Source organism: Porphyromonas sp. HMSC077F02 (assembly GCF_001815465.1).
Lineage (GTDB): Bacteria > Bacteroidota > Bacteroidia > Bacteroidales > Porphyromonadaceae > Porphyromonas_A > Porphyromonas_A somerae.
This window is the reverse complement of record NZ_KV820688.1, coordinates 23,827-67,968: the sequence shown is the minus strand read 5'-3', so window position 1 is coordinate 67,968 and position 44,142 is coordinate 23,827. Positions and strand designations below refer to the sequence as shown.

Here is a 44,142-nt window from a genome sequence, read left to right as displayed (position 1 = left end):
CGGTAAGAACTTTCTAATGCGTAACCCCTGACCTTTTTCACGGCTTACTTGGTAGTTTAATTTCTTATGTCTAACTTAGCACTCGGAAAGAATATTATTACAGTAGTACTAAACTATGATAAGTAAGAGTGAAGAACGTAGGAATCAAATACTCGTAGGGGCATTCAAACTCTTTTTGGTGAAGGAGTATGCGGATGTCACTACGGCGGATTTGGAAGAAATAATCGGATTGTCTAGAGGAGCTATATACTATAAGGTAAAGAACAAAGAAGGATTATACAGAGCGGTCATTGACAAATTCGTCTTTGAACTTCTATCTAACTCCTTAGAGAGAGAAGAACTTGCATCAAATGAGAAGCCATTTCTTAGCTTTATCATGAACGAATTAAATCATACGAAAGAGCGGATGAATTCTGTAAGGAACTCCCTTATATATGTGAATTCCACAGAGTATATCAACCTACTATCCTCTGCCAAATTTCATTACGAAGGGTTTAATGATAGGTGCAAAGCTTTGGATCAAGAAATAACACAATTGTGGCTAACATATTACGAGAAAGGTCTCTCTGCCGGCGAACTGAATCAAAGCATTGACCCGCCCCTGGTCGTATCTATGTTTCGCTCTTTATACTATGGAGATTCGTTTATCCAATCCATAACAGGGAATGAGTTGGATATAGAAGAGTTGAAAAATAAGCACTTACTGCTATATAACTCTATACGCTTATGAGAGATGTGTACATCAATAAAGTTGCGGTCTTTTTGCCTAATAAGCCTGTATCCAACGAGGAGATGGAGGATTATATTGGTCTCATTGATGAAAAACCATCGAGAGTTCGGTCTGTATCTATTTTATGTGATGGCACTTGCACTGTATGTGAAATGCTTTACAAGAACCCTCTGTTTGTTTTAGGAAACATTTAAGAACGAACTTTAGAAGAAATATGGGATTCCGATAAAGCCGTATCTATTTTTGACGGAAATATTTCGAGGAACTTCAACCCTCCGTGCAACTCCTGTCAACATTTATTTGAGTGTAAAGGTGAAATATTTAAACATGTATGCTATGTAGATGTTGTTAATGTTCATGGAATGGAAATTGGGAATCAACCAGACCCTAAGTGTTCCAAGTGTAAGAAATGGAATTTGATGTTATGAATACAGGAATAAAAAATAAGTACCAAGTACTGCATTTGCTAGTACTTTCGATTGTACTATTTAATGTATCTTTTCCCTCCTATGCTCAAGAAATAGTTCGAGGTAAAATACTCTCAGATACAGAAGAGAACCTTCCGTATGCATCAGTAGTGATGCTGTCGAGTCAAGATAGCACTCTTCTTACTCACTGTGTATCTGATTCTTTGGGCTTATTCTCGTTGCAATTAAACAAAGTTCCCCATAAGTTTATTTTGCGCGTAACTTACATTGGTTATTATCCCTATGAGGCGGAATACTCTGAAAAAGAAGTGGGGAATATTAAACTAAGAACCAACTCGCAGTTACTTGGAGAAGTTGTTGTAAGTCCAAGTGAGGTGAATAGGCTCTCATCTCACGAAAGTTATCGGTTTAACCCTATGAAGATGAAAAATTATTCTACATTCTTAGAGGCTCTTTCTCTCATACCGTCATTAACAGTAACGGGATGGCGAACACTTACAGCTTCAGATGGAGGTTCAGTACTTATTCTACTCAATGGAGTTAAGGTTGAAGAAAAAGATTTGTTAGTCATTGACAAGGGAGACATCTCTAAAGTAGATGTCTATAGAAATCCTCCTGCGCGTTTTATTTCGATGGGAGCGAGTATGGTTATCAACGTTATCACAAAAAAGGAGATACAAGGAGGTAATATATTTGTGGATTTGACAGATGCAGTCACCAGATTAGATGGCACTAATATTTTTTCCGCAGCTTACAATGTTAATAAGTGGCGTTTCTCTACGACTTATGACAATGTACTCAGTCGTAGCATATATCGTCAGGATGAAAAGCTCGTCTACAACTATGAAAATAAAATATATAGTAAAGAAAAAATTGGTATGGAGTCCCCATGGGAAAGAAAACAACATAATTTTCAGTTTGGGGTAATGAAAATGTGGGGTAATAATCTTCAGCTTAATGCCACTGGGAAACTTTCTCTATATGATGAACTTTCAAACTATCAACAAAAGGTTATTTCCTCTGAAGTAGATATTCTAAAAGCCAATTCTCCCAGCCATATAAGGTGGCAGTCTTACGCTTGGGATGTCTACATAGCCAAGAGGTTTGGCAAAAAAAGAGAGCTATTATTTGATTTTAGCGGAGGCCTTTATAAATCCCAGCTCAACTCATCTTACATTGAGGAGAAATTGACAGGGGAAAAGTTCTTTGACGAATATTCTAAAGTGTATGGTCTCAAGAAAAGCACCACTGCAGACTTACAATATAGTCATTTCTTCGAAAAAGCGACATTAAAATTCGGCATTCGAGATAATTTCAGCACAAACGATCAAGAACTCCATATCGGAGAGGTTGCTATGCCTCGCAAATCCTTTTCCTCGATTAATATATTGAATATTTATTCAGATGCCTCAATCTCCATAGGGAAATGGCAACTATATGGTAGTTTAGGATTACAGCAAGTGAATTTTCGCAATCCAAAGCATAATCAATCCTTCTCCTTCTTTACATTTAAGCCCAATGCTAGAGTTTATTATACCCCAAGGAAGAGGATTGGGCTTTTTGCTTTCTATAACATAGATAATATAACTCCAAGTATTTCAATGCTGACGGAAACTCCTATTTACAAAGATTATAAATATGTTTTTGTCGGTAATGCCGAGCTCAAGCCCTATCTCAAGCATAGGTTTACGGTTGGAGGGAACTTCTATAATAACTATCTTACTACAGCTATTAATTTAAGCTATTCTTTCGCCCAAGGGGCTATCCTCCCATTTTTTGAAAAGCGAGAAAGCTACATCGCAGAAACATACAAGAATCTGAATTCTCTTGCAGACTTTCTTGTCGCTTGGCAAATAAAATACATGCCACTTGGTAACCCAAAACTTAGTTTTAGCTCTTGGGGAAATTACGTACTTGGTCATATTCAGAACGAAGGTAATAAATGGGATAATAACTATTTACGCTATTTCTTTCAGATTGATTATAACATCAAGAACTGGCACACTATGCTAATGTATCAATCTGCAAGTAACTATATGCAAGGCTTGTGGTTGATCAAGGCTCCTAAAGCAACGGTGGCAGAAGTTAGTTATAAAACGAATTTTGGGTTGAATATTGGTATCGGTGGCAAATATTTATTCGTTAAGGAGTATAGGAGTGGGCAAAAAACTCATCCAGGAGCTATATTACAGATGGATAGGTGGAATATATCAAATCAAACAGCTAATACGATATACTTGAAGTTATCCTACAACTTTAGTTTTGGAAAAAAAATAGACATAGCTCGTCAGAAGATTAACAACACTCACTCTGACACAGGGCTTCTGACCAAGTAAAAATATGGAGTTCAAGAAAAATGAGAATATTAAGGCAACAGGATGCAATGGACTGTGGTTTAGCATATCTTTTAACTATATCCCTGGAGGTAAAGCCCCTATGGCTGTCTGGCTGGAAAATGATAAGTAAATTGCACTAGTAATTTGAATCTACGAATACCGAGAATGATATGAACAGGAAGAAACACCTCACCTTATTTTCAATAATATCTGTGCTACTCAGTGCCTTCTCGTCACTCAACGCACAACAAGTTGTAGGAACCATTATTGATTCCGATGGAGAACCTATTCCTTATGTGACGCTAACGACATTAGCTTCTTTAGAAAAAGATGCCGAAACGATCCAGATACACTACACCGACTCCCTAGGGTATGTCGCCTTTGACCTATCGGAGAAAGAGACCGCTATTCGAGCAACGTTCCAAGGTAAGGTTCTCTTTGAGGAGCTATTACCTGCCCCGCTCAATGGGATCATCAACCTGGGGAAACGCCAAGTCTCTATCTCAAATGAATTGGACGAAGTAGCTGTCACGGCAGTAAGACGGGCGGTTCGGATGAAAGAGGGAATCCTCACGTTCGACATCAAGCATACCCCAATGTATCAACTCAAAGGGTATAATGCCATTGATTACCTCAGAAGAACCCCTAGGGTAAGCCAGTCAGGAGATAGCTTCTTAATCGACGGCAACCCCGCAGAAGTGCGTATCAATGGGCAAAAAACCAACCTATCAGGTGGTACCCTTCATGACCGTTTGCTAGCTCTTCGCTCAGATATGATCGAGCGAATCGAAGTGCAATTAGGGCAGTCCGCAGATCTCGGAAGTGGCATTACGGGTGGGTATGTTAATATTGTACTGAAAGAGATCAACGGATATACAGGCTCTCTATCTGCCGACTTTGGCTATGCTGGCAACGCGATTAAAAATGGGAAAAAGCATCCTGCCCACGATGAAGGACTTTATGCTCGCTTCGTATATGGCAACTCTCGTGTGCAAGGGTTTGCAAATGCCTCTGTGAGTTCGTCGAGATATCCCCATTACTTTGTGGAAAGGGAGTACTACTTCGACAACAAAGTCATCAAGGAGAATAATCATTACCATAGCAATAAGTACCTAGCGTATAGCTTCAACCTTGGAGCCAGTGCTCAGCTCGGCGAGTTACACTCCATTAATGGCACGGCAAGTTATCGCAGAGCTCCTAACTCTCTGTATGAATCGGCTACAGTGTTAGAGCAGCCAACCAAACCCCTACTACAAGACATACTGACTAATGGCAACAGTAGCTCTACCTCTTTCACTGGGGAATTCAATCATTCTTGGCACTCTAAAGACGATAAATACAACTGGCTGAACTCCCTCTTCTATTTGAAGAACAAAGCACATGCCACAGATGCTTTGCGTTACTCTGCCGATGGCAATCCTATTAAGGAGGAGCAGAATATCAACGATGAAAGCAACCAACAATTCTACGCTGCTACTCAGTTATCTACACAGCTAACCCCCGTATGGGCTCTAGAGTCTGGCGCCTCATATACGATGACTAAAAGCAACACCAACTATAGCTTCCACGGACAAGGGCAATCTCAATCTCTCACAGACGCTCACTCTTTGTACGAAGAGCATTTGGCCATTATTTTTGCCCAGCTACAGATGAGTAAAGGGGTATGGAGCTTAACAGGAGGTTTGAAATACGAACATACTTATGCCTACTCCCGAACAGCCAATAAGAAGCTTAATGTGGGGCAATTATTGCCTTCTGTAAGAATTGGGTATAATGCAGGAGCATACGGCAATATCAGTCTGAGATATTCCAAATGGCTCTTTCGTCCGCCATTTGCGCTTACCAATAGCTATCGCACAAAAAGGAATGACTATCTCTACTCTGTTGGCAATCCTGAACTACGCCCCGCCTCTACCCATTCATTTGGATTAGACTATTACTGGAAGTCATTAGGTTTAGGACTCAGCTACTCTATCACCAATGATTACTTACAAAATAGTTACTTCTACGAAGCCCCAATCGTCATTGTTACCAATAGAAACATGCCTACTCAACACAAGTGGACTGGTAACCTTTCATACTCAGGAAATATTACCCCCTGGTGGTATACTTCCGCAGAGGTAGGAGTGGTCTTTCAATATCACCCAAAAGCAATTTGGCTGAAACGGCATACACAGCCTTACGCCGATTTTAATAACACATTTACCCTTGCTTCAGGTCTACAACTTAACGCTGGGATATCGTACGCACACAGCTGGATGATGCAAGATGTATTGGTAGGGAAAAGACTAAGAAGCAAGATAGATATGAGGTACCAACCAAGCGGGAGTGATTGGGATTTTTCACTTGCCATTAGCAACCCGATTCGGATATCTCGCACAGAGAACGAGTACAGACAAGACCCCAACCTCAAAGTGCTCTATTTTGAAGATACCGCCTTCCCGTCAGTAAACTTCTCTATCTCCTACTACTTTGGAAAGATGAAGACGCACTCAAAACCCAACATCCTTAATATGGATCAATATAGATTGTAGCACCCTCTAATTACGCGGCAGGGGTTACGCATTAGAAAGGTCTTATCGTATGATCTTTAGCGGGTTGTCTACGAGTAAGGACCTCGCCAGAGGTCCGACGGATCCTAGCCCCCGAGTCGGAGGGGGCTAGGCCCCCGAACGACCGGGGGATCAACGGTCATCCCCCCCTATCCCACGACCCCTTGCGGGTCGGACAACCGCATCAGATTAATCCTAGAATGGGTTGTCCGACCCACAAGGGGTCGAATGGTAGGGGTGGTTCGGTTTTTGCTTCCCTAGTCATCAGCTCTACGAGCCTCGACTAGTGGCAATGATCCGTCTGACCTCCCACGAGGGGAGGTCATTCATGGCAAGACCTTTCTAATGGGTAACCCCTGATTACGCGGATGGGGCCCTCTTATTATCGGAATAAATTGGTATCTTTGGGGGTAGTTATGGGCAAGTTTGGAAGTCATATTTCTGCCGTGGGCAAGGCTGTTTGGCGATGGCTGAAAAGGGTCAATCCTTTTCTGCTATTTGCTATATTGTTTCTTATTAAGATCATTATTCCCAGCAATACAAGTGTTTGGACTCAGCTGAAGTACAGCCGTACCCTTGACAAACAAGAGCGAGAAATACGAGAGTTGAAAAGGGAGATAGAGAAAACTAAGGTGGCGAAAGAGGATCTCTGGATTGAGAGAGACCGCTTGGAGAAATTTGCTAGAGAGCGGTACCTAATGAAGGAGGAGGACGAAGAAATATACCTACTTAAGTGATGAGTAAGCATACTAAATATGACAATAGGTGGGTAAGAAACCTACAGACAATCGGTCCTATTTTGGTATTGATTGGGGCTATCTTATTTGAGCCCGACTGTACAAAACCCTATAGTGGCTGGTTGGTAGCGATAGGTGGTGGCATGGCTGCAATAGCGACCCTTTTGCAAATAAGTAGCAAAGGAGGTAGCGAGGAGAAAAGGATTCGTCGGCTGGATCGCATGACGTTCATTGGGCTATTGATCTATTTAGTATCTGGTGGTTTTATGATCCAAGGCTCCAATATTTGGTTGCCACTATTTGCAGTAGCCACTGTATTTTATATCTACGCTCTATTTGCAAAGGATAGAGCTTTGAGAAAGGAGAACAAGTCATGACTAGAGATGGCGATAGAAGGTTGGTAATCATTCCCACCTATAATGAGATTGAAAATATCAGAGCAATCATAGAGGCGGTGATGGACCTACCAATACCTTTTGAGGTGCTGGTGGTAGACGACAATTCGCCCGACGGCACAGCTAAGGAGGTGCACAAGATTATTGAAGAATACCCTGGGAGGGTGCATATCCTAGAACGCGAAGGGAAGCAAGGGCTTGGCACCGCCTATATTGCAGGCTTTAAGTGGGCTCTTGAGAAGAGGTACGACTATATCCTCGAGATGGATGCCGACTTTAGCCACAACCCAAAGGATCTGGTCCGCCTCTACGAAGCCTGTGCCGTGGAGGGTGCCGACCTAGCCATCGGTTCGAGATATGTGAAGGGGGTCAATGTGGTCAATTGGCCACTAGGTAGGGTGTTGATGAGCTACTTTGCCTCGAAGTATGTCCGCATCGTCACAGGGATGAAGGTCAATGACGCTACCGCTGGCTTTGTTTGCTATAGAGCTGAGGTGCTTCGGACCATCCATCTGGATGAGATCCACTTCAAGGGATATGCTTTTCAAATCGAGATGAAGTATACCGCTAAGATGTGCGGGTTCAAGCTAACTGAAGTGCCAATTGTATTTGTCAACCGTGTACACGGCACTAGCAAGATGAATAGTAGCATCTTTGGTGAAGCTTTCTTCGGAGTATTGAAACTGCGTTGGTGGGGAATGACCCGTAAGTTTCCACAGAAAGGAAGTGTGCAACTAGAGGAATAAAAGAAAGAGAGAGACCATGTCTATATTAATCAAAGGAGCGAATATAATCAACGAGGGGAAGAGACTGGAGAATGCTTCCATACTGATCAAAGGTGAGCAGATAGCTCGCATCTACACAAGCGGGGACGAGCTACCAACTGCCGACAGGGTAATTGAGGCAAAGGGACTTCTCTGCCTGCCAGGGGTGATTGACGATCAGGTTCACTTCCGCGAGCCGGGGCTCACCCACAAAGGGGATATCGCCTCAGAAAGTCGTGCCGCTATTCTTGGTGGCGTAACCAGTTTTATGGAGATGCCCAATACGATGCCACAAACCATCACCCTAGAGGCGTGGAAGGACAAGATGGAGATCGCAAAGAAAAGCTCCTTTGCCAACTACTCTTTTTACTTCGGTGCTACGAATGACAATGCCCCTCTCCTCACACAAGTAGATAGGAAATACACGCCTGGGGTGAAGGTGTTTATGGGTGCCTCAACCGGCAATATGCTGGTGGACCACGACGATGCCCTGAGAGCTATCTTTAGAGATGCTCCTCTTCTGATTGCCACTCACTGCGAAAGTGAGGAGGTAATCCAACGGAATAAAGCCAAGGTGATTGCCGAAGTGGGCAACGACCCAGACGTAAAGTGGCACCCTGTTATTAGGAGTGCTGAAGCGTGCTACGAAAGTAGCCTAAAGGCAAGCCAACTAGCCAAGGAGGCTGGAGCAAAGCTACATATCCTCCACCTAAGCACGGCTAAAGAGCTGGAGCTACTAGACGAGAGCCAACACATCACGGGAGAAGTATGTGTTCATCACCTTTGGTTTACGGATCAAGACTACGAACGACTGGGCACCCGCATCAAGTGGAACCCGGCCGTCAAAACCCTTCAAGATAGGGAGGCCCTGAGAGAGGCCGTAAGGTGTGGCAAGCTTAATATCATTGCCACCGACCATGCTCCACACCTACTCTCCGAAAAGGAGGGCGGTGCACTTACCGCAGCCTCAGGAGGTCCACTGGTACAGCACTCACTGCTGATGATGCTAGAGCTAGCCGACCAAGGGGTATTCAGTATAGAGCGAGTGGTTGAGTGTATGTGCCACAACCCAGCCGACCTATTTGAGGTGGAGCAGCGTGGATATATCCGTGAAGGGTACTTTGCAGACTTGGTACTGGTTGATCCTAATAAGCCTTGGACGGTCTCAAAGAACAATATTGCTAGCAAGTGTGGTTGGAGCCCACTAGAGGGGCATACCTTTGAGCATAGTGTCGTTTCAACCTTTGTTAATGGCACTGAGGTAGTCAAGAACGGGGCTGTGGTAGCCTACTTACCAAAAGTTGCTCGCCCTCTTACGTTTAATCACAAGGAATGGAGATGAAGCCACGGTACCAAATACTTCTTCTCGCCCTACTCCTATCTCTATTTGGCATAGAATCCTATGCACAGATAGATATGGACAAGCAACTGCGTGAGCGAAAAGAGAAGAAAGATGACTATGATGACTCGGATAGGGATCGTCTGAGTAGTCTCTTTTCCTTTTACCTTACACCACGTACAGGAGACTTGCAGAGTGCATCGGTAGATACGATGATGCTCAATTACCATAGTCGTGCATATATTGAGGGGCTTAGCGTGGCAGAGGCTTATGCCGGCACCTATGCCTCGCCTTATCAATCAAAAATCTACTTTGATCTCCCTATCAATCGGTGGGGGCAGTTTTTCTTTACCCAGCCCTATGGGCATCTATTCCGTAATAAGCAACGGATGCAATGGTACGACACAAAGACGCCCTACACCTTTTTGAAGTACCTCACCGTGGGGAATAATGAGAATAAGGAGCAAAACTTCACCTTCACCTTTTCTTCCAACCTCGGCAAGGAGTGGAGCTTGGGTGGCGATATTGATATTGACTATGCCAATGGTTATTATGCCCAAACAAGCAGTAAAAACTTTACCTATCGGGTATTCTCCTACTATCGGGGCGACCGATACCAAGCCTACGCTTCGATGGGCAATACCAATGCCACCAATCAGGAGAGTGGAGGTATTACCGATATGCGGTACGTGACCAATCCCGATGACTTTATGGAAGGTCGACGCACCCTACTCCCCAAGGATATCCCCACACGCTATAAATCCACGTGGAATAGGATGGTGTATGGCTCGGGTCGCTTACACCACAAATATCGATTTGGCTATTACCAGGATAAGGAGGGCAATAGGCTAGATAAAGAGGTAGAGGAAATGAAGTCAGAGCTACCCTTGCCCGAGGAGTCTACCCAACTACCACCAACCGAAACAGCAAGTAGCCTACCCACGGATAGTCTTATGCCCGCACCATTGGAGTTGCCAGTAGATACCCTCACGACAACCCCCGTCCCACAAGGGCCTGCGAGGCGACGACTAGGAAAATCCTCTGGGCAAGCGAAAGTACCAACGGAAGACGAGGAGGAAGAGGCGGAGGCAGAAAAGGCGAATCGGGTATTTGTGCCTGTTGCTGCCATATTTCACGACTTTCAGCTAGAGAAGGGGAGAAGAGAGTGGGTCTCTCTTGACCCTGCTTTTGAAAAAGAGTACCCCAATCCGGTCATTCCTCGGCCGGCAGGAGCACGATACTTCCCCAATGACTCTTTTTCTACCCTTTGCATTAGCAATACGGTAGGTGTGGAAGTGCTGGAGGGCTTTAAGAAGTGGGCAAAGATGGGCATCGCTGCCTTTGTGGCTCATGACTACCGTAAATACTCTCAGCCACTTATGAATTGGGCCGATGCTCAGCGTCTAGAAATAGATGAGGTGGAGAAAAACGAAGCGACCGAAAACAGTCTATCTGTTGGTGGTCGCATCAGTAGTAACTCCTTTAAGTACTTTGACTACTATGCGTGGGGACAGGTAGCCCTCATCGGAGCACAAGCTGGTGAGGTGGAGGTGAGTGGTCAATTGAATACCCACATCCCTCTACTGGGACATACGGTGACCGTCTCGGCAAATGTTGACTTCCAAAATATCCAACCCTCTTACTACCTTAGGAAGTTCAAAGCAAGTCTACACGAGTGGGATAGGTCGCTCAAGATGATACAATTGCTCAGAGTGGGAGGCTCAATGAATATTCCTTTTACCAAGAGCCGTATCTTTGCCAATTTTGAGACGCTTCAAAATCCTATTGCCCCTGATATGAAGGGCATACCAGTGCAGACGGAATTGAATACGAGGGTCATCTCAGTTGGACTGGATCAAAGCCTCAGCTGGAAGATACTTAACTGGGAGAATAGCGTTATTTGGCAGAGTAGTAGCCACCACGACATCACCCCTCTCCCTATGGTCTCCGTCTACTCCAACTTTTATCTTAAATTCCTAATAGCTAAGGTGATGACTCTACAGGTAGGGGCAGATGCTAAGTGGCATACCGCCTACTACGCACCTTACTATGAGCCAAGTACCCAGCAATTTAGACCGCAAGAAGATATTAAGATTGGTGGTGAAGCCCCTCTACTCAATGCTTACGTCAATGCCCACCTCAAGAGGGCTCGCTTTTTCGTAAAGTACTACAATGTAGGGGCTCTACTCTTCAAGCCAAGTCACTTCACGATGCCCAACTACCCGCTTTACCCACCAGTATTGAGGATGGGCGTCGCAGTTGATTTAAGAAACTAAGCAATAAGGATACGATGTCTCAACTCTCTAAGTCCAAGCGCGTGACCATTGCCAATGGCTTTGCCATTCTAGCCGCAGCCCTCCTCATGTGGGTTTTTACCGCACGTAGAGCTCAGCGACAGTCGGATCAGCCCACTTCAACGGTTGTCAAAGTGGCTGTCGACCTTTCGCCTGATGGGCTTAGAGTAGACTCTCTTGGGGAGATGACGGGGCGTGCCAAGAAGCTTTTGGAGCTAGTTTTACCGCAAAGGGAATATGAAATAGTGCCTTTTGCCACTAGGGGCGATGCGATAGAGAAGTTAAAAAAAGGGGAGGTGCAGCTTTATGCTACCACCATGCCCCTCTCTATGGCGAATAAAATAGAGGGCACAACGCCTACTGAATGGCTTTACACCTCTAGCTTCAATCTACTCCACAAGGCTAGTAACACCAATTGGGAGGCAGACTTTACTGGAGAGGAGCCAGTCACGGTATGGGTATCGGAAGAAGACCAAGCTGCCATCACAATCCTAGAGAACCTAGCGGAGCTCAACTACCCTAGCCTATCAATAGAGAGTAGCGAGCTACCTACGATGCAATTGGCGACAAAACTCTCTAAGGGGGAAATCGACTACCTCATCTGCGATAAAAACCTAGCCGATGCGATTGTGGCAGTAGATAGCACGCTACAAAGCTCCAAAGGCATTGGCTTTGAGCTACAGCAGGTATGGCTAGTGAATGCGACTGCAGATAGCCTCAAGGTAGCAATAGATAGTGCGATTATCGCCAAGAGGGGGAGCCAAGAGTGGCTAGATATAATCAATGAATTAGAGAAGAAATGAATATAGACAGAGATAATATACCAGAGCACGACGACTTTTACTCCTTTGGACTTCATCCAACGGTATTGGATGGGCTAGATGCGATGGGTTTCAATCATCCATCGCCAGTCCAAGAGGCCTCTATTCCCCATATACTTGAGGGGCAAGACGTGATTTCGTGTGCTCAGACAGGTACGGGGAAGACTGCTGCCTTTGTGCTACCAATTCTAAGCGAACTGGCGTCGGGTGAGTATCCCGAGGAGTATGTCAATGCCGTCATCATGGCACCTACGAGAGAGCTCGCACAGCAGATTGACCGACAGATTGATGCCTTTTCCTACTTCGTTAGCGGGGTGAGTGCAGTGCCTATCTATGGCGGTACTGGTGGCATTGAATGGGAGCAGCAGAAGCGGGCTTTGCGTATGGGGGCAGATATTATTGTCGCCACTCCAGGGCGTCTGCTTTCACATATCAACCTCAATACTGTAGATCTCTCACGTGTCAGTTTCTTTGTGCTTGATGAGGCCGACCGAATGCTTGATATGGGCTTCTTCGATGATATTGTGGAGGTCTACAAGTTACTGCCACAAGATGTACAGACGGTGATGTTTTCGGCGACAATGCCTGATAAGATACGCCGACTTGCCAAGGAGATTACTAAGAATGCAGTAGAGATAAATATTGCTATCTCTCGTCCACCAGAGTCGATTGACCAAAGTGTCTACTTCTGCAAAGAGGATGAAAAGCTAGCACTTCTCACACAGATATTTAAGGAGAGAGAGGTGACTAAGTCCATCGTTTTCTTTGGCTCTAAGGATCGTGTCAAAGAGGCCTACCGACTACTTCGTAGCAATGGCTACAAGGTGGCACAAATGCACTCTGACCTAGACCAATCGGAGCGTAATGAAGTGATGAACGACTTCAAGAATGGACATATAGAGATCATTGTGGCTACGGACATTCTCTCTCGAGGAATTGACGTGGATGATATCCAACTAATTGTCAATTACGATGTCCCTTCCGACCCTGAGGACTATGTACACCGCATCGGTCGTACCTCTAGAGGGACCAATCTAGGTGGAGCTGCCATCACCATTGTCAATCAACGAGATAAAGGCCGCTTTATAGATATTGAGAAGTTCTTAGGGTACAATGTACAGCGAAACAGCCTGCCAGAAGGATTCGTTACGCTATCCGAAGAGCAAGAGAAACCAAACGACAAGCCTCGCAATCAAAGACGAGGGAGGAATAACAATCGAAATCGAAACCGAAAAGGAGGGTCACAACAAAGACCTCAAAACAATAAAAGAAGAAGAAGAAATGGAGCCAACAACAATAAAGTTCAAGGAAGAGGAGCTAAACCAACTCAAAAGCCAGCTACAAACTCCTAAGCAGATCACACTGATAGGACACGTATCTCCCGACGGAGATTCTCTCGGCTCCACCCTTGCCCTCTCGCTACTTCTTGAAAAGCTGGGGCATACTACAAAGGTGGTACACCCCACCGACTTTCCCCCTAGCTTTGGATTTCTGAAGGAGGCTGATAAAGCGATCATCGCTAAGCACCAACCTGAGGAAGCTATCCAAGCCCTCCAAGAGGCAGAAGTTATTTTTCTCATGGACTTCAATGAGCTAAAGCGGGTGGAGCAGTTGGAGAGTGCCCTAGCTAGTGCCACTGCATTTAAGGTGATGATAGACCACCACCTGCACCCCACTAGTGATGTAGATCTCTGCTTTTCTTACCCCGAGAAGCCCGCTACCTGCTTACTCCTCTTTGAGATAATAGAAGCCCTTGGCTACAAGGAGTATATCGATCAAGCCATGGCCGAATGTCTCTATACAGGAATGGTGACGGATACAGGTGGCTTTAGTTACAATTCTCAAGACCCAAAGCTCTACACAACCATTTCTGAGCTACTCAATTGTGGCCTAGAGAAAGACAGAATATCTAGCTACATTAATCGTAGCTACTCAATAGATAAGATACGCCTCTCCGCCCACTTGCTGGATAATAACCTCACCTTCTATCCGCAATACCATACGGCGATCATCACCATGAGCCAAAAGGACAAGCGGATGTTTGACTACCAAGTGGGAGATACCGAAGGTTTGGTCAATGAGCCACTAGCTGCTAAGGAGATACTCTTCTCGATATTTCTCCACGAACAGTCTAAATACACCAAAATATCGCTTCGCTCCAAGGGAAGCTTCCCGGTCAATCAGTTTGCCAAGCAGTTTTTCAATGGCGGAGGTCACCTCAACGCTGCCGGAGCAGAGGTCTACGCTTCTCTCGCAGAGACTACCAAGATAGTTTTAGAAGCCATCAAAATAATGCACCCGAGCCATGAAGATGAGTGACCTGCTCCACTTCGCTGCCGAACCTCTCTGGTCAAAAGAATGGACCACGGAGAATACCCCTCAACTGATTGCGGGTCCATGCAGTGCGGAGTCGCGGGAGCAGGTATTAGCCACTGCAGAAGCACTAAGCCACTATGGGGTGAAGCTATTCAGAGCTGGCATTTGGAAGCCTCGCACCTATCCCGGACAGTTTGAAGGTGTAGGCGAAAAGGGGCTCCCTTGGCTCACCGAAGTACGAGAGAAGTACGGGATGCTCATCGGCACAGAAGTGGGGAACTCCCATCATGTAGAGCAGGCACTTAAGCACGGTATTGACTTCATATGGATTGGAGCTCGCACCACAGCCAGTCCCTTTGCCATTCAGGAGATAGCAGAGGCACTAAAGGGCTGTGACCTACCAGTCCTTCTTAAGAATCCACTATCCCCTTCTCTAGACCTATGGTTAGGGGCACTACTTCGTCTGATTGACGCAGGCTCCAAAAAGGTTGCGTTGATACATCGTGGCTTTGATATCGGGACGCACTCCTCACTTCGCAATACTCCGCTTTGGGAATTGATATCCGAAGTGCGTCAAGCGGCACCTAATATCCCCATCTACCTAGATCCAAGCCACATTGCAGGGGACAAAGCCTACCTCCCTAAGCTTCTCCAAACCGCCTACCTCCTACAGTATGATGGGCTGATGCTCGAGAGCCATATCACCCCTACCAAAGCTCTTACCGATCCAGCTCAGCAACTTACGCCCGACGAATTAGCTGAGCTCCTCCGAACTACTATCCCCTCCGACACAGCACAACTAGAGCTGCTCAGAGACCAGTTTACTACTACAGACCACCAACTAATAGATCGCTTTGCTTATCGTCGCTTTCTCTCCAAAGAGATCGCCAAGGTGAAGCGACAGCTTAGCTTAAGTCCCCTCCAAGAGGAGCAGTATCAGCGTCGACTACAAGAGCTACAAGCCACAGCCGAAGAGTACCACATACCCCAAGAGTTACTTTCGCAGCTTTACCATTTAGTGCATCAAGACTCCCTTGAGATACAGCGAGATAAAGAGACTATTGCACAGCCTAACTTTAGCACTTCGCAGCATACCATTACCCTTAGCGGACTTAGGTTTTTCGCCTACCACGGGTTACTTCCCCACGAAAAGCGTGTAGGCAATACTTTTGAAGTACAAGCCACCCTACACTTCCCCGCTACCGAGGTGATGGAGAGTGGTGAGCTAGAGAAAGGAATCAATTACGCTGAAGTCTACCAAGTCATTCAGCAGGAGATGCAGATAGCCACTGAGTTACTCGAGACACTTACCTACCGAATACTCCAGAGGCTAGGCACCGAATTTCCCCTCCTCACCAGTGTCACGATCGGTATTACTAAGCTGGCTCCCCCCATTCCTAGCTTTGAGGGAGAGGGGGTCAGCTTCTCTGCAACAGCCCACTATACAAAAGCATAACTAAAGGTTGATATTGATATGAAGAACTTTATATTTTGCAATCCCACCAAACTGATATTTGGTCAAGGAAGCATCAAAGAGATAAGTAAGCAGATCCCTCAAGGGAGCAAGATACTCCTCACTTATGGTGGAGGCAGTATCATCAAAAATGGCATCTATGACCAAGTCATCTCACAGCTCACGGGCTACGAAATAATCCCCTTTGGTGGCATAGAGAGCAATCCAGATGCTGCCACCATCGACCGAGCCATTGCCACAGCGAGAGACGAAAAGTGTACATTTATCCTTGCCGTAGGAGGTGGGTCAGTGATAGATGCCAGTAAAGCGATAGCGATGGGAGTTAAAGCTCCTATGAACTGTTGGGAGATGGTCACCACCTATTATAGGGGAAAGTGCCTTCCACTCGGTACCGTCCTCACCGTACCAGCCACCGGGTCAGAGATGAATTCAGGTGCCGTTATCTCCAATAGAGCCACCCAAGAGAAGTTCTCAATGGTCGGGGAACATCCTGTTTTCTCCATACTCGACCCCACCTACACCTACACCCTCAGCCAGCACCAAGTGGCTTGCGGTATCGCCGATGCCTTTATGCACACCCTTGAGCAATACCTCACCTTTCCTGGTCAGAGTGGCGTGATGGATCGAATGGCAGAAGGGTTGCTACTCAATATTCTAGAGATAGCCCCTCGTCTGATTCAAGATCACACCGACTACGATACCGCTTGCGAGTATATGCTCTCTGCTACCTTTGGTCTTAATTACTTCCTAGCGATGGGCGTTGAAGAAGATTGGCTAACTCACCGACTGGGACACGAGCTCACCGCCCTTGCAGGGGTAACGCACGGTGCGTCTCTCATGATGCTCCTACCCTCCGTGATGCGCGTAATGCTACCAGAGAAGCGGGATAAGATCATCCAAATGGGGCGAAGAGTATTCGGCATAAGTGGATTAGATAACGATGCCACCGTCCAGGCTACCATGCAAGCGGTAGAGAAGTTTATCCATAGCCTTGGCCTTGCCAGTTCAATGAAAGAGGGTCAGATTGCCTCCGAAGTGGCTGAGGAGATGATTCGTCGCTTCCACCAGCGTGGAACTCCACTAGGCACCCTTGAAAGTGCCACACCCGATAAGATTCAGCTCATCATTGAAGATTCAATGAAATAATAAAAGCATCTGACGTATGAAAAGAGCCAGTTTACCACTTCTGCTGAGCCCCTTACTGCTACTCTTGGCGATAGCCCTCTCCTCTTGTGCCAAAGAGACCAGTATCAAAGAGCTATCGGCATCACTAGAGGAGCTGATTGCAGATGCCAATGGCAACCCCACCGATACCACCATAAAAAGCCTTCAGGTAGTGATCAGTTCGCCCGAAGAGTGGCAGGTCAATAGCGATGCCTCTTGGCTCTCCACCAATAGTCAGATGGGAGGCATTAGCCGTACCGTAGTTGGCATTAAAGTGACACCCAACCTCACAGGGAAAGAGCGTACAGGGCAGCTGACCTTTAGCACCAGTAACCAAAGCGTCGCTGTCAAGGTCAAGCAGTTGGGTGGAGATACTAATATTGAAACCGTCCTCTACGAAATCCCTGTCATCTTCCACGTATTTTACAATGAGGCGGATAAGAATAATACCGATACCCTACGCCGAAAGTATGTGCTTAATAGTGCCGATGCCCAAGTTATCTTAGAGTATATCAACCAACTCTTTGGCCAGCAACCTCGTCAAGTAGGCAATGAGATTTACCGAGGTATCAAAAGGAAATATCAGCAAGGCCAGCAAGAGGTCTATCATCTCCCTCTTGAGACCAAAATCCGCTTCAAGCTGGCCAATGAAAAGCCCGATGGCACCCGACAAAGCCCTGCTGGCATCAATGCCATCGCCATGGATGAGCGGTCACTCGACCCGAAAGTAGTCATGAGTGACAAAGCTGGTGGTCGCTACCACGATATGGCGTGGCCCATCAAGCAGTACATCAACATCTACGTATTCCCCTTCACCCGCCACCAAGAGCGAGCAGACCAAGTAGTGATGGGCATCTCACACATGCCCCTTGCCCTCTCCTCAGCACCCATTGAGGGACTAAAGCAACTCGGTAGCCAAGAAGAGCTGTACATCAAAGAGCATGGCGGTCTTGACCAATTCTCCAATTACAACCACTGTATCACCCTCAACTCCGATGGTTTTGAGTGGCGTACCTGGAAGGAGACCTTTCTCAAAGCCGACCTAGGGAAAAACACCTTAGCCCACGAACTAGGGCACTACCTCGGGCTCTATCACACCTTCTCTGAGGTGGTAGGCTCCGATGGCAACCTCCTGCTAGATAGCTGCGACGACACCGACTATTGTGCCGATACACAAAGTTACAATCGAAAACAATACGAGGAAAGTAGAGCAGATATCATTGCTTCGGGGACCACCAGTTTAGTGCAGATAATCGGGTTACTGATGCGTAATGACTGCCAGAGCGGGCGATTCGAAGCCACCAATATAATGGACTACGACTTCTGCCACAGCGACGAGTGGACACCCAACCAAGTCAGTCGTATGCGACAGGTGCTCTACAATACCTACACCACACCAGGGATCAAAGTGGCATCACCTAGAAGCCTACTCAAGGGCTACTCACCCCACCAACGCGTAATGGTAGAGGGTACCCCCGTGGCAATTCCTTGCCGTACACAGCTTATACGGTAGAGGCGATATGGTGCACCCAAGTACGAGGAAAATATCAGCTCTGCTCACGCTCCTCACACTCCTTATGGTAGGCTGTGAGTCGCGACAACCGTTTGTGGGGGTCATTTTAATCGATACCGACCTTCCCACACTTTATAGAGGAGAGCTACCTATTGGGGTCACCCTAGATCCTGGAAGCGGGGGCAAGGATCTATTGAGCAACAACCTACTCCTCAATGGAGGGTGGGAATTGGCTTCCCACCTTGAGGGATGTGGATATGATAGAGCGACGGGAGAAGTCGTCACTCCCAATGGCTCCAGACTGCCCTACCCACTACCCGAACAGCATTTTGGTTGGGAATTGATTGGTCAAAATATCGGCATCTCCGGCGATAAATCACAGCATTACCTACTAGCGCACGTCAGTAGCACCGATAGCTTAGTAGGCATTCGGCAAAACCTCAGAGGTGTAGAGATTTCCCCTGGAGAGAGCTATCGCCTCACCCTCACTGCCCAAAGTACTCGACCCGCCACCATTATTGCCACACTCGTTGATGCCGAGATGAAGCAACTAAGCACCCCCCTCACCCTCACCCCCACTTCCGAGGGTGGCAGATTAGTCGGACAGCTAAAGGTAACCCAAGCAGATGCCGCCCCCTCACTATTTCTAGAGATCAAAGCCACCGAGGGCGAGCCCTACCTTGTCCAAAGAGATAGCATCAGCTATTGGACAAGCCAAAGCAGTGCTACCGTCACCATTGACGATCTTTTGCTCCAAAAGGTAGGGTATAAAGAGCAATATGGACTAGATGAAAATCTCTACGCCCTACTCTCCGAGCTTCACCCCAGCTTTGTAAGATTTCCCGCTGGAGCTACCGCCAATGGACTCTACCCGGGCAACTACCCTCTGTACCTTGATAGCATACAGCTACTGGCTCCTCTTTGGACACTCAATCAAAATGAATATACCCACCACTTCGGCTACCCACAACTACTACAGCTAGCCCATGCGCTCCATAGCACTCCTATCATCGTAACCAATTTCGGCTTCTCCGACCCATCCACCATACAGAGGATAGAGGATATCAAGCTACTTCCCCAACGGATCGATTACATCGAGCAACTACTCGCCAAAGCCCCCCAGCATCAAGTCGCCATACAGCCTGGGTACGGACTTGGAGGTGCCGAATACGACCGTCGATTGACACAGCTCCTAGATAAGCTTGATACCATCTACCCCAATCTACAGCTCATCAGTGCTGCAGATAGATCGCCCTACAATGAGTATAGCGACTACCCATTCGATCTCGTGCTCCCCCTGATCTCCTACAATAACCTCGCCCACATCGACTCCCTCATCACCCAGCGCGACCAGCTACTCTACCCACAGATGATGAGCGAAGCCACCTTTGACACCGATTACACCAAGGGCTACTTTCTACCACCTCTAGCCCTACGTGCCGCCTTTATGATCTTAGCAGAGCGACGCACCCCCTACCTCCAAGCCCTCGGTCTCACCCCACTCATTGCCACCGATCTCGAGGAGCAATTCCCTATTATAGAGGCCAAGTCTGGCACCTTCCACCCCACCCTCTTCTACCAATACCTCTGCGACTTCACACAGCTTCGTGGCGAAAACCTCTGCCGATGGGATAGCAATAATAGTCTCCAGAGCGATGTGATTACCTCACTCACCGCCGATAAAGAGAAAAAGACCTACTACCTCAAGGCAGTCAATGTCACCCGTCACCCCCTACATTACCAAATCAAACTGAAGGGGAAAAATAGCAACTTCACCTCAGTAGAGATACTCTCCTATACCTCCACAGAACCCACCACCAGCCTTACCCCAGCCGGTTTTGCCCACTACGAAAAAAGCGTCACCCAAGAGCGACTGCGCCTCAGTAGCCACTTCCACTACCTCTTTGCCCCCTACGAAGTAGTCATCTTCAAGTTTTCATAACAGTATACAGCATGAGACCAATACACCTACATCTATCAATGCTCCTTACTCTCCTCCTCTTCTACCCTGCTTCAGCCCAAGTAGAGGTGGGTGCCGATCAAATTGAGCAAATACTTACCTATACAGCTGGTAAGAGAGTAGCCCTCACGGTCAATCACACCAGTATCCTCTCCAATCCCCAACATACCCACCTCGTCGATACCCTTCTTGCCAAAGGCGTTCAAGTAACCAAGCTCTTCACCCCCGAGCACGGACTTCGTGGCACCGCCGATGCCGGAGCTACCATCCATTCAGGCAAAGATAGTGCCACTGGGCTACCAGTCATCTCCCTCTACGGACAAAAAAAGAAGCCCACCCCAAGCGACCTCAAAGGCATAGACCTAATGATCTTCGACCTCCAAGATGTAGGCGTCCGCTTCTATACCTATATCAGCACCCTCACCTACCTTATGGAGGCGTGTGCCGAAGAGCAGATTCCGCTCCTCGTGCTCGACCGCCCCAATCCACACGACACCATAGACGGCCCCGTCAGAAAGCTCACGAAGTACCGCTCCTTCGTCAGCCTACTCCCGATCCCCGCTGTCCACGGGCTTACCCTAGGCGAGGCAGCCCAGATGATCAATGGCGAAGGGTGGCTCAAAAACAAAGTCCAAGTACAGCTCACCGTGCTCCCCGTAAGAGGGTGGCAACACGGTCAAGCCTACTCTCTACCCCTTCCACCAAGCCCCAACCTCCGCTCCGACAAAGCGATACACTGCTACCCAACCATCTGTTATTTCGAGGCCAGTAGCTGGAGCGAAGGGCGAGGCACCTCACACCCCTTTGAGCAAATTGGTTACCCCAATCGCCACCTAGGCAACCACACTTTCACCCCGCAACCCACAAAGGGAGCCACAAAGCCCAAGCACAGCGGCAAGCGTTGCTACGGTCCCACCCTTCAACCCCAAGAATGGCCAAAGGGCATCTACCTACCCCTCATTATCGAAGCATACCAAATAAGCCAAACCCACGGCATCCGCTTCTTTGCACGCCCCAAGCTCTTCGACCTCCTAGCTGGAAATGGAGAGCTTCGCCTGCAAATTCAAAGAGGCCTCACTGCCGACCAGATCCGCCAAAGCTGGCAAAGCGATCTCACCACCTACAAGCAGCTCCGCGCCCACTACCTCCTCTACCCAGATTACACCGAATAAAGTCATCCCTTGTTATTCAACCTATCCGATAAGGTACTCTTGAGGTGGTGGAATTTAGTGGCAATTAAAAAGGACCTCGGTGGGAGGTCCTTTTTATTTAGGCTTTGGTAGCCTTAGAATCTAAACGTGAGGTTGGCAACGAAGCTACCTCTGGTCTCTTTGAGGTCACCGCCCTTAACTGCAATAAAGGATTTCTCAGGGTCTTTAGGGTCGGTCCAACCAGTAAAGGGATAAGCTCTCTCCTTGCGAATCTCGTGCACATAGGCGAGGTCGAGTGTAGTACTTCTTCCTATATTAAATCCTATACCGCCAGTGATGGCTTGGTAGCTACGTGGCAGGATAAAGTCGGCAATCATACCGCTAGCAGGATACTCGTAGTCTAGTCCACCCTCAGCCTCCTTCTTAAGAGGCTCAGACTTAAGTGGATTGCCAGTATAAGCGTAGCCAGTGCGTAGAGAGAGCCAATTGATTGGTCTTACCTCTAGCCCAACTCGATGGGTTAGCTCTGCCCCATAATCCTCCTTGATGAAGTCTGAAACGCCACTCACTCCAGCACCACTAAGCAGTATCTTGGAGTGACCAAGATTGCGGTATTGGAAGTCGTAAGAGACCATTCCATACTTTGAGAGGAACGCCATAGCACTTACGGTTAGCTTCCCTGGAGTGATCATACCATACTCGCTTCTATACTCATCAGTAGGGAAGGTGTAGTAGCGGTTCTTAGGGTTTTTAATGCCATTGTGCCAGCTAGCTACGGTGCCTGAGTACAGCTCTTTATATTGAGCATACTGAGGCGTTAAGTAGGAGATACCTATACGACCATAGTCGCTAATGGCCATCAAAAAACCTAAGTTGAGAGCTATAGAGCTACCAGTAACATCAAGGCTAGTGCCATACTCCAAGTAACTATTATTATTGTCTTTCCTATCATCAAAATCCTCGCGAAGCATTGAAGCACGACTGTAGGTCATAGTTCCAAGTCTCAATGCTGCCCCAAAGAAGTATCTATCATTTAGATTCATACCGAGGGTGAAGTCGGTATAGTTGCGATGCCCACGCTCGCTGACATTGAGATTGCTACTTCTTATTTTCCAAGGGATGAGCGTCTCTTTGTCGTTAAACTTTGTGTTGTATCCTTGGCTTATGATGTTGCCCGTTGCATTGTCTTTCACCTCGGCAAACTCAATGATATCTCCATTTAAGGCAAGTGCCACCATAGGGTTGACATTGGACTGAAATGGATCATAGGTCTTTGTCCTGATGTAGGCTTCTTTCCCTAAGCCCAAATAGTTAGCCTTACCTGATATGAGATCTGTAATGCTAAACCTAGGGGCAAAGGAGTTCATCTCATAGTCCCTTTTATAATTGTATTCCCGCCCATAGGATATACCATAATTGAGCTTTAGGTAGTTATCGCCATTAGTTGGAATATGATACCCACGGCTGAAGTATGAGATGTTATTCAGTGCTGAGAGGCCTAGAGTGCGACCAATGGTCTGATCACCTGTAGTTACCGAGCTATTGTCTTTTCCAAAGTCCATACCTATCCCAAATGTGGAGCGAGATAGCAAGGCCAAGCCAGCAGGGTTGGTATAAACTGCTCCAGCATCGGCTCCGATGGCACCTGCTGCACCACCAATCGCTTTGGTTCGTGCGGTCCCAGTTACTCCGTTCTGGACATTGCGGTATGCATCTGATGAGGCTTGCCCCCAAAGATTGGAGGTGCCTATTAGCGTAGTTGCTAGGAGTAATAAGTAGAATCTATATGTATATTTCATTGGTATACCTTTCTATTAGTAAAGGGTTATTGACACTTATCTCTGGCGCCCAGTAGTAGTGCGAGTGGTACCACTGCTTGATGAGCTACTGCTGCTACTAGTGCTTCTCGATGGTGAGCTGTAGGAGCCACTGCTGCGGGTAGGTGCAGAGTAGGTGCTATTTCTATCGTAGCTTGAATTGCGATTAGCTGCATTCCTATCCCAGCGACTCGTTCGGTTGTTGCTATTGTACCTATTGCTATTGCGGTTAGCGTTTTCGTAATTGCTGAAGCTACGGGTACTGCGGTCGTAGTAGCCCGAGCCCTCTACTGTGCGGCTTGAGTTGCCAAGGGCACGTCCGTAGATAGCATTGTGGGAGGTTCTATCATAGTACCTACCTGTGCTTCTGCCATAGCTAGAGCGAGGAGTGCTGTAGTATCTATCCCGACGACCATCGTATCGGCCATCGCTGTAGCCATTCCAGTAGCTATTGGCATAGCCTCCATAGTAACCACCGTAGTATCCACCGTAGTATCCGCCATAGTAGCCACCCCAGCCGGCGTAGAAGCCACCCCAAGGACGTCTGTAGCCCCAGTAGTATCTAGAGCCTCCATAGTACCAAGGGTCGTACCAATAGCTACTCCATGGGTCATACCAACTGTAGTAGCCATAGTAGTAAGGGGCACCCCAGCGTCCATAGCCGTAATAATCCCAAGTGGATCTCCATGGAGCCCCTTGGTTGATGATGATATTGACCCCACTATTCCAATCTCTACCGTAGTAGCTATTGGTCCAAGGGTCATAGTAGTCGTAGCTATCTAGCACATAGACTTGCTGTACATTTTGGAGGACTATCCTATCCTCATTCGGACGATCGAAACGGCGTATCCGATTGCTGTACTTACCGCCCTTTCTTGCTCGGGCGTCGGTAGTGCCATCAAGCTGGTCTAGATTTTCCTCCATCTCCTCGATGGTTACCTTCATATCTCTCCGATTATACCAATCCTTGACATCTTCTTGATATTCGGCACGTGCCTTTTCTCTTCGGGCCATTTCGGCGGCACGTTTCTCCTCCATTCTCTTCTGAAGGGCTGCTTTTTCGGCTGCCTCCTTTTTCCGCAACTCCCTAGCTCTCGAAGGGGTAAGGTAGGCATCGTCTTGTGCGCTGGCACCAATCGAAACCATAGGCGAAGCGATAAAGAGCAGTAAGAGCCCTCTTGCTAATAAGTCAAACCTCTTCATAATATTTCCTCCTATTGTAAATCTGTTCTAAACTTGCTTATTAATGTCAATTGCTACACGCAAGATACCATTATTTTGTAATCCTATAAACACTTTGACCGCTTTTATGTATTCTTAAGGGTCTTTTTCTGTTCTTATGACTCATATATATAGTGGTTGGTTTAATCCAAAGGGAGAGTTCCACTTTTCTTTTCTCATACATTAATGAGTGAAAACAGAAATGAGCAACTCCGTCCTCCCGTTAATTGTGGCAAATTGAAGTATAATTTGTACCTTAGCATACAATTAGTTGGTGACGCTGGTAAATTCAGGAGAGATGAAGAGGTATAAGGAATTGGATAAGTTGGTCTCATTGGACTTACTATTAGAGAGGCTAGCAGAGCTACCTCACGACCTTTCGGATAAGGAGCTTCAGGATTTAGTCCCTATCCTACAATCGTTCGAGCTAGAGACAAGAGGGGAGATGGATCGCTTTGGCTTACCACTGCTCTCGCAAAAGCTACTGACCTCCATAGCACTTGCCGAGGAGGTTGGTGTTGGCGGTGCCAGCATCATTGCATTACTTCTACAGCTACCAGTGCAGAGAGGTGCTGTGAAAGAATCACGAGTGCGAGAACTTTTTGGAGAGGATGTGCTACACCTTGTTGAGCTTCTGCAGAAGGTGGGTGACCTTTACTCCAAGAGCACAGTGATAACGAGTGACAACTTCAGTCACTTTCTCCTCTCTTTCGCCGAGGATGTGAGGATCATTTTGATCCTTATTGCCGACCGTTTGGTGCAATTGAGACTCGCCGATAAGCATTTGGATGCCGAGGGACAAGCCGACCTCAGCATCGAGGTCTCCTTTTTATTCGCACCTTTGGCTCACCGACTGGGGCTTTACAGTATCAAGAGTGAGATGGAGGATATGTGCTTGAAGTACACCGATAGAAGCACCTACAACTTTATCAAAGATAAACTAGCAGAGACCAAGCGGTCGCGTGATGCCTATATCGCTAAGTTTATAGAGCCTGTAGAGAAGGCTCTGAAGGCGGTGGGCTTGAAGTTTTCTATTAAGGGACGAACAAAGTCCATCTCATCGATCCGCAATAAACTGGTGAAGCAAAAGATAGAGTTTGAAGCGATCTACGACCTATTTGCCATCCGGGTGATACTCAACGCTCCTCTTGAGGAAGAGCGGAGCCAATGCTGGAAAGCTTACTCTATTATCACCGATATGTTTCAGCCCAATCCTAAGCGATTAAAGGATTGGCTCTCCATACCCAAGAGCAATGGGTATGAGAGCCTCCATATCACCGTGATGGGTCCAGAGCAGAAGTGGGTAGAGGTGCAGATCCGCACCGAGCGTATGGATGAAATCGCTGAGAAGGGGCTGGCAGCTCACTGGCGGTACAAGGGGGTGAAGAGTGAAACGGGGCTAGATGACTTTATGACCAGTGTGCGGCAAGCGATGGAAAATAAGTCGGCAAGCCCCGAGGAGCTGATCCAAAACTTTAGGATGAACCTCTACGATGAGGAGATCTATGTCTTTACACCTAAGGGAGACTTGGTGAAGCTCCCTAAGGGGGCAACCGTGCTCGACTTTGCCTACGCTATCCATAGCGGGTTGGGGGCGAAGACCGTCTCTGCCCAGGTCAATGGGCGGAATGTAAGTATTCGGCAACCCCTCAATAATGGCGATACCGTCTCGGTCAATACCTCCTCCAACCAAACACCGAGTGCCGATTGGCTCCGATTTGTGGTGACCAGTAAAGCACGCTCCAAGATCCGCCAAGCTCTACGAGTGGAGTCGGAGCGAGCCATCGCGATCACCAAAGAGGAGATGCACCGGCGTATGCGCAATCGCAAGCTGGAGTATGATGAGGCACTATTCGTCCGCCTTTTGAAGAAAAAGGGGCTTAAGGTGACGAGTGAATTCTTTCACGAGGTAAATGAAGGGAGGATAGACCTCAATGTTTTCCTTGATGAGTACAAGCAGGCTCAGGAGGCACCTTCGCAAGGGAGTGATGAGGGTCCCTTATCAGCTGATAAATACATTGCCCGTACAGAGGCTGAGAAGATAGTGGAAGAGGATGACAATATTCTGACCATTGATAATGGCATCTCGGGCGTCGATTACCAGCTATCCAAGTGCTGTAACCCGATTTATGGCGACCGGATCTTTGCCTTTGTCTCTCGATCGGGGATAAAGATTCATCGCATGGACTGCCCCAATGCCCTAGATATGTTTAATCGCTTCGGATATCGAATCCTCAAGGCGCGCTGGAAGGGAGATGCTAGGCAGGGAGTAGAGATTGTGCTGAGAGTGGTAGGGCACGACAACCTGAGCATTGTGCATTCGGTGGTCAATCAAGTAGCAACGGTAGAGGGAGTGACTCTCCGAGACTACAGCATTAAGTCGGCCGATGGACTCTTTCAAGCTCTGCTTAATCTGCACCTCCATAATCCTTCTCAGGTGAATACTCTCCTCAAAACAGTGCGAGAGGTGAGCGGGGTCAAGAGCGTGGAGCGGCTGTAACTGGAGACTGTTGGTTGAAGGCGATCTACTTCGTTGCCTTCGGAATTCGGGCTCGGTCACATACGTGAAGAGGCGGGAGAACACCTAGGTGCACTCCCGCCTCTGTTATAAAGGGGTACGATAACGTGGCTAGTACTGACTACCCGTTGGCATCATACCGCCTAGTCCACCTAGTCCGCCCATGCCGGTGTTCATGCCACCTTGATCGCCTGCGCCACTTCTCCGCTTTTTCAGCTCTTCTTCACGCTCTTTGTTGCGGTCTTTCCGCTCCGTTGCCTTCGGTTTATTTTTGATCATCTCCTTTGGCTTTTGCTGGTCTATAGGTGTAGTGAGTGGAGTAAAGGTTTCTGTTACCTTCCAATTCTTCATCACCTCCAGTATCTTAGGCATATAGTAGACCTGCTCAGGCTGAATGCTATCGCGGTAGCTACCTGGATCCCACTGTCCATTACCATTGCTATCAATGATCAGTCGGAAGGCATACTTCTGCGGCTTTAGGTCGGCAAATAGTATCTTTGACTGGTCGGTGACAATGGTGCGAATAGGCTTATCATCTGTGCTTAATAGCTCGCCAATAAAGGGACCCTCAACGCCCGAAATATCAATAGTGAGCTGTGCAAACTCCTCCTTGGGCTGCGTCTTAAAAGCATCGACGGCCGTTTCGGCTAGGTGATGTCCATAGACATCAACAAACTTAGCACTATCCACGTAGAGCTCGTACGAGGTATTGTATTGCAAGCGAGCCTTAATCATACCGCTAGTAGCTCGGTCGGGAAGCATCCAGATAGAGTCTATAGGCAGCGGCTTCAGGATACTGTCATTGGCATTGAATAGCTCAAAGGCCTTAAAGGCAGTAGTATCAATAGGTAGTGAGGTGTGGAAGAGTATGGAGTCGTTGACCCCTCCATCGCCCTTGTGTTCTATCCTGATGGTCAGCTTAGACTTTTTGTCCTTTTCTTTTGTCTCCTCCTTTTCCTCTTTAGTCTCTTTTTTTGGCGGTTTAGGGAGATTCAGTTTTAGGGTATCGCTCACCTGAGTAGGCAAATTGAGGCTATCCACCGATTGGTAACTAACTACAAACTGATTAATTCCTTTCCAGTGTGGGTCGGTGAAGAAGGCAGTGGCCTCGTGCTTCTCCTGATTGAGATCGTAAATAGGCGGAGTGCCCTCTACCTCCCTGAGTAGGGAGTCTTTTAGCTCCAAGGCCTTGACCTCAATCCCCTCCTTTGGAAGCAGGTTGAAAGTGAGCTTTATCTGCATTGAATCGGGACGCTCACGCTTGCTGATATATCGCCGTGGTGTCTGTGGCTCGTAGTACATGAGCACCAAGTCATCGGGCAGATAGCGGGTGTAGGGTACGGTCTTAATGGTATCAATCGTGAGGCTATCCACCCAAAGAGTATCTTGCCGTGTGCTTGCCATACTGGTAGTGGTGATGAGGCTATCAAGGAAAGCAATCCCCTCCGTAGGCATATCGTGACGGTAGTTGCCATCGCTCTCCTTGAGTGCGTAGACCCGGTACTTGCCCTCTTTGATATTTCGCATTACAAACTGTGCTCTATCGCCCGTGCGACTCATGCGGAGAAGGGTAGTATCGGTAAAGGCATTCCAACCAGCACTATCTGGCTGTATTCCGACCAATAGGCCTTGCATCGGCTCATGGTTACGGATATTGAGTACCTTACCCGAGATCTCCATGGTATCAATTTCATTGCCAGTACTAAAGGCGTAAGAAAAGTTTTCAAGAGGGTTTCCCTCGTTATTATCCACAATAGCATCAGTAAAGTCGATGGAGTAGGTGGTATTGGGTATTAAATCGTCTTCCAAGGCAACGGTGACCCGCTTCCCAACCGCCATAATCTTTGGTTGCTGGAGCTGTGGTGGGGAAATGATTACCTTGCTAGAGACGTCTTTTATCTGTACGTACTCGTCAAAGGTAAGCACCACCTTCTTTTTAGTCACATTGAGCGCCTTATCCTCGGGCTTGGCGCCAACTAGTTTTGGCGGCGTAACATCGTAAGGTCCTCCATCGGGAGCCACACGATTGGCACACCCATAGAGCATCCCTATGAGGAGTAGAAGCGGGGTGAGGACCAGTTGGACGGTCCGAAGATTATCTTTATTCATATCATTATCAAACAGAATACGATACAAAATTAGTCAATTCCGAGCAATTGAAAGGGGTATTAAGGAGAGATTGCAGGGGTTATGCATTAGAACGTTCTTACCGTATGGTTTATAGCGAGGTTCTACGGGTAAGGACCTCAACAGATTGTATATCATCATTCGTACAATAGTCTTTTCTAATGTGTAACCCCTGGGAGAGATTGCTATTTTTCTCTTAATAATATAGAGAGCTTTTGGGTCCACTCATAATTCTCGCTTGATGACAAACTAACAACAGTGGTGGCATCTTTTGTAGAGTCAAAAAAAAGAGATACTTTTGTGGGAACAACCAATGACTTAAGAGAAATACACAATATTTATACTACTTGCAATTTACAAGAAACATGAAAAGAGACGAGAAGGTATTTGACCTGATTGCACAAGAGAGAGCGAGACAGACAAAGGGTCTAGAGCTTATCGCATCCGAAAACTTCGTGAGCGACCAAGTGATGGAAGCGATGGGAAGCGTGATGACCAATAAGTATGCCGAGGGCTACCCTGGCAAGAGGTACTATGGTGGATGCGAGATCGTAGACCAATCCGAGCAGCTGGCTATTGATCGGCTCAAAGAGATCTACGGAGCTGTCTGGGCCAACGTTCAGCCCCACTCTGGTGCACAGGCCAATAACCCTATTTACCTCACCTGCCTACAGCCAGGAGATACCTTCATGGGACTCAACCTTGACCACGGTGGTCACCTCACCCACGGGTCTCTAGTTAATAGCTCGGGCATCATTTATCATCCAGTAGCCTACAACGTAAAGGAGAGCGATGGTCGTATTGATTACGACGAGATGGAGAAGCTCGCAAAGCAGCACAAGCCAAAACTCATCGTAGGTGGTGGCTCAGCCTACTCTCGCGAGTGGGATTATGAGCGGATGCGTGCCATTGCCGATGAGGTAGGTGCTATCCTTTGGGTAGATATGGCACATCCCGCAGGACTTATCGCTGCTGGTCTACTCAAAAACCCAGTGAAGTATGCTCACGTAGTCACCTCTACTACACACAAGACCCTCCGTGGCCCACGTGGTGGTATCATCCTCGTTGGCAAAGACTTTGAGAATCCTTGGGGCAAGAAGACCAAGAAGGGTGAGACCCGCACCTTCACTTCACTTCTCGACTCTGCCGTATTCCCAGGGCTACAAGGTGGACCACTAGAGCACATCATCGCAGCAAAGGCAGTAGCCTTTGGCGAAGCACTACAGCCAGAGTTCAAGGATTACCAAAAGCAAGTACTCAAGAACGCCGCTGCTATGGCCGAGACCTTTGTTGAGCTAGGCTATAAGGTGATCTCCAATGGTACCGATAACCACTTGATGCTGGTAGACCTCCGCCAAAACTTCCCCGACCTTACCGGACGTGTGGCAGAGACTGCACTCGGCACAGCCGATATCACCATCAATAAGAACATGGTACCATTTGACACCCGCTCGGCTTTCCAAACTAGTGGTATCCGCGTAGGAGCACCAGCCCTCACCACCAGAGGCCTTAAGGAGGAGGAAGCACGCGAAGTGGTTCGTAAGATCCATCGTGTTCTCACCGCACCTACCGATGAAAAGGTAATTGCCACGGTACGTGCCGAGGTAAATGAGATGATGAGCCACAGACCTCTATTCGCTTGGTAATCCCTCATCACTCATATACATAATATAAATATCTACCCCCGCGAGAAGACCTCTTCTCTCGGGGGTAGCTTTTTTACCTATACCCAACAAAGGCTGTGTATATTCTGCATTGATTTTTTCAGTCCTATTGGAAGGCATCAAAAGCCCATTTGCAACTCACTGAAACACAGCACTGTATATTATCGATTATTGAGATGCAACTAAGCAATCGGTTAGTTGAAACTAAGCATTTGCTTTGTTGCATCTCGGCAATCGGTTAGTTGCATCTCAACTTTTGCTTACTTTACCCCTCGTTTTTTTCATCATAAATCGGAGTCGGATTACCCTTCCTTCACCTAGAATATCAATCTGCCTTTTAGGGCAAACGATGAACTAGATAGGTCGGGAGAATTTGGTAACTTTGTGCTTGCCTTATAGATTGGGGCAAATAGTATAGAAAGATATGAGAAGTGTAACGATACTTGGCTCTACTGGTTCCATAGGCACTCAAGCCCTCGAAGTGGTGGAGCAACATTCGGATCAACTAAGGGTACACGCCCTAGTGGCCAATAATAGTGTGGATGCCTTGGTAGAGCAGGCGAAGAAGTTCAACCCCGCGGTAGTCGCTATTGGCAATAAAGCACACGAAAAGGAGCTGAAGAAAGCCCTCAAGGGGCTAGATATTGAGGTACTAGCAGGAAGGGAGGCGATCGTAGAGCTAGCAGGATCAATTGATGCCGATATGGTGCTGACCGCTATGGTAGGTTTTGCCGGGCTAGAGCCCACCATCAGTGCCATAGAGAGTGGTCGTACCATTGCCCTTGCCAATAAGGAGACTCTGGTGGTAGCAGGTGAATTGATCAAGCAACTTTGTCGGCAGCATGGGTCACTAATCCTCCCTGTAGATTCGGAGCACTCCGCCATCTACCAATGCCTACAAGGGGAGCAGATGAATGCGGTGGAGAAGATCTATCTCACCGCTTCGGGTGGTCCCTTTGTAGACCTGCCCAAGGAAGCACTTAGCGAGGTGACCCCCGAGATGGCTCTAAAGCATCCCAACTGGAATATGGGACCTAAGGTGACCATTGACTCCGCCACTATGATGAATAAGGGATTGGAGATGATAGAGGCACACCATCTATTCAATGTGCCAGCTAGTGCCATTGAAGTGGTAGTGCACCGCCAAAGCATCATCCACTCTATGGTGGGCTACCGAGATGGCAGCATCAAAGCACAGCTCTCCTACCCCGATATGCGGCACCCGATTGCCTACGCCTTGCTTTATCCGCAAAGGCTAGAGGGAGCTCGCCCACTACTCACAGTGGAGCAGATGAGCCACCTCACTCTGGAAGCACCACGCCGAGAAGACTTCCCTTGCCTCTCACTTGCCTACGAAGCCCTTGAAAGGGGTGGTACTAGTCCTTGCACCATGAATGCAGCCAATGAGGTGGCGGTAGAGCGCTTTTTGCAAGGGAAGATACGATTTACAGATATTCCACGCATCATCAAGCATACCATGGAGGTGGCTCCTGAGCGAAATGCCTCTAGCCTAGCAATCCTTGCGGAGGCAGATGGCCAAGCAAGAGCCATTGCGCAAGCGTGGTACGAAGGAATTTAGACTAAAAATATGGGGATACTACTAAAAGTAATACAGCTACTACTGGCTCTATCCATACTGGTAACGGTACATGAATTGGGGCACTTCCTCTTTGCTCGCCTTTTCAAGATCAGAGTGGATAAGTTTTTCTTATTCTTCGACGTAGGGGGCAAAGCACTCTTTCGGTTCCGCCCAAAGCGAAGCGAGACTGAATACGGTGTGGGCTGGTTGCCTCTCGGCGGTTACTGCAAAATCAATGGCATGGTGGATGAGTCTCTGGCTTTGGAGGGGCTAGAGAGTGAGCCAAAGCCTTGGGAATTTAGGAGCAAGCCAGTATGGCAAAGGTTCCTCGTGATGGTGGGGGGTGTGCTTTTCAATGTGCTACTAGCCATGCTCATCTATGGTGGCATTGCCTACCATTGGGGCGTGGAGAAGCTACCGATGAAGGAGGTGGATAGCTGCTTGAAGTACTCCAGCGTAGGGCATCAAATGGGATTGCAAGATGGCGACCTCCCGGTAGCAGTAGATGGCAAAGAGCTCGCCTACTTTGAGGGCTCCATTCTGCAAGAGATTGCCAATGGGGAGACCCTCACCGTGGAGCGTGAAGGCAAGCGGGTAGAGGTGGCCATTCCTGTGGACTTTATGAGGGCAGTATTGGCGAGCAAAGAGCCTTTTTTCGCCATGGATCTACCAGCTCGCATCGATTCCATTGTGCCGAGTAGTGCAGGGGCTGCAGCAGGGCTTCAGCGTGATGATGAGATTGTAGCGATCAATGGCGAAGCGATGGATCGGCTTTCTCTGGTACTCCCCAAGATCAAGGAGCTGAGAGGGGATACCATCTCCCTCTCTATCATACGCGGAGGTGCTCAAGAAGAGATCCGCAGCTATGTAGATAAGGAGCAAGGGATTGGTATCGCTTTTACACCCCCAACGAAACTATTCAAGACCGAAAAACTAGAGTATGGGCTACTAGAGTCGATCCCCGTAGGCGTACGGGAGGCGGGCAAGCAATTGACTAACTACACCGACCAACTGAAGTATGTAGCCACCCCAGAAGGGGCACAGAGCCTTGGAGGCTTTGGCACCTTAGGAAGCCTATTCCCTTCCACGATAGATTGGCACGCCTTTTGGGCGATGACCGCCTTTCTCTCGGTGATATTGGCGGTGATGAATATCCTTCCTATCCCTGGGCTGGATGGCGGACACATTATGTTTTTAATCTACGAGGCGATCACTGGCCGAGCCCCCTCACTCAAGTGGCAGACAAGGCTTCAGATATTTGGCATGATCCTATTGATTCTCTTAGTACTCTATGCCAATATCAACGACGTGATTAGATTTTTACTATAGGGAGGTCAAGTGGCGGTCAATAAAGCATTCGAAATAGTAGAGCAGAAGCTGGAGTTTACTACACTACGGCACGATCTCTATGCCCTTTGCGATAATGAGGTGAGCCAATACCTCACGGAGCAGATGGGCTTTATGCAGGCAGGGAAAGCACTTCATAGCCGATTGGAACAGCTCGGTGAGATGATCCAATTCACGGCATCGGGTGTGGACATCCCTAGCTTTAGGTTTGGCCCGCTTAGAGATGCCCTCCGCTCTCTTCGTCCGGAGGGGAGTTACCTCGAGGTGGAGTCATTACGGCCACTTCGAGAGCTACTCAATGCGGTAGTGGAGACGAAGAGGGCGTTGGCGGAGAATGAAGACTACCCCAACCTCTCAGAGCTAGCCATGGGGTTGGACGATCTGGTGGATCTACGACGAAGGCTACACAACCTGATTGATGATGCAGGGGAGATCAAGGATACAGCGAGCAAGGAGCTAAGGGCGATTAGGAGCGAACTGCGACAGTTACAAGGCTCGATTGGGCAAACAATGCAGAGCATCCTTAGAGAGGCCAAAGCGGCTGGTTGGGTGGAGAAAGATGCCACACCAGCTATGCGAGATGGGCGTTTGCTCCTCCCCATTATCCCTTCGGCAAAGCGAGAGATCGGTGGCATCGTGCATGAGGAGTCGTCTACAGGACGCACGCTCTATATGGAGCCGGAGCGGATGGTGGCGATGAACAATCGGATCCGCGAGAAGCAAAGTGAGGAGCAGAGAGAGATCGTGCGACTACTTAGGGAGTTTAGCAACTTCGTGAGGAGGGATATGCCGATGCTCCAGCGCAATTGCCAAGGGATAGGTATTCTGGACTTTAATGGGGCTAAGGCGCGACTCGCCAATGGGATGGAGGCGGTAATTCCTCAACTCTCTACCGAGGGCGAGATGGAGTGGCAAGTAGCTAGGCACCCGCTACTAGAGCGACACTTGAAGTCACTCAATAGGGAGTTGGTACCGCTTACTTTGAAACTGAATAAGGAGCAGCGATTGCTCATCATCTCTGGTCCCAATGCTGGCGGTAAGTCGATTGCACTCAAGACGGTTGGTCTGCTCCAGTATATGCTCCAGTGCGGATTGGCAGTGCCTATGATGGATCATAGCATTTGCACCCTTTTTGACCAGATATTCCTAGATATCGGCGATGCTCAGTCGCTCGAAAACGACCTCAGCACCTACTCTAGCCATCTACAGGGTATGAAGCGGGTATTGCGGGAGGCCACCTCGGAGAGTTTGATACTGATTGATGAATTTGGTTCGGGAACAGAGCCCACGATTGGAGGTGCGATTGCCGAGGCACTCTTGGATCGCTTTCGGCAGATGGGTTGCTATGGGGTGATTACGACGCACTACGGCAACCTCAAGGATTACTCGGAGCTTCACGAAGGGGTGGTGAATGGGGCGATGCTTTTTGATAGAGGACGCATTGAGCCACTCTATCAGCTATTTATCGGTCAGCCGGGAAGCTCTTTTGCACTAGAGGTGGCGAGGAAGATTGGTTTGCCTGGCGAGATCATTGATTATGCCAGTGAATTGGTGGGTAGCGACTATCTGCATCAAGATAAGTACCTACAGGATATTATTCGGGATAAGGCTTATTGGAAGCGGAAACGGGAGGAGGTAAAGCGGCAGGAGCGAAAGCTACAAGAGAAGCAGAGTAAGCTGGATGAACGGCTAGACAACTTCTCGGAAAAGCGGCGGAGCCTGCTAGCGAAAGCGGAGCAGGAGGCACTTGAAATAGTGAATAGTGCCAATGCAACTGTGGAGCGAACGATTAGGGAGATCAAAGAAGCAAAGGCAGAAAAGGAGCCAACCCAAAAGGCGAGGGCAAAGCTGGAGCGGAAGAAGTCTCATCTCAATCGACAGGCAGAGAAAAAGGCGGTACCAGCCCTCACCAAGAGGGAGCCGATCAAGGAGGGAAGTCGCGTGACCTTTGGCAATGGCAATGAAGTAGGCGAGGTGGTGGCTATTGAGGGTAAGAAAGCACGTGTGCGGCTAGGCAACCTCACCATGACGGTAGATTCCAGCAAGCTACAGCCAACAGAACGAGCCACCTCTGACCTCGTCGCACGGAGGCCTCAGGTGATTGAACAGCAGTCGAGCCAACGACGGCTCAATTTCAAGCCTCAACTCGATTGTAGAGGAATGCGGGTGGATGAAGCCCTTTCGGCAGTGGTTCAGTTTATTGACGATGCCAATCACTTTGGGTACAACCCTATCCGCATCTTGCACGGCACCGGAACGGGAGCACTAAAGCAGGCGATTAGGGAGTACCTTCGACAGGATTCTAGGATCGCACACTTTGAGGATGAGCTAGTAGACTTAGGCGGTGCTGGGATTACCGTCATCACACTTAGGGATAACTAAGCTCCATTTTATAGGCACAAAGAAGTTAATAGATTATGATAGTAGCAGAACAGAAAAGGAAGGAAAATGTAGCGGAATACATCCTCTATATGTGGCAGATAGAGGATACCATCAGGGCACTTGACTTTGACCTCACACGCATCACTGAGTATGTACACGAGGGGTACCGACTAGAGAAGCCGATGATGGAAAAGGTGCTACTCTGGTACCTAGAGCTCGCCGATGCCATGAAGGCTGAAGGGATTATCGAGGTGGGGCACTTGCAGCAGCTCAACGACTTGATGGACTCGCTTCAGGAGCTCTCGGGCAAACTACTAAGGGAGCCAACTCAGACACTCTACTCATCGGTTTATTTCCAGACACTTCCCAGCATCATACAGCTACGCGACCTGACTGGCACCGACCAGATGGGCGAGGTGGAGACCTGCTTTGTGGGCATTTACGGTTATCTAACGCTCAAAGCAAGAGGCGAGGAGGTGACCGAAGCGACAACGGAGGCCATCAAACAATTCAGCACTTTTCTAGCTATGCTTGCCGATCGTTTTCGCGAGGTAGAGGAGGGCAACCTACAACTTAGTGGGGAGGAGGAAGATGAGGAGTAAGAGGGTTTGGCTCACAGGAGCTAATGGGCTTCTGGGCACGGCCATTCAGGAGGTGGCTAGAAAGCACTACCCAGAGCTGGAGATACTCCCCACCACAAGGGAGACGCTCAACTATTCTAGCGAGGAGGAGATTGCTGACTTTGTGGCAAAGAACCAACCGGATATAGCGGTCAATTGTATCGCCTTTACCAATGTTGATGCTGCTGAAAGCCAGTACGATGAGGCGCTCCATGCCAATACCTCAATACCTTTGGCTCTGGCCAATACCCTCGGCACGATACCGCTGATACATATCAGTACCGACCATATCTTTGGAGGTGACCGAACGCCACGAAAGGAGCCCTACAAAGAGGAGGATATCCCGATGCCGGCCAATAGGTACGCGCTCACCAAGTTGATCGGCGAGTATGCGGTGCACTACCACAAGCAAAATGCCTATATTCTTCGTACCTCATGGCTTTATGGTCCTGCCAAATGGCCACACAAGAGTTTTTACAAGAGCATATTAAGCAATGCCCAAGCGGGTAAACCGCTTAGGGTGGTAACGGATGAAGTGAGTACTCCTACCTCTGTCTTTACCTTGGCAGAGGTTATCTTGGAGATCGCGAGTGAAAAGCAAGGGCCATTGCCTTTCGGCATCTACCACGTTGCGGACGTTGGACCTGCTTCTAGGCATACCTTTGCGAGCAAGATTGTGGAGCTTTTACCACCTGATACCTTAGTAACCGTAGGAAAGTGTACCCAAGCAGATTGGGCACTCCCTGCATTTCGCCCACACTTTAGTGCCCTCTCGACTGAGAAGATAGCACATTTCTACCCCACCCTCATCCGCCCATGGCAAGAGCGACTACAGGAGATTTACAATTACGACATTCAAGGAACAACTGATGAAATACAATAAGGAAGAGATATCAAGAAGAAGAACCTTTGCCGTCATTGCACACCCCGATGCTGGTAAGACGACACTCACCGAGAAGCTACTGCTCTTCGGAGGAGCGATACACGTAGCAGGGGCGGTGAAGAGCAATAAGATACGCAAGTCGGCCACCTCCGACTGGATGGAGATTGAGAAGCAGAGAGGCATCTCTGTGGCCACCTCTGTGATGGGCTTTGAATACGAAGGGTACAAGGTAAATATCCTAGATACCCCTGGTCACCAAGACTTTGCCGAGGATACCTATCGCACGCTGACTGCCGTGGACTCGGTAATTATCGTGATTGACGGTGCAAGAGGTGTGGAGCTACAGACTAAGAGACTGATGGAGGTCTGCCGTATGCGTAAGACGCCCGTGATTGTCTTTGTGAATAAGATGGACCGTGAGTCGCAAGACCCCTTCGACCTACTCGACGAGGTAGAGCAAGAGTTGCAGATCGCCACCACCCCACTCACCTGGCCTATCGATTCGGGTGACCGCTTCAAAGGAGTCTACAACATCTATGACAAGGAGCTAGAACTCTTCTCGGGCGCCGATAAGTCGCATGTCTCGGAGCGTATAGAGGTAGATATCGACTCACCCGAACTGCTCAACCACCTGAGCGAAGCACAGGCAAAGCGATTGAAAAATGACCTTGAGGTCATCGAGGGAGTCTACCCAGAACTCAATGAGCAGGAGTATCTAGAGGCCTCTCTTGCACCTGTCTTCTTTGGCTCAGCACTCAACAACTTTGGTGTGAAAGAGCTGCTGGATACCTTTGTACGTATCGCCCCTTCTCCACGAGCTACCAAAGCTGAAGAGCGATTGGTAGACCCTTATGAGGAGCCCTTCACCGGCTTTATCTTTAAGATACATGCCAATATGGACCCCAACCACCGCAGTTGTATCGCCTTTGTAAAGGTCTGCTCGGGTAAGTTTGAACGGAATAAGTACTACACCCACGTAAGGCACAAAAAGCAGATGCGCTTTAGCTCGCCCACCGCATTTATGGCACAGAAAAAGGAGATCGTTGATGATGCCTTTGCGGGGGATATTGTAGGTCTTCCCGATACTGGCAACTTCAAGATTGGCGACACCCTCACTTCGGGGGAGGTGCTCCACTTCAAGGGACTGCCTAGCTTCTCACCAGAGATGTTTAAGTACATTGAGAATGCCGACCCACAAAAGCAGAAGCAACTTCAGAAGGGACTGACTCAGCTGATGGACGAAGGGGTAGCACAGATGTTTACCAACGCCTTCAACGGTCGCCGTATTGTAGGTACCGTAGGGCAATTGCAGTTCGAAGTGATTCAGTACCGACTACTCCACGAGTACCAAGCGAGCTGTCGTTGGGAGCCAATCAACCTCTACAAAGCGTGCTGGCTCTCTTGCGACAAACCCGAAGTGCTTGAGGAGTTTAAGAAACGCAAGATGCAGTATATGGCGGTGGACACGCAAGGACGCGATGTCTACCTTGCCGATAGTGCCTATCTACTAAATATGGCGAAGGAGGAGTTCCCCGATATCACCTTCCACTTCACGAGCGAGTTCTAACTAGCGAACAGCATTCATAAGAAACCCCGACCCATCATAGGATAGGTCGGGGATTCTATTATATAGTACCTTTAGTCGCTTTAGATACGGTCAAGCACTAGCTGTACTAGGCCCTCAATGGTGCCCTTGTACTCGGTATTCATCGTCTCGCTCTTACGACCAGCAATAATCGTACAGATAGTCAGCACTCGGTGCCCTAGGACAGCACCTAAACCCGCCAATGCCGAGCTCTCCATCTCGAAGTTGGTCAGCTTCACCCCATTGTGCTCAAAGTTGATGATCTTCTCATTGAGCTTAGGATCCGCTAGTTGACCACGAAGGCGACGACCTTGTGGTGCATAGAAACCATTACAAGCAATCGTTGCTCCTGGCACTACACCACCTGGGGTCACAAACTGCTCAATCATATCCTTTGGCGCTGGGACAGCATAAGGCTTCAGCCCATCAATCTGCCACTCCAATTGCTTCATCAGTTCCGCTTCAAAAGGCTTATCACACACCTTATCCCGATCGGCATAGAAGTGCAATACCCCATCAAAGCCAATCGCATAATTGGCAGCTACAAAAGAGCCGATAGGGGCAAAGTCTTGCAAACCTCCCGAAGTACCAACTCGCACAATCGTAAGCTCCTTATGCTCATCCTTGGCAGTACGCGTTTTGAAATCAATATTGGCAAGTGCATCTAGCTCATTCAGCACAATCTCGATGTTATCACTTCCGATACCGTGCGAAAGGGCAGTGATCCGCTTCCCCTTATAGGTACCAGTGATGGCGTGAAACTCACGGCTAGAGACATTGACCTCCACACTATCAAAGTGCGAAGCAATCATATCCACTCTCGAGGGGTCACCACAAATCACTAACTTATCCGAGATATCCTCAGGACGCAAATGGAGATGGAAAATAGTGCCATCATTATTGATGATCAATTCCGACTCTGGTATAATAAATTTACTCATAATACTTTATTTAATAGGTGCTTGGCAAGGGTAACTTCCAGCACCAAGTTCATCATTTCTTCTTCTTATCTTCGTCAATAGCTCCCATAGGCTTATGCTCCTTTTCATTGCCCGTAGGACCAGCAATTGCTTCACGCATCGAGGTATCCGCCTCGATATTCTTCATCTTGTAGTAATCCATAATCCCTAGGTTACCACTACGGAACGCCTCCGCCATGGCGAGAGGTACCTCCGCCTCAGCCTCAATCACCTTAGCACGAGCCTGCTGAGCCAAAGCCCGCATCTCCTGCTCCTGAGCCACCGCCATTGCACGGCGCTCCTCGGCCTTAGCTTGGGCGATATTCTTATCGGCCTGAGCCTGATCCATCTGCAGTACCGCACCGATGTTTCTACCAATGTCAATATCGGCAATATCAATAGAGAGGATCTCAAAGGCGGTACCAGCATCTAGTCCTTTCCGAAGCACCAGCTTACTGATAGAATCGGGGTTCTCTAGCACTACCGTATGCCGTTCGCTCGAACCGATAGAGCTCACAATACCTTCACCTACACGGGCGAGAATCGTCTCTTCACCAGCTCCTCCCACCAGTCGCTGTATATTGGCACGTACCGTCACACGTGCTTTGGCGATCAATTGGATACCATCCTTTGCCACAGCGGTTACAGGAGGAGTATCGATCACCTTAGGATTCACCGACATCTGCACTGCATTAAATACATCTCTACCTGCAAGGTCAATCGCCGCCGCCATCTTAAAGGAGAGGTCAATATTGGCCTTATTGGCAGAAACAAGGGCATGCACCACCTGCTCCACATGGCCACCAGCGAGGTAGTGCGCTTCCAGCTCATCACGCGTCAGGTCGAGTCCCGCCTTGTGTGCCTCCACCATCGCCTTAGCGATCACATGAGGTGGCACATTACGGATACGCATCAAGAAGAGTTGTAATAGCGAGATACGCACTCCCGAGGCACGTGTCGATACCCACAATAGGATCGGGAAGTATCTCAGGAATAGAGCGATAAGGATCAGGGCTATTACTATAGCTATCACTATCCCTATCAGACTTGGAGAAATTGGATTCATAACTTTTGCTCTTTATTATTTCGTTTTACAAAGACCTTATTATTCCGAATATCAGATATAACTATCGGCTCCCCCTCATCGATAAAACCCTCCTCCGACTCCGCCTCTACTAGGGTCTCACCCCCAAGGCGGATAGTACCCACAAGGGCTAGCCGGCTCTCCGCCACCCCATAGGCACCACGCTCCACCCCCTCAGGAAGCTTTACCGCCACCTCATCAACCGAATCCTTAAGAGCCACCTTTTGGATAAATTTGTTGCGGCTCAGCAGGTAAAACCCAACCACAAAGAGTACCACCGAGAGCAGTGCATAGAAAATGGCCATACTCACCATACCCTCTGCAAATAAGAAGTACTCCATAGCGATAAATCCTCCTGCACCTATGATGCCCATAAGTCCCAGCCCTGGGATAAAGAAAATCTCCGCTAGCACCAGTGCTGCCGTCACCACAGCTACCAAAATGACCAAGAACGTCAACATCATAATTTATAGCTCTTAAGTAGTTTAATATCCATTCATCACTCACCACCCCTCCAAAGCCGAATGATCTCATTACGAAGTGTAAAAAGCCGAGTCCGATACCCCTCACTCTCCTTCTCCAGCGAAAGCACTTCTTCCTTCAACTGAGTCGCGGTTCCACCCCCACCCAGCTGTAGTCTTAACGCCTCCAAAGAGGCCTCACACTCCTTCAAAAGCTCCTGCACCTTCAGGTACTCTGCTACCAATCCCTCCGGTACCCGAGACCCTTGCAACCTCTGCTTATAGATCGCATCGTCTCCCACCCAAAAGAGCGGCTCCTCACGGTTCCTTAGAGCTGGACTAGCAACTATATTTCCTCGCTTACGGGGCTTCAATTCAGGGGTCAGCCACCTCGCCACTTCACGGAGATTCTCCCCCTCGTAGCGAGCCAACGTGCTAGGGGCAAAGCACCACAGACGGAGGCTATCCCCCCACGCCTCTCGGCCACTCACCATCCAGCCTACGTCCTGCTCCTCATCCACAATGTAGCAGAAGTCATCCATCGGACTATTGAAAGGCAGCATCAGTTGCGTAGGCACCAAAAGCACCCCTTGTGCTCGGTCGTACCGACTCACATAGAGGTCCTTACCGCCTAAAGTATGTTGAGGGACCTCCCCTTTTTCCTCTTCCAAGGAGAAGTAAATCGTAGTACCGTCACTCCCCACAAAGGGATAGCTAATTTGGCACCCCTCAGGAAGTCCATTCACCCTGACCACTTCGGGGTTTGCCTCGTCCCAACGCCCATCACCCAATTGATGATAGATATAAAAGAGGGGCACACTATCCGCATCACTCCCCACCTGCCAACGGCTCTTCCCATCAGGCGAAAGATAGGCATCCTCTTGCACCTCACCGAGATAGCTTGTCTCACGTTGCAAACGCTTCCAAATCTCTGCACGAGGTGCCACAAGGGTATCTAGTGTCGCCACCACACGGCTATTGGAGAGCAATCGCTCCACCAGCTCCAGATGCGCCACTCCCTCGCCACGCTTGGCACGCTCCTCCTCCCCTCTCAGCCGAAGCCCTTCATACTGCTCCAGTCGCTCCCGAGCCGTCTCCAACCGGTAATCATTGATCGCCGAGAGCGTTGCCAGCCTCAGAGTCTCCGCACGGCGTTGATCTCTACGTGAAAGAGAATGGTACCAATGTTCCACATCGGCATAACGGCCCTCACGATAGGCGACCACCGCTTGGTCGTACGGAGAGAGTGGCCTCGTAGGTGGCTCCTCTGCCACCAAGCCCACACTCCATACCAAGAGCACCAATATCAATAGGTTTCTTTTCATCCTTCTCTACACAACTTATCTTATATCCCCAAAGATACCTATTTTACACCAATCTCACAAGGAGCCAATACACCAGCCGACCACAAACTCCACCTCCCCATACTAGGTGAAAAGCTCGCTGAGTAAAACAGCAAAAATGCCCCTTTATAGAGAATGTTGCACAAAGTGCCATTCTCGCACATTTGCTTCAAATGTGCTGAGACTTTGCACTAAGGATGAGATGCAAGGCGCTGAGGATGAGGACGAAGGGAGCGTACTTACGTACGTGACCGAGGCCCGAATTCCGAAAGCAACGCAGCAGATCGCCTTCGTGCAACAGTCTCTTTACAATCAACTGAAATCCAACACCATACAAGGGCACTAGTCGAGATGCAACTAAGCAATCGGTTAGTTGCATCTCCACTTTTGCTCTACTACGCTAGCCCATTTATGGAGGCGTTTATCTTTATCTGAGAAAGCGTCACCCCTGCCGAAATTGTGCAGAGGTTACGCCATGGGTTACGCATTAGAATAGTCTTGTGAGTGGAAATTATCGGGGCATCTATGGAAAAGGAGGCTGTTGCACGGAGTGCATAACTAACCTCCAAGGACAAATC

34 protein-coding genes are annotated in these 44,142 nt (G+C 48.3%); 26 read left to right on the top strand and 8 right to left on the bottom strand.

The features are described 5' to 3' along the window. The first annotated feature begins 115 nt into the window (after positions 1-115). From HMPREF3027_RS08610 to HMPREF3027_RS08530, 17 genes are all read left to right on the top strand, one after another. Complete coding sequence (locus HMPREF3027_RS08610; protein WP_070708169.1) at positions 116-730, top strand: TetR/AcrR family transcriptional regulator; 615 nt, start codon at positions 116-118, stop codon at positions 728-730. Positions 731-1,154: 424 nt separating this feature from the next. Continuing rightward, positions 1,155-3,494 carry a TonB-dependent receptor gene (locus tag HMPREF3027_RS08600; protein ID WP_070708165.1) on the top strand — a complete coding sequence of 780 codons (2,340 nt, stop codon included), beginning with the start codon at positions 1,155-1,157 and terminating at the stop codon, positions 3,492-3,494. Between the two features lie 4 nt (positions 3,495-3,498). Further along, positions 3,499-3,624 (top strand): hypothetical protein, encoded by a 126-nt coding sequence (locus tag HMPREF3027_RS09810; protein WP_256374367.1) that lies wholly within the window; start codon positions 3,499-3,501, stop codon positions 3,622-3,624. Between the two features lie 40 nt (positions 3,625-3,664). Continuing rightward, the gene (locus HMPREF3027_RS08595) at positions 3,665-6,028 is read left to right on the top strand and encodes a TonB-dependent receptor (RefSeq protein WP_083317571.1); all 2,364 of its coding nucleotides are present in this window, start codon (positions 3,665-3,667) and stop codon (positions 6,026-6,028) included. A gap of 434 nt (positions 6,029-6,462) precedes the next feature. Beyond that, on the top strand, positions 6,463-6,783 hold the full coding sequence (locus HMPREF3027_RS08590) for an FtsB family cell division protein (protein WP_018027742.1): 321 nt from the start codon (positions 6,463-6,465) through the stop codon (positions 6,781-6,783). After that, complete coding sequence (locus HMPREF3027_RS08585; protein ID WP_070708161.1) at positions 6,783-7,160, top strand: hypothetical protein; 378 nt, start codon at positions 6,783-6,785, stop codon at positions 7,158-7,160. Before HMPREF3027_RS08590 ends, HMPREF3027_RS08585 begins: the two co-directional genes overlap by 1 nt. Further along, the gene (locus HMPREF3027_RS08580) at positions 7,157-7,924 is read left to right on the top strand and encodes a polyprenol monophosphomannose synthase (RefSeq protein ID WP_070708159.1); all 768 of its coding nucleotides are present in this window, start codon (positions 7,157-7,159) and stop codon (positions 7,922-7,924) included. The genes HMPREF3027_RS08585 and HMPREF3027_RS08580 overlap by 4 nt, the downstream gene beginning before the upstream one ends. A gap of 16 nt (positions 7,925-7,940) precedes the next feature. Further along, on the top strand, positions 7,941-9,284 hold the full coding sequence (locus tag HMPREF3027_RS08575) for a dihydroorotase (RefSeq protein ID WP_070708157.1): 1,344 nt from the start codon (positions 7,941-7,943) through the stop codon (positions 9,282-9,284). Then, positions 9,275-11,557 (top strand): putative porin, encoded by a 2,283-nt coding sequence (locus tag HMPREF3027_RS08570; protein ID WP_070708155.1) that lies wholly within the window; start codon positions 9,275-9,277, stop codon positions 11,555-11,557. The genes HMPREF3027_RS08575 and HMPREF3027_RS08570 overlap by 10 nt, the downstream gene beginning before the upstream one ends. Positions 11,558-11,571: 14 nt before the next feature. Next, positions 11,572-12,378, top strand: coding sequence for a type 2 periplasmic-binding domain-containing protein (locus HMPREF3027_RS08565; RefSeq protein WP_070708153.1), 807 nt, complete (start codon positions 11,572-11,574; stop codon positions 12,376-12,378). Next, the gene (locus HMPREF3027_RS08560) at positions 12,375-13,748 is read left to right on the top strand and encodes a DEAD/DEAH box helicase (RefSeq protein WP_070708151.1); all 1,374 of its coding nucleotides are present in this window, start codon (positions 12,375-12,377) and stop codon (positions 13,746-13,748) included. Before HMPREF3027_RS08565 ends, HMPREF3027_RS08560 begins: the two co-directional genes overlap by 4 nt. Further along, a complete protein-coding gene (locus HMPREF3027_RS08555) occupies positions 13,678-14,715 on the top strand; it encodes a DHH family phosphoesterase (RefSeq protein ID WP_070708149.1) in 1,038 nt (345 codons plus the stop codon). Before HMPREF3027_RS08560 ends, HMPREF3027_RS08555 begins: the two co-directional genes overlap by 71 nt. Next, positions 14,702-16,168, top strand: a complete 1,467-nt coding sequence (gene folB, locus HMPREF3027_RS08550) for a dihydroneopterin aldolase (RefSeq protein ID WP_070708147.1) — start codon at positions 14,702-14,704, stop codon at positions 16,166-16,168. The genes HMPREF3027_RS08555 and folB overlap by 14 nt, the downstream gene beginning before the upstream one ends. Positions 16,169-16,186: 18 nt before the next feature. Further along, positions 16,187-17,332 (top strand): iron-containing alcohol dehydrogenase, encoded by a 1,146-nt coding sequence (locus HMPREF3027_RS08545; RefSeq protein ID WP_070708145.1) that lies wholly within the window; start codon positions 16,187-16,189, stop codon positions 17,330-17,332. Positions 17,333-17,348: 16 nt separating this feature from the next. After that, on the top strand, positions 17,349-18,863 hold the full coding sequence (locus HMPREF3027_RS08540; RefSeq protein ID WP_070708143.1) for a zinc-dependent metalloproteinase lipoprotein: 1,515 nt from the start codon (positions 17,349-17,351) through the stop codon (positions 18,861-18,863). Positions 18,864-18,870: 7 nt separating this feature from the next. Next, positions 18,871-20,805 carry a hypothetical protein gene (locus HMPREF3027_RS08535; RefSeq protein ID WP_070708141.1) on the top strand — a complete coding sequence of 645 codons (1,935 nt, stop codon included), beginning with the start codon at positions 18,871-18,873 and terminating at the stop codon, positions 20,803-20,805. Between the two features lie 11 nt (positions 20,806-20,816). Continuing rightward, positions 20,817-21,995: an exo-beta-N-acetylmuramidase NamZ family protein gene (locus HMPREF3027_RS08530; protein WP_246830571.1), complete on the top strand. Its 1,179-nt coding sequence runs from the start codon at positions 20,817-20,819 to the stop codon at positions 21,993-21,995. A gap of 113 nt (positions 21,996-22,108) precedes the next feature. On the opposite strand, the gene HMPREF3027_RS08525 is transcribed toward HMPREF3027_RS08530, so the two are convergent. Both HMPREF3027_RS08525 and HMPREF3027_RS08520 read right to left on the bottom strand, forming a co-directional pair. Next, positions 22,109-23,773: a hypothetical protein gene (locus HMPREF3027_RS08525; RefSeq protein ID WP_070708137.1), complete on the bottom strand. Its 1,665-nt coding sequence runs from the start codon at positions 23,771-23,773 to the stop codon at positions 22,109-22,111. 36 nt (positions 23,774-23,809) lie between these two features. After that, positions 23,810-24,994, bottom strand: coding sequence for a hypothetical protein (locus HMPREF3027_RS08520; RefSeq protein ID WP_070708135.1), 1,185 nt, complete (start codon positions 24,992-24,994; stop codon positions 23,810-23,812). 316 nt (positions 24,995-25,310) lie between these two features. Between HMPREF3027_RS08520 and HMPREF3027_RS08515 the strand changes: the two genes are divergently transcribed. Further along, positions 25,311-27,512: a RelA/SpoT family protein gene (locus HMPREF3027_RS08515; RefSeq protein WP_070708133.1), complete on the top strand. Its 2,202-nt coding sequence runs from the start codon at positions 25,311-25,313 to the stop codon at positions 27,510-27,512. 129 nt (positions 27,513-27,641) lie between these two features. Here HMPREF3027_RS08515 and HMPREF3027_RS08510 read toward each other — a convergent pair whose 3' ends face one another. Continuing rightward, positions 27,642-29,639: an Ig-like domain-containing domain gene (locus HMPREF3027_RS08510; protein WP_070708131.1), complete on the bottom strand. Its 1,998-nt coding sequence runs from the start codon at positions 29,637-29,639 to the stop codon at positions 27,642-27,644. Positions 29,640-30,022: 383 nt separating this feature from the next. Between HMPREF3027_RS08510 and glyA the strand changes: the two genes are divergently transcribed. The 7 genes from glyA (at position 30,023) to HMPREF3027_RS08475 (ending at position 39,699) form a co-directional block, all read left to right on the top strand. Beyond that, positions 30,023-31,303, top strand: a complete 1,281-nt coding sequence (glyA, locus tag HMPREF3027_RS08505; protein WP_018027919.1) for a serine hydroxymethyltransferase — start codon at positions 30,023-30,025, stop codon at positions 31,301-31,303. Positions 31,304-31,745: 442 nt separating this feature from the next. Further along, positions 31,746-32,900, top strand: coding sequence for a 1-deoxy-D-xylulose-5-phosphate reductoisomerase (locus HMPREF3027_RS08500; RefSeq protein ID WP_070708128.1), 1,155 nt, complete (start codon positions 31,746-31,748; stop codon positions 32,898-32,900). Positions 32,901-32,909: 9 nt separating this feature from the next. After that, a complete protein-coding gene (rseP, locus tag HMPREF3027_RS08495; protein ID WP_070708126.1) occupies positions 32,910-34,229 on the top strand; it encodes an RIP metalloprotease RseP in 1,320 nt (439 codons plus the stop codon). A 9-nt stretch (positions 34,230-34,238) separates the two neighbouring features. After that, positions 34,239-36,629 (top strand): endonuclease MutS2, encoded by a 2,391-nt coding sequence (locus HMPREF3027_RS08490; RefSeq protein WP_070708124.1) that lies wholly within the window; start codon positions 34,239-34,241, stop codon positions 36,627-36,629. Between the two features lie 35 nt (positions 36,630-36,664). Further along, positions 36,665-37,231 carry a DUF4924 family protein gene (locus HMPREF3027_RS08485; RefSeq protein WP_070708122.1) on the top strand — a complete coding sequence of 189 codons (567 nt, stop codon included), beginning with the start codon at positions 36,665-36,667 and terminating at the stop codon, positions 37,229-37,231. After that, a complete protein-coding gene (locus HMPREF3027_RS08480; RefSeq protein ID WP_070708120.1) occupies positions 37,221-38,132 on the top strand; it encodes an SDR family oxidoreductase in 912 nt (303 codons plus the stop codon). Before HMPREF3027_RS08485 ends, HMPREF3027_RS08480 begins: the two co-directional genes overlap by 11 nt. Continuing rightward, entirely contained in the window at positions 38,119-39,699 is a 1,581-nt protein-coding gene (locus HMPREF3027_RS08475) for a peptide chain release factor 3 (protein ID WP_070708118.1), read from the top strand. The genes HMPREF3027_RS08480 and HMPREF3027_RS08475 overlap by 14 nt, the downstream gene beginning before the upstream one ends. Positions 39,700-39,779: 80 nt before the next feature. On the opposite strand, the gene HMPREF3027_RS08470 is transcribed toward HMPREF3027_RS08475, so the two are convergent. The 4 genes from HMPREF3027_RS08470 to HMPREF3027_RS08455 are packed head-to-tail and all read right to left on the bottom strand — an operon-like array spanning position 39,780 to position 43,546. Then, complete coding sequence (locus HMPREF3027_RS08470) at positions 39,780-40,658, bottom strand: nucleoside phosphorylase (protein WP_070708116.1); 879 nt, start codon at positions 40,656-40,658, stop codon at positions 39,780-39,782. A gap of 52 nt (positions 40,659-40,710) precedes the next feature. After that, entirely contained in the window at positions 40,711-41,742 is a 1,032-nt protein-coding gene (floA, locus tag HMPREF3027_RS08465; RefSeq protein ID WP_018027911.1) for a flotillin-like protein FloA, read from the bottom strand. Further along, positions 41,739-42,224, bottom strand: coding sequence for an NfeD family protein (locus HMPREF3027_RS08460; protein WP_244400380.1), 486 nt, complete (start codon positions 42,222-42,224; stop codon positions 41,739-41,741). Before HMPREF3027_RS08460 ends, floA begins: the two co-directional genes overlap by 4 nt. Before the next feature lie 35 nt (positions 42,225-42,259). Continuing rightward, the gene (locus HMPREF3027_RS08455) at positions 42,260-43,546 is read right to left on the bottom strand and encodes a hypothetical protein (protein WP_070708112.1); all 1,287 of its coding nucleotides are present in this window, start codon (positions 43,544-43,546) and stop codon (positions 42,260-42,262) included. 220 nt (positions 43,547-43,766) lie between these two features. Here HMPREF3027_RS08455 and HMPREF3027_RS09640 point away from each other — a divergent pair, with 220 nt between their 5' ends. After that, positions 43,767-43,910, top strand: a complete 144-nt coding sequence (locus HMPREF3027_RS09640) for a hypothetical protein (RefSeq protein WP_210400696.1) — start codon at positions 43,767-43,769, stop codon at positions 43,908-43,910. 49 nt (positions 43,911-43,959) lie between these two features. On the opposite strand, the gene HMPREF3027_RS09710 is transcribed toward HMPREF3027_RS09640, so the two are convergent. After that, positions 43,960-44,142, bottom strand: a 183-nt coding sequence (locus tag HMPREF3027_RS09710; protein WP_210400694.1) for a hypothetical protein, incomplete at its 5' end; no start/stop codon positions are given.

Bases quoted from the DNA above. Each gene is read 5' to 3' on its own strand.
- rseP (WP_070708126.1), top strand. From the start codon at position 32,910: ATGGGGATACTACTAAAAGTAATACAGCTACTACTGGCTCTATCCATA.
- folB (WP_070708147.1), top strand. From the start codon at position 14,702: ATGAAGATGAGTGACCTGCTCCACTTCGCTGCCGAACCTCTCTGGTCA.
- HMPREF3027_RS08480 (WP_070708120.1), top strand. From the start codon at position 37,221: ATGAGGAGTAAGAGGGTTTGGCTCACAGGAGCTAATGGGCTTCTGGGC.
- HMPREF3027_RS08540 (WP_070708143.1), top strand. From the start codon at position 17,349: ATGAAAAGAGCCAGTTTACCACTTCTGCTGAGCCCCTTACTGCTACTC.
- HMPREF3027_RS08470 (WP_070708116.1), bottom strand. From the start codon at position 40,658: ATGAGTAAATTTATTATACCAGAGTCGGAATTGATCATCAATAATGAT.
- HMPREF3027_RS08475 (WP_070708118.1), top strand. From the start codon at position 38,119: ATGAAATACAATAAGGAAGAGATATCAAGAAGAAGAACCTTTGCCGTC.
- HMPREF3027_RS08565 (WP_070708153.1), top strand. From the start codon at position 11,572: ATGTCTCAACTCTCTAAGTCCAAGCGCGTGACCATTGCCAATGGCTTT.
- HMPREF3027_RS08515 (WP_070708133.1), top strand. From the start codon at position 25,311: ATGAAGAGGTATAAGGAATTGGATAAGTTGGTCTCATTGGACTTACTA.
- HMPREF3027_RS08570 (WP_070708155.1), top strand. From the start codon at position 9,275: ATGGAGATGAAGCCACGGTACCAAATACTTCTTCTCGCCCTACTCCTA.
- glyA (WP_018027919.1), top strand. From the start codon at position 30,023: ATGAAAAGAGACGAGAAGGTATTTGACCTGATTGCACAAGAGAGAGCG.
- HMPREF3027_RS08485 (WP_070708122.1), top strand. From the start codon at position 36,665: ATGATAGTAGCAGAACAGAAAAGGAAGGAAAATGTAGCGGAATACATC.
- HMPREF3027_RS08585 (WP_070708161.1), top strand. From the start codon at position 6,783: ATGAGTAAGCATACTAAATATGACAATAGGTGGGTAAGAAACCTACAG.
- HMPREF3027_RS09640 (WP_210400696.1), top strand. From the start codon at position 43,767: ATGCAAGGCGCTGAGGATGAGGACGAAGGGAGCGTACTTACGTACGTG.
- HMPREF3027_RS08520 (WP_070708135.1), bottom strand. From the start codon at position 24,994: ATGAAGAGGTTTGACTTATTAGCAAGAGGGCTCTTACTGCTCTTTATC.
- HMPREF3027_RS08530 (WP_246830571.1), top strand. From the start codon at position 20,817: ATGAGACCAATACACCTACATCTATCAATGCTCCTTACTCTCCTCCTC.
- HMPREF3027_RS08560 (WP_070708151.1), top strand. From the start codon at position 12,375: ATGAATATAGACAGAGATAATATACCAGAGCACGACGACTTTTACTCC.
- HMPREF3027_RS08575 (WP_070708157.1), top strand. From the start codon at position 7,941: ATGTCTATATTAATCAAAGGAGCGAATATAATCAACGAGGGGAAGAGA.
- HMPREF3027_RS08600 (WP_070708165.1), top strand. From the start codon at position 1,155: ATGAATACAGGAATAAAAAATAAGTACCAAGTACTGCATTTGCTAGTA.
- HMPREF3027_RS08555 (WP_070708149.1), top strand. From the start codon at position 13,678: ATGGAGCCAACAACAATAAAGTTCAAGGAAGAGGAGCTAAACCAACTC.
- HMPREF3027_RS08500 (WP_070708128.1), top strand. From the start codon at position 31,746: ATGAGAAGTGTAACGATACTTGGCTCTACTGGTTCCATAGGCACTCAA.
- HMPREF3027_RS08595 (WP_083317571.1), top strand. From the start codon at position 3,665: ATGAACAGGAAGAAACACCTCACCTTATTTTCAATAATATCTGTGCTA.
- HMPREF3027_RS08545 (WP_070708145.1), top strand. From the start codon at position 16,187: ATGAAGAACTTTATATTTTGCAATCCCACCAAACTGATATTTGGTCAA.
- HMPREF3027_RS08510 (WP_070708131.1), bottom strand. From the start codon at position 29,639: ATGAATAAAGATAATCTTCGGACCGTCCAACTGGTCCTCACCCCGCTT.
- HMPREF3027_RS08525 (WP_070708137.1), bottom strand. From the start codon at position 23,773: ATGAAATATACATATAGATTCTACTTATTACTCCTAGCAACTACGCTA.
- HMPREF3027_RS08455 (WP_070708112.1), bottom strand. From the start codon at position 43,546: ATGAAAAGAAACCTATTGATATTGGTGCTCTTGGTATGGAGTGTGGGC.
- floA (WP_018027911.1), bottom strand. From the start codon at position 41,742: ATGAATCCAATTTCTCCAAGTCTGATAGGGATAGTGATAGCTATAGTA.
- HMPREF3027_RS08460 (WP_244400380.1), bottom strand. From the start codon at position 42,224: ATGATGTTGACGTTCTTGGTCATTTTGGTAGCTGTGGTGACGGCAGCA.
- HMPREF3027_RS09810 (WP_256374367.1), top strand. From the start codon at position 3,499: ATGGAGTTCAAGAAAAATGAGAATATTAAGGCAACAGGATGCAATGGA.
- HMPREF3027_RS08580 (WP_070708159.1), top strand. From the start codon at position 7,157: ATGACTAGAGATGGCGATAGAAGGTTGGTAATCATTCCCACCTATAAT.
- HMPREF3027_RS08590 (WP_018027742.1), top strand. From the start codon at position 6,463: ATGGGCAAGTTTGGAAGTCATATTTCTGCCGTGGGCAAGGCTGTTTGG.
- HMPREF3027_RS08610 (WP_070708169.1), top strand. From the start codon at position 116: ATGATAAGTAAGAGTGAAGAACGTAGGAATCAAATACTCGTAGGGGCA.
- HMPREF3027_RS08535 (WP_070708141.1), top strand. From the start codon at position 18,871: ATGGTGCACCCAAGTACGAGGAAAATATCAGCTCTGCTCACGCTCCTC.